Raw genomic sequence first — 55,714 nt, 5'->3', positions numbered from 1 at the left:
GCGGTCCGGGTGCACGCCACCGCGGACCAGGCGTTCGATCTCGGCAATGAGGCTGTCGAACCCGATGTCGCGCTCCAGGGTGACGGAGGAAGAAGAGATGGCCATGAAGGAGGAAGGTCAGAAAACGGATTCAATACAAGTCAGGCCTTGGCCATCACCGCCAGCTCCTGGTGCAGCAGCAGCCCCACCTCGCTGGGCTCGAACTGCGCGGACATGAGCGGTATGGCAAAGCTGTAGGCCGCGCCCTCGCGGCGCAGCACCCAGGCCAGTTGCAGGCGCGCGAGCGACTGTCGCAGGGCCTGGGCGTCGGCCTGCACGCCGTGGCCCTGCAGCAGCCCGGCCAGGGCCACCAAGCTGGTTTCGGCCTGCTGGGCGACGTGGTAGACCACCACGCGGTCGAGCCGGCAGGCGTCGTCGTCGGGCGAGAGGCGGCCCCAGCCGGCCAGGGCGTCCTGCACGGGCTGGGAGGCCAGGGCCTGGTCCAGGTGGCGCTTTTCGATCACGCGCTCGCCGGGCTGCAGGGCCTCCAGGCATTCCTGGCACAGGATGGCGACCAGGTTGGCGCGCAGGCCGCTGGCATCCACCAGGCGCTCCACCAGGGCATCGCCGCCAAAGCCCAGGCGCAGGCGGCGCAGCGGCTCGGTGGCCAGGGCCTTGCAGGCAGGCCGCTCCAGCCCGCCGATGGCCAGCACCTCGCCAAAATTGCGCAGGGGGCTCTGGTAATCGAGCACGGCCGTGGCATACAGGTCCCAGAAGCCGGCCAGCATGAACCAGCAGCGCCCCTCTTCGCTGAGCGAGCGCAGGGTCGACAGCTGGTGGTAGCCGTGGTTCGACTCGTCGCGAAAGAACAGGTCGGCCTCGTCGATCAGCAGGTACAGGCGCTTGCCGGTGTACTGGGCCTGCAGGTGGTCCACGATGGCTTCGAGCGGCGTGTCGGCCGGCAGGCCGAACTGCAGCGCCATGCGCGGCGCCAGCCGGTGGTCGCGCAGCGAGACATAGTGGCAGACGATCTGCGGGTGGCCCTGCAGGCGACGCTGCACGGCCTTGAGCAGGCTGCTCTTGCCCAACTGGCGCCCGCCCACCACCAGGTAGTTGGCCGGCTCGCGGTTGACCACGCGGGCCAGCAGTTGCTCGCGCCCGAAGAAGGAGCCTTCGCGCGTGACGCCGCCGCGGGTCTGGTAGGGCGAGATGCGCGTCACGCGCAGTTGGGCGGCCAGCAGGCGCAGCAGCACCTGCAGGGGCTGGGCCGAGAGCAGCCATTCGGTCTGGCTGGCGCTGTCCACCATCACATGCAGGTTGGCGCCGTCGTCGGTGTGGGCGCGCAGCAGGGGCCAGGGGGTCTCGGTGCCGTGCTCGCACAATATGAGCAGCACGTCGGTGCCGGTCTGCGCGGCGCGCAACTGGCGCAGCACGGTGGCTTCGTCGAGCCCCGGGGTGGGGACGTAGAGCAGGCAACGGTCCAGAGAGACCGGCAGGTCCGGCGGAAACTGCCACTCGAACACCGCGCCGGGCAGCGCCCAGTCGCGGCTCGGCTGGCTGCGGGCAGACACGCGCTCGGCCAGCACCGTGGACTGGTCGGCCGGGTCGTCGTGCGCGAACTGCACGGCGCTCTGCCAGTCCCGGGTGCGGACCTCGGCGGCTTCGAGCGTGGCGCGCAGCCGGCCCACGGTGCGCAGCAACTGGTCGATGCGCGGCAGGCGCGAGACAGGGGTGCGCAGCAGCTTTTCGGGGCGCAGCTGCGCCGGGCCGATCAGCGGGTGGCGCAGCACCCATACCACGGCGCCCACGATGAAGATCAAGGCGCACCACTTGATGAGGCTGCGCAGCCAGCCGAAGGGGTCGGCTGCCTCCACCGCAGCGATGCGGCTCTGGCGCACGGCCTCGGGGTCCATGTCGTCGCCCTTGCCGTCTTGGCTCTCGGGCCCGGCTGCGCAGCTGATGGGCAGCATGCCTGGGGGCATGGGCGGCTTGCCGGGGCGGCAGGTCCAGTGGTACATGTCGGGCGTCATGTGCAGCAGCACCTGCGTGCCGGACAGGTTGCCGAGCGCAGGGTCGCTGATCACATCGGCCTGCAGGCGCAGCGGCCCGGGCGAGGTGACGCGCAGCTTGGGGAAGGGTATCTGCGGCGCGTACTTCTGGATGTCCTCGGGCCAATGGCCCAGCTCCTGGCTGGCCTGCACCAGGGCCACGCGCCATTGCACCAGCTCGCCCCACACGGGGCCGATGCTCTCAGCCGTGCGCACCGATCCGCGCGTGGCAGGGTTCAGGTGCGGGGTGAGCAGCGCGCTGCCGATGAACAGCGTGGCCGTGGCGATCAGCAGCGCGCGCACCACCGGCCAGGTCAGCCAGGACCTCAGCTGTTCGAGCACGCGGCCTCCAGCACCATCAGGCCCGCATGGCGTACCGTGTCGCAGCGCCAGTGCAGGCGCGCCGCGTCGCCCGTGCCGCGCACGTGGATGAGGTTGCCCCAGAACAGGCGGCGCAGCTCGTCGTCCTGCAGGTAGGGGCGTGCGCGGCCCAGGTCGTCGGCCTGCAGCAGGCTGCGCAGGCGCTCGCGCGGGGCGCCCTCCTGCGCCAGCGGCAAAAAGGTCTGCCACAGGCGCGGGCTGCCTGCCAACTGCGTGCGCAGTGCGGCGGATGCGGCCTGCGTTTCGTTGATGCCCTGCTCCACCAACCACTGCAGCCCTTCCTCGAACAGCGCGGGGTGGCCGCCGCTGGCGTCCAGCAGGTGGGCCAGCACGGGCAGCGGCCAGTCGTGGCTGGGCCAGCGCTGGCGCGCCAGCAGGGCCAGGTCGGCCAGCGTGGGCTCGGGCCAGTGATTGACCTGGGCGATGTTGAGCAGCGACATGTCGCCGCTGCGGTACTTGAGGTCGGCCAGCGCCTCGCCACCGCACAGCAACAGGTGCAGGCGGCCACTGTGCATCTCGCTGAGGCTGCGCAGGATGCCGGCCAGCGTTTCGCGCAGCGCGGGCGTGCCCTGCTCGAAGCGGCTGACCAGGCAGAACAGGCGCTCGCCGGCCAAAAGGCGCCGCTCCAGCGCGGATTCGAATTCATAGTCCGACTGCAGCTCGCCCAGCCCGCACTGGCGGCCGATGGCGGCAAAGTACTCGGTGGGCGCGGTGCTCACGCTGTAGGGCGGCTGGATGTGCAGCACCGATGCGGCGCCGTACTGCTGGCGCGCACGCTGCAGCAGCTCGGGCCGGAACGGCGGCTGCCCCCAGTGCGCGGGCGACAGCAGCATGGAGATCGGGTACGGCATGGCCTGCGCGAGCTGGCCGAACAACCGGGCCTGGAAGGCGCCGAAGGGCTGATCGCCTTCTGCCCCCTTGACGCTGTCCACGGCCGTGGCGGGTACCTCCACCTCGGCCTGCAACGGGAACTCGGGCGCGAAGCCGGCGGCGCTGAGCAGGCGGTTGGCCTCGGCCTCGGTCAGGCGCAGGTAGCGGGTGCAGGCCACCACCTTCTCGCGCGAGCGGGCGTTGGGTGCCGACATGCCGTTGCGCCAGTTGTTCACCGCCTCGCGGCTCAGGCCGATCTCGGTGGCCACCCCCGAGGCACTCGCACGGATGCGGCGCATGTAGAGGGACAAAAGCTCCGGGAAGGAATCGTGGGCCATGGATGGTGGGCGGCAAGCCGGCAAGAGAAGGGGGACAGCGCAACAAAAAGAGGCCGAGGCCTCCGGCTGGCATTGTCTCCTGCGCCAGGGGTGCTGGTGGCCAATAAGCCGGGGCATCGAACAACGAACGGGCCCGGCAGTGGGCTGGCAGGCCATGGCCGCCGCTCGATGCGGGCTCACACCAGCCTTTGCACCATGGGCCATGCCTTGTGGCAGGCCAGCCCACAGGCGGCCAGCACCGGGCTGTACAGCACGGCCACGCCCACGATGGTCATCAGCCAGCCAGGCTCCTCGTCTTCGCAGCCCTCCCCGGCCTGGCTTTTTTCTCCCTCCCTCCCGGCCTTTGCGGCCTTGTCCTTGTCCGAATCGGCGTCGCCCGTGACCTCCTGCACCAGCACCCCGGCCACCGCCAGCAGCGCAACGCCCAGCACTCCCAGGTAGGCGTACTGCAGCGCCAGGCGTTCCAGCGGATAGAAATAGCCGGCCAGCAGCACGCCCGGCAACACGAAGAACAGGCGCATCAGCCAGCGGTACCCGTCATCGCCCTCGCCCTTTTCCAGCGCGCCCAGCACCAGCCGGTAGGCCAAGGCCCCCAGCACAAAGATCACCCCACCCCACCATTCGATCTGCGTCAGCATGTGTGCTCTCCCTGGTCAAGAGCCAACGGCGGCGGCTTCACCGTCGGTATCGCCATCACCATCGCCGCCATCGCCTTTCAGCTCGCTGTGCGTGCGTGTCGCGTAGTACAGCGGCAGCGCAATGGCCAGCAGCAGGCCCAGCCCGAGCCACAGCCACAGGCCCTTGAACAGCAGCACGGTGACCACGGTGAAGACCGCTGCGTGCAGAAGACCCTTGAGCGCCGATCCCAGCACCACCACGCCGATCACGCCGTCCATGGTGTTCTTGACGCCGTTCTTGCCCATGGCCCTGGCGATCTCGACAAAGGCCTCGGCGGCCTCCTGCGCCTCCTTGCGCTTCTTGGCCTCGTCCTTGGCCAGGCGGGCGACGGAGAGGGGCTTGGCCGGGTCGTGCGCATCGGCCGCAGCGCGTTCGCCGGGCCCATCGCCATCGTCCGGGTCGTGTGCGGGCTCGACGATGGCCTGCAGGTGCGGGTACAGCGCCAGAAAGTACTGGCGCGGCACCCACTGGCCCTTGTCGAAGTACATGCGCTGGGTTTCGCCCACCTGGTCGTAGAACACGTCGAGCACGGCAGCCTGCAGACCGTGGCCGAACAGTGCGACCAGGGGGGACAGGGGCAGCGGGTCGCTGGTGCCGGTGTCGAAGTTCAGCTGCAGGTAGCCGGGTGTGGCCGTCACCTGCTGGTTGAACCACTCGGGGTTCCACAGCTGTGCGAGCTCCGTCCCCAGCTTTGTGGCCCAGCGCTCGGCCTGGTCGGTGGTGCCCTCGGCGATGTACTGGTACACCAGTTGGGCGTACTTGAGCCGGATCGGATCCTCGAAGAACAGGTGCAGGGTGTGGGCGTTTTGGGACATGGTGGAATCGGTGTGGCGACCGCGGTGGCTGTGAAGTGGCTGGATTGTTGCCGTGCCGCTTGTGCTGCGCCCTCTCCACCTTGTCCATGGGCGCCGCTCGGCGCTTGACGGCGCGTCAACCGGGCCGTGTGGGATGGGCCCTTGGGCATGCGCGCCACATCCCTGCCTCGCGCAGTCGCCAAGGTTACAAACAGCCCGGTCGCCTCGTGCATACTGGCCACCCCTTTCAGGGCCTGTGCCGCACCAGCGTGCAGCCGCAGGCCGCCCGCAGGGCACCCATTCCCAACGCACAGCCCCTCCAGCGCCCGGCCTTCCCGGCCGGCCCGCGCTGCAGGGCGGCCTTGCGTTGCCGCTTACCAGAACGAACCGAGGGAGATACCACACCATGTTTGCCACCAAGCCACTGGATATGCGCCTGTGCGCGACGCTGCTGTCAGGCGCCACCTTGCTGCTGGGCCCCGCGGCCGCACAGACCCCGGCCACCCCGCCGACCAAGACCACCGCCACACGGCAGGCCGCAGCACCCGCGGCCCCGCTGTTCAGTGGCGCGCGCGAAAAGCTGGTCGTGGCCATGCCCAAGACCTACGCCAAGAGCGAGACCATGCTCATCTGGGGGGACTACTTCAGCCACCTGGCACGCTGCGGCAACATGGACCTGCAGAACCTGCAGGGCGAATCGCTGGAGCGCAGCGTGAACATCGACACGCTGGGCGAGAAGGAGCTGATCGACGGCATCGTCGCCGGCAAGGTGCAGCTCGCCCAGGTCAACCCCGGCCTGGTACCGCAGCTGGTGGCGGCAGGCCAGCCCGCCCCCTTTGGCGTGCCAGGCAACAAGGCCAGCGGGCAGCGCAACTCGTACAAGCTGATCCTGATCTCGCGGGTGGACAGCCCGTTCACCAAGCCGCAGGACCTGGTGGGCAAGAAGATTGCGCACACCACACCCACCTCCAACTCGGGCAACCTGGCGCCGCGCGCCCTGTTTCCTGCACTGGGCCTGGTGCCCGACCAGAACTACGAGGTGGTCTTCTCCAACGGCCACGAGCGCTCGGTGACCGGCGTGATGCACGGCTTCTACCCGGCCGCCGCCGTGGCCAGCGACCTGTACCAGCGCATGGTGGTCAAGGGCGACGTGAAGGGGTCGAGCATTCGCACCCTGTGGGAGAGCCCGCCCTTCATGACCGAGACCTGGACCCTGGGCAAGGACGTCTCGCCCGAAGTGCAGGCGCGCGTGACCAAGTGCTCGTACAGCTACAGCTTTTCGCCCAAGCTGCGCCAGCTGCTGCCGGGCAACGACACCTTCCTGCCGATCAACTTCGAGCGCGACTTCGCCACCGTGATGGAGGTCTACAACAAGACCCAGAAGGCCCAGGCGGGCAAGGCGGCCACCGCCCAGCCGGCAAAGCCCTGAGCACCGGTGCCTGGGCGCCAGGCACCGATCGGTCAGCCTGGTGCGGTGTCGATTCCCTGCGCCAACTGGCGAATGTCCATCGGCCTGGCGAACAACCAGCCCTGGGCAAACTCCACCCCATGCTCACGCAGGTAGGCCGCCTGCTCCTGCGTCTCGACGCCTTCGGCGATCATCCTGAGCTGGAGGGATTTGGCCATTTCAATGATGTGCCCTATGACATTGCGGGTCACGGCCTGCGTGCCTATGGTGCTGACGAAGCACTTGTCGATCTTCAGACAGTCGAGCTCGAACTCCGTCAGGTACGACAGGCTGGAGTAGCCGGTGCCGAAGTCGTCGATGGACACGACATGCCCCTGATCGCGCAGCGCGGCCACGGTTCTGCGGGCCTGGCCCAGGTCCAGAAACACGCGCTCGGTGGCCTCAATGTGCAGGCTGCGCGGGTGCACCTGCATCTGCGCGCAGGCCCCGCGCAGGCGCTCGGGCAGCGCCGGGTTGCTGAAGTCCTGCGCCGACAGGTTGATGGCGATGTGAAAATCCGGGCGCTGGCGCAGCAGCTCGGCAGCATCGAGCACCAGCAACTGCACAACACGTTCGGTCACGCGCTCGATCAGGTGGCTGCGCTCTGCCTCGGGGATGAACACGTCGGGGCTGACCATCACGCCGTTCGCATTGCGCCAGCGCAGCAACGCCTCGGCGCCGACCCAGCGGCCGGACACCAGGTCCACGATGGGCTGGTAGACCAGGAACAGTTCATTGTTCTTGAGCGCGTCGCGCAGCGCCGTGGACAGCGTGCGCTGCAGCCGAACGAGTTGCGCCACCACCAGCGCGAGCACCAGCCCGGCGCCAATGCCCACGGGCAGCAACACCAGCATGGCACGCCCCCAGTCGTGGTCGATTTCGCTGCGCGGAATGGCCACGTAGGCCGCCAGGTCGTAGCGATCCGAACGCTTCAAGGCAATGATGCGGGTGCCGTCGAAGAAGCTGGTCTCGTAGGCGCTGCCCATGTTTGCCAGCCAGGCGGGCTCGAAGGCCCCGTGGTGGAACAGCGCGGACTGGCTGCGCATGCCGACAGCCCCATAGGTCAATCGGCCGTCGGAAGGGGCCACATCGAGCACGGAGCCCTCATGGACGAGCGCGGAGTACCCGGTCCTGGGATCGGTCAACATCACCATGCGTGAGCCCGCAAGCAGCGGGTGCTCCAGCTGTGTACGCACATCCATCCCCCCGCCGCCCCGGTAAGTGGGCTGGCCGACGCGGTAGGCATTGCGGCCGAACGAGGAGCACACCATCTCACCGTTCTCGACATGGCCCACATCGATCAGCAGATTGGACTTGACCACCAGCTTGCGCATGAGGTCCAGGTTGGTGTCGGAGCATGGCTGTGCGCTTTTTGCAGCATTCAGTTCCTGGAATGCGGCCGCCATCTGGTCGGCGACCTTGTGGGCACGCTGCAGAATGTCGCTGGCGAGCCGGTTCGCACGGTCTTTTTGCTGCTCGAAGCTGCGGTGCTCGGCCAGCAGCACGGCCGCGCCGATGGGCAGCAGAACGGCCAGCAGGCCGACACCGTACAAAACAGCCAGTCTGATCTGGATGCGCCGCATCGTAACTCCCCTGGTTTTTCTGTGCGGCCCCATCGCGCACGCCTCCACCCTGCGGATACTATGGCACGCCGCCTCCCTCCCGGCAATCGGGGGCGCACCACGAAAGGCCCCTTTTTGATAGCCCTTGCCGCGACTGTCGCCCGGTTCCTGCTGCGCCACCTGCTGTCGTTCGTGCTGATCTGCGCGGTGCTGCTGCTGGGCCGATGGGCTTGGGCCGAGTGGCAGTCCCACCGCTCATCACAGGCCGAGATCACCCAGCTGGCGGGGGCAGACCAGCGCATCGCGCGCGATGTAGCCGCCCTTGCCACCGCCAGCCAGGAGCGCGTGGCCAGTCTATCGGCCGCATCGCTGAGCGCCCTGGGCGAGCGCATCGACGCGGTGGACCTGGAGACCCGGCGCAAGCAGCTGGAGCGCCAGAAGGCCAGCGAGCTCGGCCCCCTGCTCAAAGGCCAGCCCATCCTGGAGCACCAGCTGGCTGGCATGCGGCTGGATGCCGAGATCTACCTGCTCGACGCGGAGCGCAAGTACCTGCAGGAACTGCGGCTGCGCTTGCAGGCCACCCAGTCGGCGCAGTCGCGCCGGGCTGAGCTGGAGCGGCTGCGCCTCATCCACCAGGGTGTATACACGCAGTGGCAGGCCGCAAAAAGGGAGCGGGAGGCGCTGGAGCAGAGCCATCCCGTGGCATGCCGGCTGGGCATCGGATCGGCCGAGTACCGCCAGTGCGGGCAATTGAGGGCGCTGCAGGAACAGCTGCTGGCAGACAACCGCCGCGCCGATGGCGACTACCAGCGCCAGCTGGCACTGGTGCAGGAGATACAGCCGCTGCCGGCCCTGCAGGCGTTCGCGCCGGACCGCAGCGAGATCGACACCTTGCTTGCACCGCTGCGCGAACGGCAGGCGGCGCTGCAGGAGCTGCGTGCCGGCAACTGGTTTGGCAGGCTGTCGGCCCCGCTGCTGGAGATCATGCCAACGGCGCTGCTGATACTGCTGGGTGCCATGCTCACGCCGCTGGCCATCAAGGTGCTGTTCTACTTCGTGCTCGCGCCGCTGGCCGCGCGGCGCCCTCCCGTGCGCTTGCTGCCGGACAGCCTGGGCGAGCTGGCGCTGGAATCGGGCCACGCAGCGGTGTCGCGCGAGGTGGTGGTGGACGCCGGCCACGAGCTGCTGGTACACCCCGACTTTCTGCAGAGCGCATCCACCGCAGGCCACAGCGACACCTGCTGGCTGCTGAACCCACGCTACCCGCTGACCAGCCTGGCGTCGGGCATGGTGGCGCTGACCCGCATCCGCGCCAGCGAACCTGCGACCCATGTGGTGTCGGCCACGCAGGACGCCCACAGTGAAATCGGCGTGCTGCTGCTGCCCGCAGGCGCGGCCCTGGTGATGCAGCCGCACAACCTGGTGGGTGTGCTGCAGCAGCGTGGCATGCCGGTGCGCATCACCTCGCACTGGCGGCTTGGCAGCCTGCATGCCTGGCTTACGCTGCAACTGCGCTACCTGGCGTTCCACGGCCCCGCGCAGCTCATCGTGCAGGGTTGCCGAGGCGTGCGCGTGGAGCCGGCCGACTCGGGCCGCGCCATCAGCCAGGCGGCGACCATCGGCTTCAATGCCAACCTGGGCTATTCCACGCGCCGGTGCGAGACCTTCATCGCCTACCTGCGCGGCAAGCAGGCTCTGCTCAATGACTCCTTCGAGGGCGACCAAGGCTTCTGCGTGTACGAGGAGATGCCCAACCCCGGCAAGCACCAGGGCGGCCCGGCCCGCTGGCTGGAGGGCCTGGCGGATTCGGTGCTCAAAGTGTTCGGAGTCTGAACCGACAGCTTCCAGACGGGCTGGCCCAGGGGGTGACGGGTCGTCAGTCTCGCTGCAGCGGCACGCGCTGCTCGATGAGCGCATAGGTTTCGGGCGTGAGGATGGATTTGGGCACGGTCAGGCACACGGCGTTGTCCACGAACAGGAACACGAGCGTGTCGCTCTCCTGCCGGCGTTTGAAGCCGGCCCACTGCCAAAGGCTGTGGGCCGCATTCGATCGCTGCTCGATGCAGTCGGCCCTTATGTCGAGGGACTGGGGCGCAAGGCAATAGCCGTCGTCCTCGAACATGGCATTCTGGAGCGAACGGGTGCCACTGCTGGCCAGCGCCCAGAAGGCCAATGCACCGATCACGATGCCCACAGCCCCCACCGCCAGGTGGCTGCCCATGTCGGGCAGCGCCTCCAGCCAGCGGAAAAGGAACACCAGCGGCACCACGGAGGCACCCCACAGCACCAGGGGCAACCACCACCGTCCCGACCCGTCTGTGGACTTGTCACTGCTGCCAGCACCGCGCCGCAGTTGGGCCTTGGCATTGGCCAGGATGCGTTTTTGCAGATCGACATAGTCGCTGCGCGTGAGGGAAAAGGATTGCATGGGTGCGGCTCGGGGCAATGTGTCACCCCACTATAGAGCTCAACCCATCCCCTGCCCTGCTACGGCGGCCGCAACCGGCACAATCTCACGGTTGCCGGCAGAGTGTGCCTTGTGCGCTCACGCCCCCAGCCGCTCCCGTGTCAGCCGCGCCACATCCTTCACCCAGGGTTGCGCCGCCCAGTGCTGCGCGGCAAAGGCGCTGATCTGGTCCTGGTAGGTCAGCGACGCACCGATCACGTCCAGCCCGTCGAGGAACATGCGCCGATGCCGCTCGGAAATGGTGAACGGTGCGCTGTGCCCTGCCGTGCGCACTTGGCGCTGCTCCACATCGATATCCATGCCCAGCGGGCCGGCTGCAGCCCGCGCCTCCTGCATGAAAGCCTGGGCATCAGGCTCGCTCACCATGGCCAGCAGCAGGCGGTTGTTCATGGCGTTGGAGTAGAAGATCTCGCCAAAGCTCGATGCCACCACGGCCTTGAAGCCGTACTGCTGCATGCCCCACACGGCATGCTCGCGGCTGGAGCCGCAGCCGTAGTTGCTGCCGGCCAGCAGCACGTCGGTGCCGGCAAACGCCGGCTGGTTGAGCACGAAGTCGGGCCGCAGCTGGCCCGTGCCGTCAAAGCGCAGGTCGTACAGCAGGCCGGGCGCCAGGCCCGCCTTGTCGATGCCACGCAGGAACTGCTTGGGCATGATCTGGTCGGTGTCGAGGTTGGCGATGTCGAGCAGGGCCGCCTGGCCACACACGGTGGTGTTGTTGTTGTCGGCGGTCATGCAGTCACCTCCAGAGTCCTGACGTCCGTGATGCAGCCAGTGATCGCGGCGGCAGCGGCCATGGCCGGGCTCATCAGGTGGGTGATGGCGCCCCGGCCCTGCCGCCCCTCGAAATTGCGGTTGGTGGTGGACGCGCAGCGCTGGCCGGGGGCCAGCACGTCGTCGTTCATGGCCAGGCACATGGAGCAGCCGGGCTGGCGCCATTCGAAGCCGGCGGCCATCAGGCGCGCGGCAATGCCCTCGGCCTCGGCCTGGGCCTTCACGGCGCCCGAGCCGGGCACGACCATGGCGCGCACGCCGCTGGCCACATGGCGGCTACCGACGATGCGGTCGACCTCGCGCAGATCCTCGATGCGCGCGTTGGTGCACGAGCCGATGAACACATGCTGCACCGGCACGCCCGCCAGCGGCTGGCCACTGGTGAGCGCGGTGTAGCGCAGGGCCTGCTCGGCGCTGCTGCGCTGCACGGCGTCGGCGATGTCCTCGGGCCGGGGCACGGTGGCGTTGATGGCCATGGCCTGGTCAGGGCTGGTGCCCCAGGTGACGAAGGGGGCCACGGCGCTGGCGTCGAACACATGCTCCACGTCGAACGCAGCACCGTCGTCGCTGCGCAGCATGGCCCAGTGGGCCAGGGCCTGCGCCCGCATGTCACCGGCGATGTCGGGGGCCTTGGCCAGCACGTAGTCGATAGCGGTGGTGTCGGGCGCGATCAGCGCGCCGCGCGCGCCCGCCTCCACCGCCATGTTGCACAGCGTGAAGCGCGCCTCCACCGACAGCGCACTGATGGCGCTGCCGCAGAACTCCACCACGTAGCCGCGCGCGCCCTGCGCACCGATGCGGCTGACGACCATGAGGATCAGGTCCTTGGCCGTGGTGCCCGTGGGCAGCGTGCCGTCCACGCGAATGCGCATGTCCTTGGCCAGGCGGTAGACCAGGGTCTGGGTGGCCAGCACATGCTCGACCTCCGATGTGCCGATGCCGAAGCCCAAAGCGCCCAAGGCACCGTAGGTGGTGGTGTGGCTGTCGCCGCAGATGATGACCATGCCCGGGCGCACCATGCCGTGCTCGGGCGCGATCACGTGCTCGATGCCCTGCAGCGGGTCGTTGGTGTCGAACAGCGGGATGCCGTGGCGGTCGCAGTTGGCCTTGAGGTTGCTGGCCTGCAGCGCCGAGGGCGGGTCCTGGATGGTGCGCCAGCGCACCGGGTGCGTGGGGATGATGTGGCTCACCACCGCCACGTTCTGCCCCGGCACGGGCACGCCGCGCCCGGCCTCGTGCAGGCCGGCAAAGGCCTGGGGACTGGTGTATTCGTTCATCAGGTGCAGGTCGCAAAAGAGCAGCACGTTCTGTTCGTCCAGAACGGCCACGGTGTGCGATGCGACCAGCTTCCGGTAGAGCGTCGTGGGGGTGGTCATGGTCATCGGGGGGAGATATCGTTTTTACTGGCCGGCCAGCAGGAAGGGCAGCGCCGCTTCGAGCAGCGCATCGGGCGCTTCCTCAGCGATGTAGTGCCCGCAGGGCAGCGCATGGCCGCGCACGTCGGCCGCCACGCGCTGCCATTCGGCCAGGGGCTTGAAACACTGGTGCACCACGCCCTGCTCGCCCCACAGGGCCAGCAGCGGCATGGCGAGTTGGCGGCCGGCATCGCGGTCGGCCCGGTCGTGCACCAGGTCGATGCCGGCGGCGGCGCGGTAGTCCTCGCAGATGCCGTGGGCGGTGCCGGGCAGGGCCAGGCAGCGCACGTACTCGGCCAGGGCGCGTGGGTCGAACGGGGCCAGGCCCGCGCTGCGCCGGCCCATCACGTCGCGCACATAGGCGGCCGGGTCGGCCTCGATCAGGCGCTCGGGCAGCGGTGCGGGCTGGATCAAGAAGAACCAGTGCCAGTAGGCGCGCGCGAAGGCGTCGTTGGCCTGCTCGTACATGGCCAGCGTGGGGGCGATGTCCAGCAGCACCATGCGCTGCACGGCCGCCGGGTGGTCCGCTGCCAGGCGGTGCGCCACGCGCGCACCCCGGTCATGGGCCAGCACGGTAAAGCGCGGGTGGCCCAGGTGCTGCATCACCGCCAGCATGTCGGCGGCCATGGTGCGCTTGCTGTAAAGGGCATGCTCCGTATCACCGGCAGGTTTGGCAGAGTCGCCATAGCCCCGCAAATCCGCCAGCACCAGCGTGAAGTGCTGCGCCAGCACCGGCGCCACCTTGTGCCAGATGGCCGAGGTCTGCGGGTGCCCGTGCAACAGCAGCAGGGCCGGGCCCGTGCCGCCTACCAGCGCGTGGATGTGCTGCCCGTCGGGCGTGGGCACGCGGTGGGGGGTGAAGCCGGGGAAAAGCGGGGTCGTCGTGGTCATGGGTGTCGTTGGAACTGCGGCGGGGTCTATTCGGCGGTGATGCCCCGCTCCTTGATCAATGTGGCCCACTGCGGCATTTCCTTTTCAAGCCGGGCGCGGGCCTGCTCGGGGGTCGAGGGCGTGGGGTCGAAGCCGTCCTTGGCCATGCGCTCCTTGAGCGCCGGGGTGTTGAGCGCCTGGTTCAGCGTGGTGTTGAGCCGGTCGATGACGGGCTTGGGCGTGCCGGCCGGCGCGAACACGATGAACCAGGTTTCGAAAGCGTAGCCGGGCAGGCCCGCCTCGGCAATGGTGGGCACGTCGGGCATCAGCGCCGAGCGCTTGGGTCCGGTGACGCCCAGGGCCCTGAGCTTGCCCGCCTGCACATGCGGCTGCGCAGCCGACAGCACGGGAAAGCTCAGCGCCACCTGGCCGGACATGGTGTCGATCATGGCCGGGCCACCGCCCCGGTAGGGGATGTGCACGATGGGCGTGCCCGCCACAGCCTTGAAGAGTTCGGCCGACATGTGGAAGGTGCTGCCTGCCCCCGCCGAGCCGTAGGAGTACTGCCCCGGCCTGGCCTTGAGCAACGCCACCAGTTCCTTGATGTTCTTGGCCGGCAGCGCATTGTTGACCACCAGCACATGCTGCGAGCTGGCCACGAGGCCGATGGGCGCCAGGTCCTTCAGGGTGTCGTAGGGCATCTTCGCGGTGAGGCTGGGGTTGATGGCCAGCGACACGGTCTGCAGGCCGATGGTGTAGCCATCCGGTGCGGCCTTGGCCACCATGTCCACACCGATGTTGCCGCCGGCACCGCCCTTGTTCTCGATGAACAGCGAGCCGCCCAGGGCCTTGCCCCACTCGTCCGTGACCAGGCGCGCGGCGATGTCGGCACTGCCGCCCGGGGCATAGGGGACCACGAGCTTGATGGCCTTGTTGGGGTAGCCAGCCGCCTGGGCCAGGGCGGCCGGTGGCGCAAACACGGCCAGCGTGGCTGCGGCGACTGCAGCGGCAGCCATTCGGCGGGATGGGAGCGGGATAGTGGAATCAGTCATGGTTTGTCTCCTGCAGGTGGTTATTTGTTGTGGGTTGGATCTTATGAGTGATGTGCAAAGCCATAAATACCGTCAAAATTACTTCATTCATAAATTCAAAGCACGAATCAAGCACCCATGGATGGCTTTTCGGACCTGCGCTTCTTTGCCCTGCTCATGAAGGAAGGCAGCCTGGCCGCTGCCGCGCAGCAGATGGGCATCACCCCGCCTGCGGTCAGCCGGCGCCTGGCCCAGCTGGAGCACCGGCTGGGCGTGCGCCTGCTGCACCGCACCACCCGGCGCATCCACCTCACGCCAGAGGGCGAGACCTACCTGCTGGACGGCGCCCGCATCCTCGGCGACCTGGAGGCGCTGGAGCGCACGGTGGCCGGCGCGCGCAGCTCGCCGCGCGGCCTGCTCAAGCTGGCCGCCACGCTGGGCTTTGGCCGAGTGCACATTGCGCCGGCCCTGTCGGCCTTTGCGCGTGCCTACCCCGAGGTGGAGGTGCAACTGCACCTGACCGACCGCCCTGTGAACCTGGTGGAGCAAGGCTTCGACGCCGCCGTGCGCTTTGGCGACCTGCCCGACTCGCGCCTCACGGCCCGCCGCCTCATGGCCAACCAGCGCATGCTGTGCGCGTCGCCCGCCTACCTGGCGCAGGCGGGCGAGCCCACGCAGCCGGCCGACCTGCTGGCGCACCACTGCATCGTGATCCGCGAGAGCGACGAAACCTATGGCACCTGGCACCTGCACCAGGGCGACAGACAAGAGACCGTGAAGGTGCGCGGCATGCTCAGCACCAACGACGGCGCAGCGGCCACCACCTGGGCGCTGGACGGGCATGGCGTGCTCATGCGCTCGCACTGGGACGTGGCGCCCTACCTCGCCTCAGGCCGGCTGCGGCAGGTGCTGCCGGGCTGGGCACTGCCCGCAGCGGACGTGACACTGGTGTACCCGACCAAGAGCGACCTGTCGGCCAAGACGCGGGCGCTGGCGGATTTTCTGGGGGAGTGGTTTGCGGTACGGCGGGTGGGATGAGCCGTCGGTGCAAGAATGCGGGCATGGAGATCCGCCCCATCGCACGCTCCGAGCTCCCGCAGTTGCTGGCGCTCTATGCCCACCTGCATGCCAGCCATGAACCGCTGCCCGATGCCGACGCACTGGAGCAGATCTGGAACGAGTTGCTGGGCAGCAAGCGCTACCGGTACCTGGGTGCCTATGTGGACGGCCAACTGGTGTCCAGTTGCACCATCACCATCGTGCCCAACCTGACGCGCGGTGGCCGCCCCTACGGGCTGATCGAGAACGTGGTGACCCATGCCGATCACCGCCGGCACGGGTACGCCCGAGCCACGCTGCACGATGCCCTGGTCTTTGCATGGGCGCAGGGCTGCTACAAGGTGATGCTGATGACCGGGCGCCAGGACGAGGCCACGCTGCGGTTCTATGAATCCGCAGGCTTCGACCGGCAGGGCAAGCAGGCGTTCATTGCCAGGCCTTGAGCGCCGGCGGGCCCATGCAACGCCGGCAAACGCATCCTCGATGAACCGCTGAAGCCCCCTTCTCCTCCAGCAGTTCGATCGAGAAATGGCCAAAGCGCCTCGGTCTCCTCCGGATGCGCGCGCCGCTGTGTGACAGCAGATCGCCCCGCTTCAGTTATCTCAAGCCCTGCCGATAACAGCCGGAACCGCATCAACAAACCAAGAACCAGAAAATGAGCGCCGTCAGTCTTCTTTCTTCTCCGACAGCAGCCCTGGCCACACAGAGCGCCACCACCAAGACCGCCACCGCACAGAGCCCAGCCCTTGCCCTCCCCTCCAGTGGCGCGGACGCAGCAGCCGTCACAGCGACGGGCTTCACCGCCTCCGCACCCCTGGCCCCGGCGGCTGCGGCCTCGGGCGACACCCGATTTCTCCATGTCACGCAGTACCCATCGTCTCTGCAGACCGTGAACGTGACCTACGAGGCATTGGCGAACCTGCAGACCCGCAACGGGCGGATGCAGGTCTGGGAGCAGGCCCCCACCACGGCCGTGGACCAGATCATCGGCCGCAACGCCAGTGCCACCAGCCAGAGCGCCCGCTTTGCCGGCCTGGGCTCGGCCCTGCTGGAACAGGTGGCCAGCACGGGTGCCAGCTACCGTCAGACCATCGTGAATGTGGCAGCGGCTTACTCGCCCGACAAGATCCAGGGCAAGGCGGCCGATGCGCAATGGGCCATCCGCTCCAGCCCCAGCGCCAGCGCCGCGCTGACGATCAAGACCCAGTCGGGCGCCTCGGTGCGCATTTCCCTTGCCGACCAGCGCCTTCCGGTCAGCACGGGCGCGGGCATGGCGGTGCAGATCGACGTCGAGGGCGACCTCACGCCCCAGGAGCAGCAGGCGCTGCAGTCCCTGGCCAAGGGTTTCGATGAAGCCATGGAAGGCCTGACGCGGGAGCCGCCGCTGGTGAACCTCGACGGCCTGATGAAGTTCGACAGCAAGCTCCTGACGCGGGTGGAGCTCAAGAGCGAGGTCTATGGCCTGAACGACCAGGGCGAGCGAGCCATGGTGCTGGGCACGCGCTTCACGGCCAGCGCCGACAGCCGCGAGATCGAGCTCAAGACCCTGAAGGGCACGGCCACCGTGAAGACCGACCTGCGCCAGAGCGCCATCTGGGGCAGCGCCGAGCAAAAGGCCCGGGCCGTGCAGCAGTACCTCAGCCGTGTGGACAAGGCGGCCGAGCGCGGCAACGGCAACCAGGAGCTGGTGGACCTGTTCAAGTCCTCCTTCGCGGCCCTGCACGGCGGCTACGGGGACAGCGACAAGGCCAGCGGCCTCACGAGGGTGCGGCCAGCGGACATCACCCGCGATGCCGACGCCTTCAGCGAGGAGGACCGCAGCCTGCTCACGGGCATGGCGGACTTCAACGCCTCCATCGTGACCAACCGGCGCGCTGTCAACCCGCGCCGCACCAACGAGATCGACATCTTCGACTACCGGATCGGCCAGTCGACCCAGATCTCGGGCGGCTCTGCCGCCAACCGCGCCATCACGCAGACGCAAACCTCCGACCTGAGCGCCGGCTTCCACCGCTCGCTGCGCTCGCGGAGCGAGCCCGAACTCAGCTCGGACTCGGCCACCCAGAACTACTACTACACCCAGGTCGAAGACCACAGCAGCACCCGCATGGAGCTGGCCTACGAGAAGGACAAGCCCGTGCGCGCCCTGCTCACACAGGCTGCTTCGCAATTCCTGCGCACGATCAAGGTGGAGTTCAACAAGGTGGTGGAAACCATGGAGGAACCTCTGCAGCAGCAATCGCAGCGCAAGGACCTGCTGCCCATGCTGGAGCAATTGCTGCGGCGCGAAGAGGCCGAGGAACTGTCGTCCGAGGAAAAAGAGAGGACGCTGCGGGAGTGGAATGCGATGGTGCTGGGGGGACCGGGCGCGGCATGAGCGCCCGGGGCCTCTGAAAACCTCCTACCCCGCAACCGCCATTTCGTACCGCGCCAGCGCCCAGTTCTCTTTGGAGACCTCGCTGTGCAACACGAAGCCGAAACCCTCGTAAAGCGAGCGCAGCCCCTGCCGATCCGCAACGCAATCCAGGCGCAGCCAGGGTCGCTGCAGGGCTTGCGTGCGCTCGCGCGCACAACGCAGCAAGGCCGTTGAAACGCCCTGTCCCGCCCAGGCGCGGCGGACAGCCAGCTTGTGCAGGTAGACGGAACTTCCCGCGACGATCTCGGGCCAGCAGTGCGGGTCTTCCAGGTCCAGGCGCATGACGCCTGCCACCGTACCGCCCTGCCCTGGCACAGGCCCACTCCGGGCGACCCAGTAGGCGCCGGCAGCGGTATCACGCAGGATGCGCTCCTGGCCATAGTCTGCAGGCGACCACAAGGGCCGGCCATCGCGCTGCAGCCATTGCGCAGCCTCCGCAAGGGTGGAGACCACCTCATCCAGATCTTCGGCGGTGGCTTGTTCGATGTGCATGGGGACAGAAGCGGGAAGGCAGAAAGGACGTCCATGTTAGCCACAGTGGATTCCCCCGCCACGCCTGCACCGCACCACCCAGCCCCGCCGGGGCCAGGCGTGTGGCCCGCTATGCAGCGGGGGCCTGCTGCTGCTCCAGCAGCTTGGCCACGATGCGCCGCGCCCGGTTGCCGCCCACGTCCACGTGGATGTCGGTCCAGGTGGCGCGCTCGCCGAACTGCAGCATGTTGCGGTACTGGGCCTCGATGATCGCGCGGTCTTCGTCGAAGGTGAAGGCGGTCTGCTCGATCACGGCCTCGATGTTGTCGGGCATGTCGGGGTGCTTGGTGCTCGACATGCTCCAGAAGTAGTGGCAGGTGTCGTCGGTCTCGGGCGTGATGCCGTGAAAGCCGCGCATGTGAAAGCCACCGCGCCCGGGGTCTTCGATGGAATCGGTGCCAGGCTCCACGGCGCCGGTCCAGATGCGCAGGTGGCTCACGTCGAACTCGATCTCCTGCCAGCGGTCGCACTGCTCGCCAAAGGGCCAGGCGGCCTTGTAGGTGGGCGGCGGCGTGGAGCCGGGCATGAGGCGCACGACCTTGACACTGTCGCCTTCGGAAGTGACCTTCATCTCGGCGTTCATGTGCAGGCGTGCATTGCCGCCGATGGTCTTGAGGTGCACATAGCCCAGGTGGCTCAGGTCCAGCAGGTTGTCGTGGATGAGCTGCCAGGGCGCCTGGTAGTGGTAGTTGCCGCTGCCGAATTTATAGCGAGGGTCGTCGTGGTAGGGGTAGTCGGGCGGGGTTCTGGTCGGCTCGGCGCCCTCGGTCTTGGGCATCCAGATCCAGACGATCTGGTTCTTCTCGACCACGTGGTAGGCCCGGACCTTGGCTTTGTAGGGAATGCGCTCCTGGCCGGGGATCTCGATGCACTGGCCGCTGGGCGCATACAGCATGCCGTGGTAGCCGCAGCGCACGCCCGCGCCCTCCACGGTGCCGCACGACAGGGGCAGAGAGCGGTGGCAGCAGCGGTCCTCCAGCGCAGCCACCTGCCCGGCCCCGGTGCGGAACAGCACCACCTTCTGGCCCAGGAAGGTGCGCGCCAGGGGCTGGTCCGCGAGCTCGGACGAGAAGCCGGCCACATACCACTGATCGAGCGGGAAACGGCCGGGGTCCGGGGCTGCGGCGCTGGTGGAGGGCTTGGTCTTGATCTCGCTCAAGGGGATGCAGGCGGTGGCGGTGTTCATGGGATGTCTCCTCTTGTCGTCAGGGATGGTGGGTGGCGCTCAGAGATCGAGCACCAGCAGCGGTGTGCACGCCCTGGAGCAGCACGGGGTGAACTGGTCATTGGCCGCACGCTCGGCCTCGGTCAGAAAGGTGTCGCGGTGCTCGGGCACGCCTTCGAGCACCCGGGTCAGGCAGGTGCCGCACACGCCCGATTCGCAGGAGTACGGCACATCGATGCCCTCGGCCACGAGCACCTCGATCACGCTCTTTCCCGCAGGGATCTGGAACGTCTGGCCGGAGCGGTCCAGGCGCACGCCGAAGCTGCCGTCCGATGCGAGCGCAGTGGCGGTGCCGGCAAAGAACTCGCGGTGTAGCTGTGCCTCGGGCCAGCCATGGCGGCGCGCGGTGTCGAGCACATGGTTCATGAAGCCGGCGGGGCCGCACACGTAGAGATGGGTGCCGGCCTCGGGGTGGGCCAGCACTGCGTCCGCATCAAAGCGCTGGGCCTCGGGGCCATCGTCGGCATGCACCTGCACCTGGGCGGCAAACGGGGCCTGCGCCATGTCGGGCACAAAGGCCATGCGGGCGGCGGCCCGCCCGCAGTAGTGCAGGGCAAAGCTTTCCCCCGCGCTGTGCAGCGCCTGCGCCATGGCCCAGAGGGGCGTGATGCCGATGCCCCCGGCCAGCAGCAGGCTGCGGCGTGCACCCGGCGCCAGCCCGAAATGGTTGCGCGGCGCGCTGATGGTAAGCGCCTGGCCCACCTGCACCTGCTCATGCATGCCGACCGAGCCACCGCGCGATGCCGCTTCGCGCAGCACGGCAATGCGGTAGTGGTCAACGGTGGCCGGGTGGTTGCACAGCGAATACTGGCGCACCAGGCCAGGAGCCACGTGCACATCGATGTGGGCGCCGGCCGTGAAGGCCGGCAGGGCCAGCCCCTCGGGGTGCACCAGCTCGAAGCTGCAGATGCCTTCGGCTTCTGCGCGCCGGCTGCGGACGATGACTTGCATTGCGTTCATGGTGGGGGCGGCGTGGTCGCCGGGTTGTCTCAGCCGCCGGCCTTGCGCTGGCCGGCGGGCTTGGGAAAGTGTTTCTTCGCATAGTCCTGCGTGGCGGCATCCACCGCAGGCAGGTTCTCGTGCAGGCGGCGCAGCATGCTCAGCAGCAGGTCCACTTCGCCCTGGTCCAGCACGGACAGGAAGGCGCGCTCGCGCTCCAGCGCCATGCCCATGATCTGGCCGTGCAGCGCGCGGCCTTCGGGTGTGAGCACGGCGATGCGCAGGCGGCCATCGGTCTTGTCCAGCTCGGTGGTGATCAGCCCGCGCTCCTGCATGCCTTTGAAGCAGCGGCTCACCGAGCCCTTGTCCATGCCGATCACCTTGGACACCTGCTGGGCCGAGATGGAACCCTCGATGGCCAGCAGCACCAGGCAGCGCCAGGTCTCGATGCCCACGTCGAAAATTTCCAGGTAGTGCTGCGAGGCCCCGCGCGAGAGCTTGTTGGCGATCCAGGTCAGGTAGGCCGGTACGTAGCGCTCCAGGTCCACCACGCTCTGCGCGTCGGGGAGCTGCACGTCGGAAGGCTTGCTGGCTTTCTTTTTGGTCATAGTCGATTCAATACGGAGTAAGAGGGTTGTCAGTGGACGGCCATGCCCACCCAACGCTCTAGCGTAGCTTCGTCTTGCAGCAGTTCGGCGGCGCCGGCTTCATGCACCACCGTGCCATGGTCCAGCACCACGGCGCGCTGGGCGTAGCGCAGGGCTTCGTCCACCTGCTGCTCCACGATGATGGTGGCGATGCCGGTCTGCTGCGCCATGTGGGCAAAGGCGCGCAGCAACTCCTGGCGGATCAGCGGGGCCAGGCCCTCCAGCGGTTCGTCGAGCAGCAGCAGCGTGGGCCGGCCCAGCAGCGCGCGCGCCACCGACAGCATCTGCTGCTCGCCGCCCGACAGCTGGGTGCCGCCGTTGCGCCGGCGTTCGGCCAGGCGCGGGAACAGGGCGTAGGCCTCGTCGAGCGCGCTGCGCGGGCGGCGCTTGAGGCCGGCCAACAGGTTCTCTTCCACCGTCAGCGAGGGGAAGATGTCGCGCGTCTGCGGCACATAGCCCAGGCCCCGCTCGGCACGCTGGTGCGGCAGCAGTGCGGCAATGTCCTGCCCCATGAAAGTGAGGCTGCCGCTGCGCAAGGGCACCAGGCCCATCACGGCGCGCAGCGCGGTGGTCTTGCCCACGCCGTTGCGGCCGATCATGGCCAGGCGCTCGCCGGCGTGGACGTCGAAGGACAGGCCGTCCAGCACGGTGGTGGGGCCGTAGCCGGCCACCACGTTCTGCAGGCTCAGAACAGGAGATGCGTTCATGGTGCTCAGACTCCTAAATAGGCGGCGCGCACGCGCGGGTCGCGGCGGATTTCGTCGGGCGAGCCATCGGCCAGCACGGCGCCTTCGGCCAGCACCACGATGCGGTTGGCAAAGCGGAACACCAGGTCCATGTCGTGCTCGATGATGAGCACAGCCAGGTCGCCGGGCAGCGCGGCCAGTGCGGCCAGCAGCCGTGCGCCATCGCCCTTGGGCACGCCGGCCATGGGCTCGTCGAGCAGCAGCACCTTGGGGCGCAGGGCCAGCGCCAGCGCCATCTCGATCAGGCGCTGCTCGCCATAGGCCAGGTCCTGTGTGGCCGTGGCGGCATGGGCCTGCAGCCCGAAGCGGGCCAGGATGTCCTGGGCCTCGGCCTGCAGCGCGGGGTAGCCGTCGATGCTGCGCCACAGGCGGCCCGTGAGTCCTTCGCGCTCGAACAGCGCCAGCTCGATCTGCCGCTGCACCGCAAAGTGCGGCGCCAGCGTGGTGATCTGGAAGGTGCGGGCCAGCCCGGCGCGCACGCGCTGGGCCTGGCTGGTGCGGGTGACGTCGGCACCACGCAGCCAGATCTGGCCAGCACTGGGTTCCAGCACGCCGCTGATCTGGTTGACCAGCGTGGTCTTGCCCGCACCGTTGGGGCCGATCAGCGCCAGCCGGTCGCCCGCGCGCAGCTGAAAGGAGACATTGCGCGTGACGTGCAGCCCGGCGAAGCGCTTGTCCAGCGCCTGCACGTCGAGCAGCGTATCGGAGATGGCATGGCCGCTCATCGCACACCTCCCGCGCGCTGGCGCAGCCAGGCCCAGGCCTTTGCGGGCGGCACCAGCACCACCAGCATCAGCAGGCCGCCCACCACGAAGAGCCAGTGGTAGGGGTTGATGGACGCGGCCGTGTGGTGCAGCAGCGTGAACACCGCCGCCCCCACCAGCGCACCCGTCAACTGCCCTGCCCCGCCCAGGATGAGCATGACCAGGGCCTCGGCCGAGAGCGCGAACGAGAGGCTGTCGGTGCCCACCACCGCATTGGTCTGGGCCGACAGGGCGCCTGCGGCACCCGCCAGTGCACCCGCCACCGTGTAAAGCAGCCACAGGCGGTGGAACACGGGCGTGCCCAGCGCGGCCATGCGGGCGCGGTTTTCGTGGATGCCGCGCACGGCCAGGCCAAACGGCGACTGCACGATGCGCTGCGCGACATAGAACAGCAACACCAGCACCACCAGCGAATACACGGCAGCCACCTTGCCCTCGAGGTCAAACGCAAAGCGGCCCAGCAGCGGCGCCATGGCAAAGCCCGAGAGGCCATCGTCGCCGCCCGTCCAGTCGCGCGCCTTCTGTACCAGGCTCAGCACGATCTGCGAGACCGCCACCGTCAGCATGAGAAAGGTGAAGCCCTGGTAGCGCAGCAGAAAGGCGCCCGAGACCAGCGCCGTGAGGGCGCCTGCCGCCATGCCCACGCCCAGGCCCAGCAACGGGTCGGCATGTGCATGCAGCGCAAAGATGCCGGCCGCGTACGCCCCCAGGCCGAACAGCGCTGCATGCCCCAGCGTGGCCAGGCCCGCCACACCCACCACCAGGTCGAGCGAGAGCACGAACAGGCCGGTGATGAAGATGCGCGTGATGAGCCCCAACTGGTCGGGGAACATGGCGCAGGCCGCCAGGCCCGCGACCAGCAGCAGCAGGGGGGCGCGCCAGGCAGGCGCACAGCGCGGTGCCGACTGGGCAGGCTGCGCGGGCGTGGCCACGGCAGCGGCGGCTTGCACAGGATGGGTCATGGTGGGGTGGTTCATCGCTTCAGGAGACCATGGGGGCGCCAGGCCAGCAGTGCAGCCATGGCGACAAAGAAGAACAGGCTGCCCCATTCGGACGCCAGGTAGCGGCTGGCGGTCTCGATGGTGCCCAGCAGCACGGCGGCAGCCAGCGAGCCGGCAATGCTGCCCATGCCGCCCACGGCCACCACCACGAGCACCAGCACCAGGTACTTGAGGGCGTAGTACGGCTCCAGCGGCATGAGCTCGGCACCCAGGATGCCGCCGAAGCCGGCCAGCGCGGCACCGGCCGCAAAGCTGGCGCACTGCACGGTGCGGATCGGTATGCCCAGGGTGGATGCAGTGCCGCTGTGGTCCACCGCAGCACGCAGCCACACGCCGAAGCGGGTGCGCGTCACCGTCCACGCAGCGGCCGCTGCCACGGCCAGCCCGGCACCGATCACCAGCAGGCGCTGCGCCGGCAGCGTGCGAAAGCCCAGGTCCACCGAGCCGGCCAGCAGCGGGGGCAGCACGATGAGCTGCACCTGCGGGCCGGCAATGGCGTTGGTGGCGGCGATCAGCACAAAGCTCAGGCCGATGGTGAAGAGCACCTGGTCCAGCTCCTTGCGGCGGTACAGGTGGCGCAGCACCAGCGCTTCGAGCACGGCGCCCAGCAGCGCGGTGGCGGCAATCGCCAGGGGCACGGCCAGCCAGAAGCTCCACTGCGCCTCGCGGGTGAGCCAGGCCGCGCAATACCCACCCACCATGGCAAAGGCACCATGGCTGAGGTTGACGAAACGCATCAGGCCCAGCGTGACCGACAGGCCGACGGCAATGACGAACAGCACCATGCCGTAGGCCAGCCCGTCGATCAGGATGTTGAAAAAGGTATTCACGGTGGCAGCGACTTCAGTGCAGACCTGGGGGTGCGTGGCTTACTTGTCGAGCCCGTAGTCGCCGTGCGGGCCGAAGCTCTGCACCTCTTTGTTGACCAGTTGGCCACCCACGCGCTCCACCTTGCGCAGGTAGACGTTCTGCGTGATGTGCCGGGTCTTGGCGTCGATGCGCACCGGGCCGCGCGGGCTCTCCCACTGCAGGCTGCGGGCGGTGGCCAGGGCCTTGGCGCCATCCTTCTTGCCGCCGGTGGCCTCGATCATCTTGTGGATCACGTGCATGCCGTCCCACGCGCCCACCGAGGCGTAGTTGGCGACCGCAGCAGGGTCGCGCTTCTTGAGGGCATCGACGAACTTCTTGTTTTCGGGCGAGTCATGGGCACCCGAGTAGTGGAACGCCGTGGTCAGGCCCAGGGCCGAGTCGCCGAACTTCTGCAGATCGAACTCATCGGTCTCGGCCGTGCCCAGGAACTGCACGCCGGCCTTGGCCAGGCCGTTCTCGTTGTAGGCCTTGACGAAGCCCAGGTTGGGTGGGCCGCCGGGCAGGAAGGTGTACACGGCCTGCGCGCCACTGGCCTTGATGCGCTGCACGAAGGGGCCGAAGTCGGTGGTGGCGATGGGCATGCGGATGCTCTCGACCACCGTGCCGCCCTGCTTGGCGAACTCGGCCTTGAAGGCGGTTTCAGCGTCGATGCCGGGGCCGTAGTCGGTCACGGCGGTCACCACCTTCTTCATGTCCTGTTTGGCGGCCCACTGGGCGATGGGCACCGTGACCTGCCACAGCGTGTAGCTGGTGCGGATGAAGTACTCGGACTTCTCGGTGATGGCCGAGGTGGCGGCGTTGAAGATGACGGTGGGCGTCTGCGACTGCTGGATCAGCGGCGCCACGGCCAGCGCGTTGGGCGTGAAGACGAAGCCGCCCAGGTAGTCCACCTTGTCCTTGACGATGAGCTCCTGCACCAGGGTCTTGGTCTGGCCGGGGTTGGGGCCGCCGGTGTCGCGGTAGATGAACTCGATGTCCTTGCCCGCGAGCTTGCCGCCCTGGCTGGCCACATAGGCCTCGACCGCCGCCTTGAACAGCGCGCCGTAGTGCGCGAACGGCCCTGAGAACGGCCCCACCACCCCCACCTTGACGGCAGTGCTTTGCGCCATGGCCTGCGTGGATGCAAGGGCCAGGCCGGATGCGGCAAGAAGCGCGCAGGCAAGGGTGCGGCGGGTCGGGTTCATGGGGAGTCTCCTGGGTTGGACGCCTGCGTGGCAATGCGCTCGCAAGTCGTGTTGATATGCGTCAAATTATGGTTGATTTACCAACTAGTTGAAATACCAACTTGTTAGGGGTTTTCCCGGAACGGACGTGCATTGGAGGGGCTAGGAGCGTGCGCGGCAGAAGGCATCGAAGCGAAACGTCCGAAAACCGAGGATCGCTGCGTAGTACCGACAAGCCCAGGGTGGCCCCCTGGGCGCCGGAGGTGATACCCGGCGAGACCGGTTTGTCGGGCGCTGCAGCCGATGCTCCTTCTGCCGCGCACGCTCCTAGGGGTGCCGGCGCTTGAGACGGAGAGTGCGTCAAACACTCCTGGTAAGATTTGCGCATCGGGAACCCAGCCTCCCGAATCCTCACGGATAGATGGTGTCCCATCCAAGCGCTGATCACTCTTTGCCGGAGTCATCCGTGGACACCTCTATGGGCAACGCCCTTCCCCTTTCCGTTCTTCCCCAAGACCTCGCCGCCCGCATCGGCACGCCCGGGGCCCCGCTCATCCTGGATGTGCGCCGGCAGCCCCGCTTTGCCGAGAGCACGCACCTGCTGGCCAGCGCGCGGCACTGCACACCCGAAGACATTGCCGCCCTGGCCGCCAACGCCCCGCCCTGTGAGGCCGTCGTGTACTGCGTGTATGGCCATGCCGTGAGCCAGGAGGCAGCGGCCGTGCTGCGGCAGGCGGGCTGGAACGCCCGCTTCCTGGCGGGAGGGTTCGAGGGTGGCGAGCCTGGAGCGGACAGCCTGCAGGACATTGCCCTGTGGCGGGCCGCGCGCCCCCTGGCGCTGCGCAAGCGCACCGACCTGGGCGTGGACGGCACTGCGCCCTCGCGCTGGATCACCCGCGCACGGCCCAAGATCGACCGCATTGCCTGCCCCTGGCTGGTGCGCCGCTTCATCGACCCGCGCGCGGAGTTCCTCTACGTGGAAGCAGCGCAGGTGCTGCCCGAGGCGCAGCGGCTCCATGCCGTGGCCTACGACATTCCCGGTGCGCCCATCACGCACGAGGGCGCGCTGTGCAGCTTCGATGCGCTGCTGGCCGCGTTTGGCCTGCAGGCCGACCCGGCCCTGACTGCGCTGGCCCGCACCGTGCGCGGTGCCGATACCGACCAGCTGCAGCTGGCGCCGCAGGCCGCAGGGCTGCTGGCGGTGTCGCTTGGCCTCTCGCAGCTGCATGCCGGAGACGACCTGGGTATGCTCGCGGCCGCCATGCCCGTGTACGACGCGCTCTACGCCTGGTGCCGCAAAGGGATCGCAGGACCGCAGGAAAACCACCGCTGGGTGCCCGAAGGCGTGCCAGCATGACCGATGTGAATGACATGACCGACACGAGCAACGTGGCCACGCTGGCCGACAAGGGCGGCGCCGCCGCCGACGCACGCCCCGCCGACGTGGGTTTCGCCCAGGCCCTGTGGTTCTGGCTCAAGCTGGGCTGCATCAGTTTTGGCGGGCCGGCAGGGCAGATCGCGATCATGCACACCGAGCTGGTGGAGCGGCGCCGCTGGATCAGCGAGAAGCGCTTTCTGCATGCGCTCAACTACTGCATGGTGCTGCCCGGCCCCGAGGCGCAGCAGCTGGCCACCTACATCGGCTGGCTGATGCACCGCACGCGCGGCGCTCTGGTGGCGGGCGGGCTCTTCGTGCTGCCCTCGCTGGTGCTGCTGGTGCTGCTGTCGTGGGTGTACATCGCCTGGGGGCATTTGCCGGTGGTGGAGGGCATCTTCTACGGCATCAAGCCGGCGGTGACGGCGCTGGTGCTGCATGCGGCGCACCGCATCGGCACGCGCGCGCTCCAGAACCGCTGGCTCTGGGGCATGGCGGCGGCAGCCTTCGTGGCCATCATGGCGTTCAGCGTGCCCTTCCCGGCCATCGTGCTCGCGGCCGCGCTCGCCGGGCATGTGGCCGGGCAGCGCTGGCCGCAGCTGTTCGCGGCAGGAGGCCACAGCAGCGCCCAGCGGGGCTATGGGCCCGCGCTGATCGACGACGACACACCCACGCCGGCCCATGCCCTGTTCAGCCGCAAGCGCCTGGCGCAGGTGCTGGCCGTGGGCGGCGGCCTGTGGCTGGCGGCCATGGGGGTGCTGGTGGCGCTGGTGGGCTGGCAGGGCACGCTCACGCAGATGGGCTGGTTCTTCACCAAGGCGGCGCTGCTGACCTTTGGCGGGGCCTATGCCGTGCTGCCCTACGTGTACCAGGGTGCGGTGGAGCACTACCACTGGCTCGACGCCAGGCAGATGATCGATGGCCTGGCGCTGGGCGAGACCACGCCCGGCCCGCTGATCATGGTGGTGGCCTTCGTGGGCTTTCTCGGCGGCTGGCTGCACAACGTGCTCGGACCCGATGCGGCCTTCTGGTCCGGCGCTCTGGCGGCCACAGTGGTGACCTTCTTCACCTTTCTGCCATCGTTCGTGTTCATCCTGGCGGGCGGGCCGCTGATCGAGACCACGCACAACCAGTTGCGCTTCACGGCGCCGCTCACGGCCATCACCGCCGCCGTGGTGGGCGTGATCCTGAACCTCGCCCTGTTCTTCGCCTGGCACGTGTGGTGGCCACAGGGCTTTGCAGGAGGGGTGGACATCGCCTCCATCGCCATCACCGTGCTGGCCGGCGTGGCGCTGTTCCGCTTCAAGCTGGGGGTGCTGCCGCTGCTGGCCGGCTGTGCGCTGGCCGGCCTGGCAGTTCGCATGCTGGGCGGCTAGTCTTTCAGAAGTTCCTGCACCAGCGTGCGCACGATGGGCATGGCCGGGGCTTCGGCGCGGCCGGCCAGGGTGACCAGGCCGAACAGCGCGGTGGTGATCTCCCCGGGCACCATGGGCAGCTCCACCAGGTCGGGCGCGGCAGCGCGCACGGCCAGCAGGATGGCGTCGCTCTTGCGCACCACCTCGACCAGGCTCGGTATCTCTTCGCAGCGCAGGGTCACGCAGGCGGCGGGGTGCGCCTCGGGGCCATAGGTTTCCATGAGCCGGCGTGCCACCTCGTCGCTGAGCGGGGTCGAGGCGATGGGGTAGTCCTTGAGCATCTCGAAGCGCACGCCGCCGCGCTTGCGCAGCAGCGGGTGGCCCCGGCGGACCATGAAGGAGCCGCGGATCTCGCAGACCAGCTCGGTGCGCAGGTCGGTGGCGGGCTGCAGCGAGCGGGCGTCGATCACCAGGGCGTCGAGCTGGCGGTCGCGCAGGGCCTGCACCAGCCGGTCGGTGCTGCCGCGCGAGATTTCCAGCGTGAGCTGCGGGTGGCGCGTGGCCACCTGCATGAGCAGCGGCGTCATCAGCAAGGCGCCGGGGCCCGAGCCCAGGCCGATGCGGATGGCGCCGCCCTCGCCCTGCTGCATGCGCTGGCCCAGCGCGTGCAGCTCGGCCGCATCGTCCACCAGGCGCTGGGCGCGCTGCAGCACCTGGCGGCCAAACGGCGTGAGTTCGCTGCGCCGGCCGATGCGGTCGAACAGCGGCAGGCCGAGCTCGTCCTCGATGGCGCGGATGCTGCGGCTGAGCGCGGGCTGCGTGAGGTGCATGGCCTCGGCCGACTTGCTGAACGAGCCGGTCTGCGCCAGCGAAATGAAGTGCCGAAGCTGCACCAAAGTCATGCCGATTGCCCCCTTCTGGTGCAAGAAAATTGAATAACTTCAACTCATGCTAACCCACTTTGCAATGCATTGGACGCGCAGATAACCCAATCCTAAGATGGCCCGACTGACCTGCCACAGCCCCGACAAGAGAGGCGTGGAGGAACCAGGGGTGTCGAAGAAATGGAGACCATGGGATGCCATGGCCGCTTACCAATCTGTCTGCAAGGGATCGATCAATGAACACAACGATTGCGATGAAACGCATGCTCGCCACACTGGCCGGGCTCACGGGCCTGGTACTGGGCGCAAGCCCTTTGGCCACCCTGGCACAGGCCCCCAACGCCTACCCCGCCAAGCCGGTAAGCCTGATGGTGCCCTACCCTGCGGGCGGCCCGTCCGACGCGATGGCCCGCATCCTCAACACCCCCATGACCCGCGAGCTGGGCCAGCAGGTGATCGTGGAGAACCTGGGCGGCGCAGCCGGCGCCATGGCCGCGCAGAAGGTGCTGGCCGCGCCGGCCGATGGCTACTACATCTTCCAGGGCTCGCCCAACGAGGCCATCCTGGCACCGCTGGCCAATGCGGCGGTGAAGCTGCGCACGGAGGACTTCCGCCTGGTGCACCCGGTGTCCGACGCGGCCATGGTCTTCGTGACGCGCAAGGACCTGGGCGTCAGCAGCGTGGACGAGCTGATCGCGCTGGCGCGCACGCCGGGCAAGGACCCGCTGAGCTACGGCAGCGTGGGCATCGGCTCGCTGTACCACCTGATCCTGGAAAAGGTGCAGCAGACCACGCACACCACCATGCAGCACATCCCCTACAAGGGCAATGCGCCCTTGCTGCAGGACCTGGGCGGCGGGCAGCTCGACTTTGCGGTGCTGGTGTACAGCTCGGCGATGGGCGCCATGGCGGACCAGGGGCGGCTGAAGATCATCGGCCAGCTGGGCGCGCAGCGTTCGGAAATGCTCAAGAACATTCCCACGGTGGGCGAGGGCAAGGCCCTGCCCAACTTCTCATACAAGATCTGGACCGGCTTCATGGTGCCCAAGAAGACGCCCGAGCCCGTGGTACAGCGCCTGCACCAGGCCATTGGCCGCGCGCTCAAGGACCCGACCGTGCACACCCAGCTGGCCGCGCAGTCCATGGTGGCATCGCCAGCGATGACGCTGGCCGAATCCACCGCCTTCTTCGAGAGCGAAACGGCCCGCTACCGCGAGATCGCCCGCTCCATCAACCTGCAGCCGCAATGACGATGAACAGCAGCTTGTTCGACACCCTGCAGGAGCGGGCCAGCGAGTTCATCGCCCTGCGCCGCGACATCCACCGCCACCCCGAGCTGGCCTTTGAGGAGCAGCGCACGGCCGAGATGGTAGCCGAGCGGCTGGAGCGCTGGGGCTATGCGGTGGAGCGCGGCATCGGCGGCACCGGGGTGGTAGGCAGGCTGGTGCGCGGCCAGGGCCCGCGCCTGGGCCTGCGCGCGGACATGGATGCCCTGCCCATCACCGAGGCCACGGGCGCCGCCTGGAGCAGCGCGCACCCTGGCGTGATGCACGCCTGCGGGCACGACGGCCACACCGCCATGCTGATGGCGGCGGCCTGGTACCTGGCCGAGCACGGCCAGTTCAGCGGCACGCTGAACCTGGTCTTCCAGCCCGCAGAGGAAGGCGGCGGCGGCGCGCTGCGCATGATGGCCGACGGCCTGTTCGAGCGCTACCCTTGCGATGCGGTGTTTGCCATGCACAACATGCCCGGCGTTGAGCAGGGCCACCTGCTGCTGCGCGAGGGGCCGGCCATGGCATCGAGCGACTACGCCACCATCACCCTGGAGGGCGTGGGCGGCCACGGCGCCATGCCGCACGCGGCCATCGACCCCGTGGTGGCAGCAGCCAGCCTGGTGATGGGGCTGCAGACCATCGTCTCGCGCAATGTGGACCCGCAGCAGATGGCCGTGGTGACCGTAGGCGCGTTGCATGCCGGCCAGGCCAACAACGTGATCCCGGCCAGCGCCGTGCTGGAGATCAGCGTGCGCGCCATGGACAGCGGCGTGCGTGCGCTGCTGGAGCAACGCATCCGCGCACTGGTGGAGGCCACCGCCAGCGGCTACGGCGTGGTGGCGCGGCTCGACTGGCGGCCCGGCTACGCCGTGCTGGTGAACAGCCCTGCAGAGACCGCGCTGGCGCACGAGGTGGCACTGGACCTGGTGGGCCCGGAGCGCGTGACGCTGCAGGCAGCGGCCCTGCCGGCCAGTGAGGACTTCGCCTTCATGCTGGAGAAGGTGCCGGGCTCCTACCTGCAGATCGGCAACGGCAATGCCCCCGGGGGCTGCATGGTGCACCATCCGGGTTACGATTTTCACGATGGCAACATCGTGGTGGGGGGCGCCTACTGGGTGCGGCTGGCCGAGACCTTCTTGCGGCCGCGGTGAACCGACGGTGCGCCACCTTTCGTCCAATGAACCAACCGCCAGGGGAGCCCGAGCACATGTCCACAGATTCGACCTTCGACGCCCGACCATCGCCCAGCCGTGTGCTGTCCCTCGGCTCCGAACGCATCTCGGTGCGCGACAGCGGCGGCAGCGGCCCGGCCGTGGTGCTGGTGCATGGCAACTCCTCCTCGTCGCGCGTGTGGGAGCCCCTGCTCACGGGAGAGCTGGGCAGGAAGTACCGCCTGATCGCGCCGGACCTGCCGGGCCACGGCCAATCCAGCGATGCCGAGCAGATGGTGCGCAGCACGGTCTACAGCATTCCCGGCTATGCCGATGTGGTCCGCGCCGTGGCCGGCCAGATGGGGGTGGAGAACGCCGTGTTCGTGGGCTGGAGCCTGGGCGGGCATGCCGTGCTGGAGGCTGCGGCCAGCCTGCCGCAGGCGGCGGGTTTCATGGTCTTCGGCACACCGCCCCTGCCGTTTCCGCCCACGGCGGATTTCGGCGGTGCCTTCCTCAAGCTCGGCCTGGGCTTCGCCAAGGACTGGTCCGAGGACGACGCCCGCGCCTGGGTGGCCGACTACATGGCGCCCGGCGTGGCCGGTGCCGACTTCATGCTGCAGGACGCCCGCCGCACGGACGGGCACGCCCGCGCCTCGCTGGCAGCGGGCATAGGCACCGTGGGCTATGCGGATGAGCTGAACATCGTCGCCACCATCGGCCGCCCGCTGGCCATCGTGCAGGGTGCGCACGAGCAGATCGTGAACCCGGCCTACCTCGACGGGTTGGCCCCCACCATCCCTACCCTGTGGCGCGGCAAGGTGCAGGTGGTGGAAGGCGCCGGCCATGCCGTGCAGTGGGAGAACCCTGCGCAGTTCGGCGCGCTGCTCGATGCCTTCGTGGCCGATTGCCAGCGGGGCTGAGCGCAGCCCCAGGCGACCGCCCCTACCCTGCCGCCCCCAGCATGCCCGTGCGCGGGTGGCAGTTGAAATACTCGAAATACTGCTCTGCCGCCGTGGCCACCGTGACCTCGTGGTAGAGCTTGAGCTGCGCCGCCGGTCCCATGGTGCCCAGGTACTTCATGGCCGCGCCGAAGATGGCGACATGCGTGGGGTGCGATTCGGCCCAGCGCTCCAATGACGCGAGACTGCGCCACCAGCCCATGCCGAAGCTCTTGTCCATGGGCTTGCCTGCAGCATCCACCACGGCCATGTAGCGGTTGGCATAGCAATCCACCTGGATCCCTTGGTCCTGCAGGAAGTCCATACCGGCGCGCAGCACGGGCTCGACCTCCTCGGTGTACATGCGCCGCTCATCGCCCTCTGTACCGGTCCAGTCTTGGCCGGAGCGGATGAGGCACAGGTTCTCGTGCGGCAGCACGCGCTGGTGCAGGCCCTCGGTGACGATCTTCGGCGCACCGGCGGGCTCCATGCCGCTGGTCTGCGAGAGGGCCAGGCGGTCGCGCATGCCGCCCCAGTAAGCGTGCTCCTGGATGGGTTCGCCCAGGCCGGCGGATACACCGGCCACGCCCTCGATCCCATCACTGGAAAACAGCGTCTCGAAGCGGTCCGCTGCGGGCTGCAACACCTCGGTGAACAGGCCCAACCCGGGCTCGTTGAACACGCCGGATGCCCAGCGCTCGCCGTGCTCGGCAAACCAGGCCGCATAGGCGGCCGGGTCGTCCCAGTAGCCGATGGTGATGGTGTTGAGGTAGCCTGCCTGGTCCACGCACTGCGCGCGGTCCCAGTGGCCCGGGCCGTTGGCTGCGGCAAAGGCCTCGGTGATGCAGTGCAGCGCCCGGGCAGCCAATGCCGGCGCCGGTGCGTCGGCACGGTGCTGGATACCGAAGTACGCCATGACCACGCGCGCGACGCCTGGGTTGTAACGCGCTACGGTGGCGGGGTATGGCGGCACATAGTCGTCCGGAATGCGGCGGTGGCGCAAGCGCGGGCATTGCAGGTGCGGGGGAATGGCAGATTCCATGGCGGGCTCCTGGCAGTGCTTACTCGGCCACGGCGATGGCGGGCTCTGCGCTGGCCTCGTTCGCGGCCGCCACCCCGCCGGCAGGCATCTGCGATACCACACGGTCTCCGGGGGTCTGGTTGAGCAGCAGCCGCGTGACGTCGGGCCGGGCATAGTGGCCGGCTGGGTCGGCGGCGGTCTTGGCCAGAGAGATCGTGCCCAGGTCGATGTCGGCAATCACCAGGCCTTCCTCCTTCTCGCCCAGCGGTATACCCAGCGATGCGCCGTCGGGCCCGTAGATGCGCGCAAAACCGCCGCCTTCGAGCAGCAACTGGCGCTGCAGGTCGTCGGTGCAGAGCATGGCGTGCATCTCTTTCGACACGGTGGCACACGGCGCGACGACGAAGCAGCCGCCTTCGACCGCATAGACCTGGCTTGCGGCATTGTTGACCTCGGCGCCCAGGGCATGGGCAGCACCCCGGTACAGCGAGAAGCTGGGCCAGGCGCCGATGTGGATCTGCTCGTTCTGCGCATACATGGCGTACTTGCTCAGGGGCTGCAGGTGCTCCCAGCAGGCGAGCATGCCGACGTTGCCGATGGCGGTCGGCATGACGGCCAGGTCGCTGCCGTCGCCCTCGCCGAACACGGTGCGCTCCACATGCGTGGGCTTGAGCTTGCGCCGCGTCTTGACCACGCGGCCCTGGTCGTCGAACAGGGCCTGGGCGATGTAGAGGCTGCCGCCGGCGCGCTCGCTGTAGCCAGTGGACATCCAGATGCCGATGTCGCGGGCGGCCTGCGCCAGGCGCTGGAACTCGGCCGAGCCGACCACCAGCGAGTTGTCGTTGTAGCGCTGCACATACTGCATGCCCATGGCGGGCGAGTTGAGCCAGATCCACCAGGGGTAGCCGGGGATCCACGTTTCGGGGAAGGCCACGAGCTGCGCGCCCTGCCTGGCGGCCTCCTTCATCAGCGCAATGGTCTTGTCGATGGTGGCGTCGAGGTCGAGGAACACGGGCGCGGCCTGGACGGCGGCAACGCGCAGCTTGGGGTGGAGGGTGGCGGGCATGGGGCGAGTCCTGTAGGTCAAGGTGAGGGGTTGGGCCGCGCGGGCAGTGCCTGCTGCGGTACCTGAATGCTCGGGCCGAAGCCGCGCGCCGTCTTGCCTGTGGGTCTCGCGGCTCTTGCCGCAAAGCCACGCGGACGGCGACTTGACTGAAAGTCTCCGAAGGCTTGATCCAGACTCGCCACCTGGGGTTAACCGGCATAGGCCTTGCTTGAAGAATGGGCGCGCCCGGAGGATGATGGGTGCTTTCGCTCCCTTCCTCCCCATGCCCGCTTGAGACATCGCCATGAGCCAACTCTTGAGTACCGACTCCATCGCCCCGCGCGACCGGCTGGCCTACTGGACCGACATGATCTGCACCACCTACGTGCAGCTCGAATGCGATGCGCCGCGTGGCTACCGCTTCGGCGGCTCCATCCAGAGCCACCACCTGCCGGGGCTGGACCTGTCGGTGGTGCGCTCCTGCGCGCAACGCGTGGTGCGCACGCCGAGCTTCATCTCACGCGCCACGGACGACTGCTTCATCGTAAGCCTGCAGACCAAAGGGCACGGCGTCATCTCCCAGGACGGGCGCGACGCCGCCGTCGCCCCCGGCGACTTTGCGCTGTACGACAGCACGCGGCCCTACACCCTGCAGTTCAGCGAGGACTTCGAGGAGATCGTGCTCAAGCTGCGCGGCGAGCAGTTGCGTGCGCTGGTGGCAGGCACCGAGCAGTTGACGGCCACCACCGTCTCGGGCCGCAGCGGGGCCGGGCACCTGATGGCCAGCATGGTCACCGCCTTGCGCGGCGAGGTGGACACCCTGCCCGCCGCCTCGGCCGCCGCCGTGGCCAGCGGCGTCATCAGCGTGCTGGTGGCCGGCCTGCAGTCGCTGCCCGCCTGCAGCCGGGCCGAGCCCTCGACCATGGGCGCCTACCATGTGGCGCGCATCAAGCGGCACATCGACGGCCGGCTGCGCGACCCGGCGCTGACCATCGAATCCGTGGCGGCCGACCTGGGCATGTCCAGCGGACACCTGCACCGATTGTTCAAGACCGAGCCGCAGTCGCCCTCGCACTACCTCTGGGGCCAGCGGCTCGACGGCGCCAGCCGCGAGTTGCTGGATGCCCGCCGCGCCAAGACCTCGGTGGCCGAAATCGCGTTCGGCTGGGGCTTCAACGATGCGGCGCATTTCAGCCGGGCGTTCAAGGAGCGCTTTGGGCAATCGCCGCGGGGGTGGCGGGCACAGGGGCTGGCTGAAATCAGGGGCTGAGCGTCGGTACCATCGGCCCCATGCATGAACTGAATGCGAAAGACTTCTGCACGCTGACGCCGCTGCTCGAAGGGCTCCACGCGGGCACCGAGATCATGGGCGCCGTGTTGTCGGGCCATACCCGGGGCCGCATCTTTGTCCCGAAGGACGGGGACCTGCGCGCCGCCTTTGTCTACGACAACGGCTTTTGCGTGCTGGCGGGTGCCCTGCCCGACGCGCAGTTTGCTGCGGCCTGCCTGGACTGGTTGCAGCGGCCTGCCAGCCAGGACTTCTTCATCCTTTACCCGGGCCACGCCGGCTGGGAGCCGGTGCTCGACTCGTGCCAGGCGCCCGCCGTGGAAAAACTGCCGCGCGTGGCTTTCTCGTTCGACCGTAGCCGCTTTGCGGCACAGCGCACCGAGCAGCCCTTGCCGCCAGGCCATCGCATGGTGCCCCTGGATGCCGCGTTGCTGCGGCGGTTGGCCGAAGGCCCCTACCCCTTCGCGGCAGGCATGTGGGCTTGCGACGCGCAGTTCGAACGCGAGGGCATCGGCTTTTGCGTGCTCCATGAAGAGCGGGTGGCCAGCCTGTGCTACTCGGTGTTCGTGAAGGGGGCGCGGCACGACGTCGACATCTGCACCTTTGACGGCTACCGGCGGCGGGGCTTGGCCAGGGCCGCAGCCACAGCCTTCATCGATGCGTGCCTGCGGCGCGGGCTGGAGCCGGGGTGGGATTGCTTCAAGGGCAACCGGGCGTCGTACGAACTGGCCCAGGCCCTCGGGTTCGGTCCGGTCCACGAATTCGCGGTTTACGCCCAGGGGCTAGACGGTTGATTGCCGCCCCACCAGATGCAGTTCGGCAAACGGCATGTGGTGCATCAGCTCGCGCAGCAGCAGCAAGGTGGTGGCGAACTCCACGCTCTCTGGCAGGCCCTCGCTCGCAGCGGGCCGGCCTTCGGACACGGCGGCCAGGCGCTGGAACAGGCGCTCCATGGCCTCCAGCGTGAGCAGCATGGCGGGTGCACGCGGCACGCCAGCCAATTCGGCCACGGCCACCAGGTGCGGGTCGGTGGACCACCAAGCCCTACCCGACGCATGGCCCTGCACAACATACTGCCGGTGGGCCAGGTAGACCTCGTCTTCGACGCTGGCGATGGCGTTCTCCAGCTCCAGCGGGGTGGGCACGTCGCGCCTGAAGAAGGCCCGGGCGGTCCGGTGGGTGCCCAGGGCCAGGGTGATCGCGGCACCATGCGGGGCAGCGCCAGCGGCGTCCACCGGCACGATCAGCGTGCGCTCCGGCCCCACGTACAGCAGCGTGAGAGGCCGCCAGGGCTCGCAGTGGGTCTGCAGCAGTTGCAGGTCGCAAGCCGTGTCGAGGGCTGTGGCGCCATCGGTGGCAGGAAGCGGGTAGCGAGCGAACATGGCGTGGTCCATCACCCTTGGCGCGCACCGCCCTCACCGCTGCCGCCATAGCTGCTGCCGGGCCCGCCAGACTGCTGGGTGCCCGGCTGGTCGGCCTGTTGCTGGGCCCGCGCGAGGGCGGGCATGTAGTGCATGCGGTGGTGCATCTCCACCGTCAAGGCCTCGATGCGTTCGCTGAGCTTCCTGGTCATCTCGGTCAGGCGGGTGTTCTGCTCCAGCAGGTCGAGCAACTGGGCAGTGTTCTGGGTGGCGATCGCCTGGCGCTGCTCGGTGGCCCGGGCCAAATCTTCGCGGTGCTGGGCATCGGCGTCGGCAAGCGCCTTGTCGCGCTCGGCCTGGCGCGTCTGCGCCAGCAGGATCAGGGGCGCGGCATAGGCTGCTTGCAGGCTGAATGCCAGATTGAGCAAGATGAAGGGGTAGGCATCGAATGGGGCCACGCCCGTCAGGTTGGCGATGACCCAGATTGCGACGAATGCGGTCTGCGCGGCCAGGAATTTGGGCGTGCCGAACACGCGGGCAAAGGCTTCGGCCTTGCGCGCGAAGCCGTCGTTGCCGAAGGCCGGGGACAGATGCTCATGCTTGCGCAGAAACCGCAGGTGGTCGACCACGGGGGGCGAATCCTGGGCGGGGGTGGTGGGCGCTGTGCCGGGGGCGGTGGATGTCGTCGTCATGCGAAGGACCTCATGCAAGCGGTGGGAACAGGGCTGGGCGTGCCGGGCAGCACAGGCTTGGTTGCCACTCTACCCTGCAGCGCCCCGCCCCCTCGGTGCCTTCAAGTTCTGTGCCAGCAGGCGCAGGGATTGCGCGGGCCACAAGGCCACCCCCTTGCGCCGCCCCACTTCTGCCGCCCAAAGTGTGACTTTTGTGGCAACAACGCCCGCGGACTTGCGGCCAACTGGCCGCCCACGGTACCGCCCCATGGTGTGATGCGCGGCATGGCGCCAACCATCGCGCCGACAGGCGATGCCAGCGCGCGCCTACACGCGAGCGTCGGCACCCTCACTACATTGACCACATCGCCGCAGATCAGGCAGCGCCCGCCCAGACAGCCGGCCCATGCCAGGGACTGCGACGAACCATTCCGCCAGGGACACCACCATGCCCGACACCCTTATTGAACTGCGAGATATGCGAGACACGCCGATAAACGACCCAGAGCACGCCGCCGCCGGTGCCGCGTCCTCTGTGGGCCGCCGCATACTTCCCAACACCATTGGCGTGTTGGCGCTGGGCGCGGTGCTGTTCTTCACGGCGTGCTCAACGCATCCCCCAGCCGGCATTGAGCCGGTGGCGGGCTTCGACGCGCAGCGCTATGCGGGCCAGTGGTACGAGGTGGCCCGGCTGGACCACTCGTTCGAGCGCGGCCTGCAGCAGACCACGGCGAACTACCTCCCCAACCCCGACGGCACCATCCAGGTGATCAACCGCGGCTACGACCCAGGCCGCGACCGCTGGAAAGAGGCCGAGGGCAAGGCCCGCTTTGCCGGCGAGTCCGACAAGGGCGCCCTCAAGGTCTCGTTCTTCGGTCCCTTCTATGGCGGCTACAACGTGGTGGCGCTGGACCCGGACTACCAGTGGTCCATGGTGGTCGGCTCCAACCGCGGCTATTTCTGGATCCTGTCGCGCACCAAGACGCTGCCGCCCGGCGTGCGCGAGCAACTGCTGGCCAAGGCCCAGGCCCTCGGCGTGCAGGTGGACAAGGTGCTGTGGGTGGCCCAGGATGGCCCGGCTCCTGCAACCCCACCGAAGGGTTGAAAAACCCCACGCTGCGCTAAAGTTTTGCCGTCACCCTGCCGATAAGGCGGGCATGCAAGTCTCCTCTTCTTCATCGGCCGGCAAGGTGTCATCGGGTGGCGGCGGCAGCGAGATCGCCAAGCTGCAAAAGCAGCTGCAGTCGCTGACCGAAGAACTCAAGAACGTGGCCACCTCCGACATGGACGCCAAGGCCAAGAAGGAGAAGGTCAAGCTGCTGCAGACCCAGATCCAGATGGTGCAGGCGCAGATCAGCGCCATCCAGCGCGCACGCCAGCAGGAGCAGCAGGACGCCCAGGCCCGCAAGGCCGAAGCGGCCGCCCAGTCGGCGCGCGAGCAGCGTGCCAGAACTGAAACCCAATCCTCCACCAGCCTGGGCAGCCAGCTCGATACCTACGCCTGATCCCTCAGGATCGACCAGCGGGAATGCCGAATTTGCGCAAGCGGTAGGCCAGCGTGGCGCGGCTGATGCCCAGCAGGCGGGCGGCAGAGGCCACGTTGCCGGCGGCGCTGTGCAGTGCCTGGCGCAGCAGTTGGGCCTCGGCCTGGTGCAGCGGGGCCACCCCGGGCATGGCCGCTGCAGCGGCCTGGGTTGCCGGGGCGCTGCCCCCCGCCCAGGGCATGTGCAGGGTGGCGGTGCTGTCGGCGCCCAATTGCAGGGACATCACGCCGGTGCCAGGCTGCTCGCCGCTGCTGAACAGGTGGTGGGGCGCGATGGGTTCACCATCGTTGACGAGGATCACGCTGCGCTCGATGAGGTTCTGCAACTCGCGGATGTTGCCCGGAAAAGGGTAGTTGAACATGGCTTTCACCGCTGCCTGGCTGAAGCCCGGGCCCTGGCGCCGGTGCTTGCGCTGGTAGTGCGCGAGAAAGTGGCTCATCAGCAGAGGGATGTCATCGCGCCGGTCGCGCAGCGGCGGCAGGTGGATGGGAAAGACGTTGAGCCGGTAGTACAGGTCTTCGCGGAAAGTGCCCTCGCGCACGGCCTGGCGCAGGTCCACATTGGTGGCGGCCACCACGCGCACGTCCACCGTGATGGTGCGCGTGCCGCCCACCCGCTCGATCTCGCCTTCCTGCAGGGCCCGCAGCAGTTTGCCCTGGGCCACCAGGCTGAGGGTCGCGATCTCGTCCAGGAACAGGGTGCCGCCGTGGGCGCGCTCGAACCGCCCGGGCCGCGATGCGCCCGCGCCGGTGTAGGCGCCGCGCTCCACGCCAAACAGCTCGGACTCCACCAGCGTCTCGGGAATGGCTGCGCAATTGAGCGCCACGAAGGGCTGGGCGCCCCGTGGGCTGATGCGGTGCAGCATGCTGGCAAACATCTCCTTGCCCACGCCGGACTCGCCGGTGAACAGCACGGTGGCAGCCGTGGGGGCCACGCGCTGCAGCATGTGGCAGGCGGCATTGAAGGCCGATGAGGCGCCCACCATGGTGGCGCCATCGGAGGTGGGAGCCCCTGCCAGGGCCACCGAACCCGGCGAAGCCCCCAGGGTGCCCTTGCGCGATGGCGCCCGGGCGGCAGCGGGCGGGGTGCCTACGAAGTCCTGCGCGTTCAGGTAGAACAGGTCCTGCCCGGGGTCATCCCAGCGCTCGGCCGACTTGCCGATGACGCGGCAGTGCGCCGAGCCCGACGAGCGGCACTCCACCTCACGGAACACGATCATGCGGCCAAACAGCGTGCTCACGTAGCCCGTGGCATAGCCCACCTGCATCCAGCAGGCCGGAGATCCGCCCACGCCGTAGGCGGCGATGTGCTCGTCGTCCTCGCTGGAGTTGTGCCAGATGAACTCGCCTTCGTAGTCACCGGTCTCGGCGTCGTAGCGCACGTGGACCACCTCCACCTGGACCACCCCTTCCAGCGCATGCAGGCGGGTGCCGGCGATGGCGGCCGCCGGGGGGTCGGCGTCAGGCCACTGCTGGCGCACCATGCGCGCATCGCGCGCGCCACCGACGTAGCCGGCGCGGGTGAGCAGGCCGCGCGCCTTGTCCAGGCCAATGCTGTCGATCAGCTCGCGCCTGAGCGAGCCCAGGGCCTCCGAGTGCAACAGGATCATGCGCTGGTCCTGCAGCCAGATGCGGCCGTCTCCCGGCGAGAAGAACAGGCATTCGCTGATGTCTGCCACCGTGGGGTGGGCGTGATGGCTCACGCCCACGGTGTCAAACCCGCCCAGCGCGCCCGGCAGCGCAGGCCCCGGCAATGCGGCGGACTGGCCTGTGGCGGTGCTGCGGTTCAGATCGGCCAGAGAGACACGGCGTCTGGGCATGGTGGTTACCAGGAAGTGATCGAAAAGTGATCATTTGAGCAATTTCCATTGCTCAAATTGCTTATTGATAGTAACTATTTTTGCGCAAAAAGTCGCCTGATCCAGCCGCTTGGCGGCCTAGGGAAAGTCCGTAGCCGCGCCTCTCAAAAAGCAGGTGCCAGAGGCTGTTTTCGGCCGCCTTGCCCACGGGGCTGGTACGCCCGTTGCAAATCCCTGTGCAGTCGCCGCCGCAGTGCGCGCCGATTCTTTCAACCAAGGAGCAATGCAATGGGTGTTTCAGAAAAACCAGGCCTGCTGGACAACCGCCTGTGGGCGGGCAAGGCCTTCGACGGGGCATGGACCACGGCGCTCAAGGAGGTGCGCGACGTGCTGGAGCCGGCCACGGGCCAGGTGCTCGGCCGCGTGGGCATTGCCGATGCACAGGACATGCAGGCCGCCATCGGCCTGGCGCACCGGGCGCAGCCGGCCTGGGCAGCGCTGGGCCCGCGCGAGCGCGCCGCCGTCTTCCACCGGGCATCCGCCGTGTTCCAGCAGCACTTTGACGAGCTGGCGCTGGCCATTGCCCGCGAAACCGGGGGCATACTGGCCAAGGGCCAGCACGAGGTGCGCGAGGCCATCACCCTGTGCCAGTTGGCCGCCAGCCTGCCCATGCAGGCCCAGGGCCAGGTGCTGCCCAGCACCCCGGGCCGCCTGTCGATTGCGCGGCGCGTGCCGCATGGCGTGGTGGGCGTGATCTCGCCATTCAACTTTCCGCTCATCCTGGGCCTGCGCTCGGTGGCCCCGGCCCTGGCGCTGGGCAACGCCGTGGTGCTCAAGCCGGACACGCGCACCCCCGTGAGCGGTGGCTTCATCATGGCCCGGGTGTTCGAAGAGGCCGGGCTGCCCGCCGGCCTGCTGCAGGTGCTGCCGGGCGACGCGGCTGCCGGCGAGGCGCTGGTGGTGGACGCGCGCGTGCCCATGATCGCCTTCACCGGCTCGCCTGCCGTGGGCCGCCGCATCGGCGCGCTGGCGGGGCAGCACCTCAAGAAGGTGTCGCTGGAGCTGGGTGGGGCCAACAACCTCATCATCCTGGAAGACGCAGACCCCGACGCGGCGGCCAGCGCAGCGGCCTTTGGCGCATGGTTCCACCAGGGCCAGATCTGCATGGCCGCCAACCGCATTCTGGTGCACGAGTCGATTGCCGACGCCATCCTGCAGCGCCTGGTGGGCAAGGCCACGCACCTGGCCGTAGGCGACGGCGCCAGCGGCCAGGTGGCCCTGGGCCCGATGATCGATGCGAAGCAGCTCGAACGCTTTGACCGGGTGATCCACGACAGCATCCAGCAGGGCGCCAGGCTCGAAGCGGGTGGCACCTACCATGGTCTGTGCTACCAGCCCACGGTGCTCTCGGGCGTCAGGCCCGGCATCCGTTCGTTCGACGAAGAGCCGTTCGGCCCAGTGGCCAACCTCGTCACCTTCCGCACTGACGATGAGGCCGTGGCCCTGGCCAACACCAGCCAGGGGGGCCTGTCGGCCGCCGTCATCAGCCCCAGCGTGGGCCGCGCCATGGCCATCGGCCAGCGCCTGCGCGCGGGCATGGTTCACATCAACGACCAGACCGTGAACGACGACTGCACCAACCCCTTCGGCGGCCCCGGCCTGGGTGGCAACGGCGGCAGCGTGGGCGGGCCGGCCGACATGGACGAGTACACGCAGTGGCAGTGGATCACCGTCAAGGACACGCCGCCAGCCTTCCCTTTCTGACCGACAGAACGACACCCTTTCCCCCCAAAAATATCCACAGGAGACAAATACATGGCATTGCACAACAAGACCATCGTCGTCACGGGTTGCTGCTCGGGCATTGGCGCCGACTTCGCCAAGCTGGCGCGCCAGCAGGGCGCCCGCGTGATCGGCGTGGACCGCAACGCCCCCACGCTCACCCTGGACGGCTTCATCCAGGTGGACCTGGGCGACCCCGCTGCCATCGACACCGCCGTGGCGCAACTGCCCGCCCAGGTGGACGCGCTGGCCAACATTGCCGGTGTGCCCGGCACCGCGCCCGCCGAGCTGGTGGGCCGGGTGAACTACCTGGGACTGCGCCACTTCACCCAGCGCGTGCTCGAACGCATGCCTGTCGGCAGCTCCATCGTCAACATCGCATCCATCCTGGGCGCTGAGTGGCCCGCACGGCTGGAACTGCACCGCGCTCTGGGCGCTACCGCCAGTTTCGAGGCTGGCGCGCAGTGGCTCGCCAGCCACCCGGTGCCCCAGGAGACCTGCTACCAGTATTTCAAGGAGGCGCTGATCGTCTGGAGCACCACCCAGTCGCAGAAGATCTTCATGCAGCGCGGCGTACGCATGAACTGCGTGGCCCCGGGCCCGGTGTTCACCCCCATCCTGGGCGACTTCGTGCAGATGCTGGGCGCCGAGCGCGTGGAAAAGGACGCGCACCGCATGAAGCGCCCGGCCTTCAGCGACGAGGTGGCGCCCGTGATCGCCTTCCTGTGCAGCGACGCGGCGCGCTGGGTCAGTGGCATCAACCTGCCTGTGGATGGCGGGCTGGCTTCGACTTATATCTGAACGGGGGATAGCCCATGTCCGCACAACAGCTTGAGGCCATCCTGCAGATGGCAGCCCAGAACCCACCACCAGCACAGGCCAGCCCCGCGCAGCTGCGCGCCTGGTTTGATGCCAGCAACTCGCAGATGCCCCCGGCGCAGGGGCTTTCCATAGAGACCCTGCGCATACCCAATGCGGTGGGCGGCACCATGGCGGCAGAGTTGCTCAGCACGCCGCAAGCCGACCCGCGCAAGCTCATCATCTACTACCACGCAGGGGGCTTCGTGTTCGGATCGCTGGCCTCGCACCGGGCGCTGTGCTCGTACCTGGCACAGTTCAGCGGCGCGCAGGTGCTCAACGTGGACTACCGGCTGGCCCCGGAACACCCGGTACCTGCAGCCCACGACGATGCCCTGGCGGCCTACCAGTGGGCGCTGGCCAACGGCTACACCGCGTCGGCCATTGCGCTGGCGGGCGACTCCGCGGGCGGCAACCTGGCCTTGTCCACCGCAGTGCGCGCCCGCAACCAGGGGCTGGCCCTGCCGGCGGCCATCGCGGCCTTGTCACCGGCGCTGGACCTGGCTTCGGACGGCGAGTCCCACCGCACGGTGGATGACCCGTTCATCACCCGCGAGCTCATGGGATTTTTCAATGCCATGTATGTGCCCGGTGGCGATGTGCGCGCACCCACCGTCACGCCGTTCTACAGCGCCGAGCTGCAGGGCCTGCCGCCGGTGCAACTGCAGGTGGGTGGCCGGGAGAGGCTGCGCGACGACGCCGTGACCATGGCCGGGCGCCTGAAGGCGGCGGACGTGGAGGTCGAATGCAGCGTGTGGGACGGCATGGTGCATTGCTGGCAGCTGTTTGCGCCCGTGCTCGATGAAGCGATGGCATCGCTGGAGCAGGCCGGGCGCTTCATGGCCGCACGCCAGCGCACCGCCCCTGCCTGACACAGGCACAGCCCCCGGCAGGACGTGGGCGGCTACCTGGCCCGACAATGGAGCGACGACAAGCTGGGTGGCGTGGCGCTGGCGGGCTCGCGAACCTCAGTCCAACCCGGCGGACTCCACCAGCCGCTGCGTATAGGGGTGCTGCGGCGCGTCGAGCACCTGGTCCACAGGGCCGCTTTCGAGCACGTTGCCGTCCTTCATCACCAGCACCTCGTGCGCCATGGCGCGTATCACCTGCACATCGTGGGTGATGAGCAGGTAGCTCAGGCCCTTTTCCTTCTGCAGGCGCTGCAGCAGTTTGAGCACCTGCTGCTGGATGGTGACGTCGAGGGCACTGGTGGGTTCATCGAGCACCAGCAATTGCGGCTGCACGATGAGGGCGCGCGCAATGGCCAAGCGCTGGCGCTGGCCGCCCGAGAATTCATGGGGGTAGCGCGCCAGCAGACCGGGAAACTGCGCCTCGGTCAGGCCCACCTCTGCCAGGGCCGCCTCCACGCGCGTGCGCCGCTCGGCCACGCTGAGCGTGGGCTCGTGCACACGCATGCCCTCGCCCACGATCTCTTCCACCGTCAGGCGTGGCGACAGCGACGAGAACGGGTCCTGGAACACCACCTGCACCTTGCGGCGCAGTTGCTGGTTGGCCGGTGAATTGCGCATGGCCGGCGCCTGCCAGCCCTGCCCCGCCACCTGCAGTGTTCCGCCAAAAGGCAGCAGCCCCAGGATGGCCTGGGCCAGGGTGGACTTGCCCGAGCCCGATTCACCCACCACGCCGAGCGTGCGGCCCGGCGGCAGCGCCAGGCTGGCGCCCTGCACGGCCACGAACTCGCCCTTCTTGAACCAGCCGCGCAGGCCGGGCAGCGGCGTGGGGTAGACCACGCGCAGGTCGCTGGCCTGCAGCACGGGCGGCGTGCCAGGCGCGGGCGCGGCCTCGGTCACGTCGCGCTGGGGTTGGCTTTGCATCAGCTTGCGGGTGTAGGCATGCTGCGGGGCGCCGAACACCTCGGCCACGGCGCCCTGCTCCACCAGCACGCCCTGCTCCATCACGGCTACGCGGTCGGCAAAGCGGCGCACCAGGTTCAGGTCATGCGTGATGAGCAGCACGGCCATGCCGGTCTGGCGCTGCAGGTCGGACAACAGGTCCAGGATCTGGCCCCGCAAGGTCACATCAAGCGCGGTGGTGGGCTCGTCGGCCAGCAGCAACTGCGGCTCGCTGGCCAGGGCCATGGCGATCATGGCGCGCTGGCGCTGCCCGCCCGAAAGCTGGTGCGGGAAGGAGTTGGCCCGGCGCGCGGGCTCGGGAATGCCGGTCTTGGCCAGCAGTTCGATGGCCGCCTGCGCGCACTGCGCGCCCGTGAGGCCCTTCTTGAGCTGCAGGATCTCGGCGATCTGCTGGCCCACGGTCATCAGCGGGTTCAGCGCCGTCATGGGCTCCTGGAACACCATGGCGATCTCGCCGCCGCGCACGCCGCGCATCTCGCGCTCGCTCAGGGCCAGCAGGTCGCGCCCACGCAGCAGGGCCTGGCCGCTGACCCGGGCATCCCCGGCCAGGCGCAGCAGGCTGAGCGCGGTGATGGTCTTGCCCGAGCCGGACTCACCGACCAGGGCCAGCTTTTCGCCGGGGGCGATGCTGAAGCTGGCGCCGCTCACGACTTCCTTGGTGCCGAAGTGCACATGGAGATCCCGCACATCGAGCAAAGGGCCCGAAGCTGCCGTGCCTGGATGGGATGCGGTGCTCACTTGTCGGCCTTTCGCGGGTCCAGGGCGTCGCGCAGCGCATCGCCCATGAAGGTCAGCAGCAGCAGGGTGATCACCAGCACGGCAAAGGTGCTCAGCGAGATCCACCAGGCGTCGATGTTGTTCTTGCCCTGGCTCAGCAGCTCGCCCAGGCTGGGGGTGCCCGGGGGTACGCCCAGGCCGAGGAAGTCGAGCGCCGTGAGCGAGAGGATGGCGGCGCTCATGCGAAACGGCAGGAAGGTGACCACCGGCGTCAGACTGTTGGGCAGGATGTGGCGCCAGATGATCTGTGCGTTGCTGACGCCGAGGGCGCGCGCGGCCTTCACGTAGTCGAGCTGGCGGTTGCGCAGGAATTCGGCCCGCACATAGTCCGACAGGCCCATCCATCCAAAAAGGGACAGCAGGATGAGCAGCAAGGAGATGCTGGGTGCAAACAGCGCACTGAAGATGATGAGCAGGTACAGCTCGGGCATGGAGCCCCAGATCTCGATGAAGCGCTGGAAGGCCAGGTCCGTCTTGCCGCCGAAGAAGCCCTGGATCGCGCCGGTGAGGATGCCCAGCACCGTGCCGATGAAGGTCAGCGCCAGACCGAACAGCACGCTCACGCGAAAGCCGTAGAGCAGTTGGGCCAGCATGTCGCGCCCCCGGTCATCGGTGCCCAGCCAGTTGTCGCGTGTGGGGGCCGAGGGGTTGGGCTCCTTGGCGAAGTAGTTGAGGGTGCTGGGACCGTAGGTGTTGAGGGTGTAGAGGGCCCAGTTGCTCCCCGCGCTCAGCCGTTCCTGGATAAAAGGGTCCAGGTAGTCCGTCGGGGTCTCGAAGTCGCCGCCGAAGGTCTTTTCGGGGTAGGTCTGGAGCATGGGGAAGTAGGTCTGCCCCTCGTAGCGCACGATGAGCGGCCGGTCGTTGCTGACCACCTCGGCGGCCAGGCTGATGACCACCAGCACACTGAAGATGACCATGCTCCAGAAGCCCAGGCGGTTGCGCTTGAAGCGCAGCCAGGCCCGGCGCGAGGGAGAAAGGGACACGGGGGCGGCGGAGGCCGCAGGCGTGGCAGCAGCGGTGCTGATGGAAGGACTTGCAGAGGGCGCGTTCATGCGGTCAGTCAAACTTCACGCGGGGGTCAACCCACACATAGCAAAGGTCGCTGATGAGCTTGGTGATCAGGCCGATCAGGGTGAAGAGGTACAGCGTGCCCAGCACCACGGGATAGTCGCGGCGGATCACGCTCTCGTAGCCGAGCAGGCCCAGGCCGTCGAGCGAGAACAGGGTTTCGATGAGCAGGGAACCCGCGAAGAAGGCACCGATGAAAGCCGCTGGAAAGCCGGTGATGATGGGGATCAGGGCATTGCGGAACACGTGCTTCCACAGCACCTGCCGCTCCGACAATCCCTTGGCCCGCGCCGTCAGCACGTACTGCTTGCGGATCTCTTCGAGGAAGGCGTTCTTGGTGAGCATGGCCGTCACGGCAAAACTGCCAGCCACCATGGCCGTCACCGGCAGCGTGATGTGCCACAGGTAGTCCACGATGCGCGCCCCCCAGCTCAGTTGCTCCCAGTTGGAGGACACCAGCCCGCGCAGCGGGAACCACTGCAGTTGACCGCCGAAGATGACCAGCAGTGCCACCCCGAGCACGAAGCCCGGTATGGCATAGCCCACGAGGATGAGCAGCGTGGTCACCAGGTCGAAGCGCGAGCCCGCACGCACCGCCTTGGCCACCCCCAGCGGCACGGCCACCAGGTAGCTGATGAAGAAGGTCCACAGCCCCAGGCTGATGGATACGGGCAGCTTCTCCTTCACGAGCTCCCACACGTTCTTGTTCTGGAAGAAGCTCTTGCCCAGGTCGAAGCGCGCGAACTGTCCCAGCATGGTGAAGAAACGCTCGTGCGCGGGCTTGTCGAAGCCGTAGAGCGCCTTGATCTGCTCCACCCGCTTGGGGTCCACGCCCTGGTCACCACGGTAGACCATGCCGCCACCCTCCGCTCCCCGCCCCTTGCCCGCCGCGGCACGGGCCTCGGCCATGTACTGCTCCACCGGGCCGCCCGGCACAAACTGGATCACCGCGAAGGTCAGAAGCAGCACGCCCAGCAGGGTGGGCAGCATGAGCAGCAGGCGTTTGGCGATGTAGGCAAGCATGGCGTGTGGCTAGGCTCCAGTGGTCAGGGCTGCATCGGGGGCTGGGCCGTCATGGCTTGATGCTCCACCAGGAGAACATCAGCCATTCCTCGGCCTTGGCATACGGGGGCATGGGCTCCTTGTAGGCCAGGCGCTGCTGGTTGTAGACCACACGGTGCGACGAGAGCGTCCACTGCGGGATCAGGTAGTGGCTGTGCATGATCACACGGTCCAGCGCGCGGCAGGCGGGCAGCAGCTGGGCCTTGCTGTTGGCGCGCGTGAGTGCGGTCACGATGGCATCCACGGCCGGACTCTTCACGCCTGAATGGTTGCTGGCGCCCTCCACATCGGCGCGCTTGCTGCCGAAGTATTCCTGCATCTCCTGCCCAGGGTTGTAGGTGCCCTGGTAGTTCAAGGTGATCATGTCGAAGTCGAACTTGTCCATGCGCTGCTGGTACAGCGCGAAATCCGCCGCCGTGAAGCGCAGGGTGATGCCCAGCTTCTCCAGGTTGCGCATCCACGGCGCCAGGCCACGGGCTCCGCCCTCGCGGCTGTCCAGATACTCGATCACCATGGCATCGCCCTTGGCGTTGCGCAGGGCACCGTCGCGGTAGGTCCAGCCGGCATCGGCCAGCAGTTGGCGCGCGCGGCGCAGGTTCTCGCGCAGCGAATGGCCTTCGCCCTCGGTCACGGGCGGCTGGTACATGGGGCCGAACACGGCATCGGGGATCTTGCCGCGCCAGGGCTCCAGCAGCTGGAGCTCTTCGGGTCCGGGGGTGCCGGTGGCCTGGCAGTCGGTGTTGCCGAACAGGTCGGTCACGCGCGGGTAGCCACCGTAGAACATCTGCCGGTTCATCCACTCGTAGTCGATGGCCAGGCCCAGCGCCTCGCGTACGCGCGGGTCGCTCAGCATGGGCCGGCGGGTGTTGAGCACATAGCTCTGGAAGCCCGCTGGCAGGCGGTGCTTCATGTCCTTCTTGACCAGCACGCCCTGCTTGAACAGCTTGCCGTTGATGCGGCGCGCCCAGTCGCCTGCCGAGTACACGGTCATGAAGTCGAACTCTCCCGCCTTCACGGCTTCCAGCCGGGCGGTGTTGTCCTTGTAGATCTTGACGGTGATGTTGTCGAAGTTGAACGCACCCTTGTTCACGTTCAGGTTGCGGCCCCAGTAATTGGGGTCGCGGGTGTAGGTGACGTCGCGGCCGAAGGCCACCGGACCGATGCGGTACGGGCCACTGCCGATGGGGATGTCGGTCACGATCTCATCGAAGGGCTTGGCCTTGCCGTCCGCCTGGCGGCCCCAGGCGCGGCTGAAGATAGGCAGGCTGCCCACCGTGAGCGGCAGTTCGCGGTTGGGCAGCTTGAAGCGAAAGCGCACGGTGCGCTTGTCGATCACGTCCACGCCGGCCACTTCCTGCAGCAGGGTGGCATAACCCGGCGAGGCCTGGGGGCTGATCAGCATCTCGTAGGTGTGTTTGACGTCCGCCGCCTCCACCGCGCTGCCATCGTGAAAGCGTGCCTCGGCCCTCAGGCGGAACGTCACGCTCAGGCGGTCGGGCGCCACGTCCACGTCCTCGGCCAGCAGGCCGTAGCCCGAAGCGGTCTCGTCCATGGAGCCCGTGAGCAGTGTCTCGAACAGCAGGTCCGACAGGTAGGCCGGCGGCGACCCCTTCATGGTGAAGGGGTTGTACTTGTCAAACGTGGAGTAGCGCAGGTTGCTCACCATGCGCAACTCTCCCCCCTTTGGTGCATCGGGGTTCACGTAGTCGAAGTGGGCAAAGCCGGGCGGGTACTTGAGGTCACCCCACAGCGCATAGCCATGCGCAGCCCAGGCCGGTGCCGTGCAACAACCCATCAGCAAAAAAGTGAGCCAAAACCGCATGCGACAATTCTGCACTACGTTCGGCCGGCTCTGCAGCGGATGGCGCATATCCATACGCGGTGATCGCCCCCGGCCCTTCATCGCCATTTTTACCATTCATTTCCCCCCAAAATTCCACAGGAGAACGAACCATGGGTTTTCTGACCGGCAAGAAACTGCTCATCACGGGCGTGCTGTCCAACCGCTCCATCGCCTATGGCATCGCCAAGGCCTGCCATGCCCAAGGCGCAGAGCTTGCCTTCAGCTACGTGGGCGACCGCTTCAAGGAGCGCATCACCGACTTCGCCGCCGAGTTCGACTCCAAGCTCATTTTTGACTGCGACGTGGGCAGCGACGAGCAGATCGACCGCATGTTCGCCGACCTGGCCCAGGTGTGGCCGAAGTTCGACGGCTTCGTGCACAGCATCGGCTTCGCTCCGCGCGAGGCGATTGCCGGTGATTTTCTGGAAGGCCTGTCGCGCGAATCGTTCCGCATTGCGCACGACATCAGCGCCTACAGCTTTCCGGCCATGGCCAAGTCGGCCCTGCCCTACCTCAACGAAAAGTCGTCGCTGATCACGCTGAGCTACCTGGGCGCACTGCGCACCATCCCCAACTACAACACCATGGGCCTGGCCAAGGCCAGCCTGGAAGCCAGCGTGCGCTATCTGGCCGAAGCGCTCGGCCCCAAGGGCATGCGTGTGAACGGAATCAGCGCCGGGCCGATCAAGACGCTGGCTGCGAGCGGGATCAAGGACTTCGGCAAGCTGCTGTCGATGGTGGCGGATTCTTCTCCATTGCGCCGCAATGTGACGATTGAGGACGTGGGGAATGTGGCGGCGTTTTTGCTGTCGGATCTGGCCGGGGGGATGACGGCCGAGATCACGTATGTGGATGGTGGGTTCAGCCAGACGGCTGGGGTTAGCCGGGATACCGTGGGCTGATTTTCTTGGTTGTCTTGAAGCTTCGCGGCTCTTTGGCTGTGGGTGCTTCTGTTTTTCTTTGAGGGCGGAGGCCGGGTCTCGGCCCGGCGGCCGAGGTACCTTTCTTTGCGTCGCCAAAGAAACGTACCCCAAAGAAAGGCGACCCCGCTGCCCGTGTCCCCCATCGCCCTATCGGGCGTTGGGGGCAGCCTGCGATGCTCGGACCTGGGGTGACGCCGAAGAACTCCCTGCGCTGCCTCTGCGAGGCAGCTCCGGTCAAACAGCTTCGGCGAGCCAGATGACGATGCGCGTGTCCTTCGGCACGCGCTCACCCCAGGCCCTGCGCTTCTCGGCACGGTCAGAAGGGGGTGGGAGCGGGCTCCACTCGGGCCATTGCTTCGCTCGGCCTGGGCAGAGCCATCGCGCCCGAGCCGTCGGCAGCGCGCATCGCGCGCGCAACCGACACCCGGCGTAGCTGCGAAGCAGCGAAGCAGCAGCCGTATTTGACCCCGCTCCCCACCCCTGCTGGCTGCGCCGAGAAGCGCAGGGGCTGGGGTGGGTGCGTGTGCCGAAGGACACACGCACTTCGTGCTCTAGCTTGCCGATGCTGTCTGAGCGGAGTTCGAAGAACGCAGCGAGTTCATCGGCACCACCCCAGATCCGAGCATCGCAGGCTGCCCCCATTCGCCCGACAGGGCGAATGGGGGACGCAGACTGGGGGTCGCCTTCTCTTTGGTGACTTTCTCTTGGCGACCAAGAGAAAGTTACTGCGCCGCCGGGCGCACATCCCGGCCTCCGCCCTAAAACCAGGCAAAGAGCAACCACAGCCAACAAATCAACGATGGCTCAGCCTACGCACAGCCCAGTCCCCGAGACTCTGCACCGCCTGCACAAAAAAGATCAACACCAGCACCACCGCCAACATGATCTCCGGCAGAAACCGCTGGTACCCATAGCGAATCCCCAGATCCCCCAACCCACCACCACCAATGGCCCCGGCCATGGCCGAGTACCCGGTCAGGCTCACGAAGGTGATGGTCAAGCCAGCAACGATGCCAGGCAGAGCCTCCGGCAACAGCACCTTCCAGACGACCTGGCTGGTCGTCGCCCCCATGGCCTGGGCCGCCTCAACCAGCCCATGGTCCACCTCGCGCAACGCAGCCTCCACCAGGCGCGCGACGAAGGGCGCAGCGGCAATGGTCAAAGGCACCACGGCCGCCGCCGTGCCGATGGACGAGCCCGTGATGAAGCGCGTGAACGGGATGATGGCCACCAGCAAAATGATGAACGGCGTGGAGCGCACGGCATTCACCAGCCAGCCCACGAGCTTGTTCACGGGGCTGTTCTCCAGCACGCCGCCCTGGTCGGTGAGGCGCAGGAAGACGCCCAGCGGCACACCCAGCAGGCCGCCGACGAGACCGGAGATGCCCACCATGATGAGCGTCTCCCAGAGCGACGAGGCGAAGAGCTCCAGCATGGCGGGAGTGAAATGGTCAAACATGGCTTCTTGCCTCTTCAGGTTTCAATGGTGACTTCTTCGACCGCGACGCCGCCGGCGCGCAGGTGCTCCACAGCGCCGCGCAGGCGCGCGGGCTCGCCGCTGGCGTAGACGGCCAGCGAGCCGAACGTCTCGTCCTGGATCTCGTCGACCTGGCCGTGCAGGATGCTCATGTCCACGCCGAACTCGCGAATCAGCTGCGACAGGATGGGCTGGTAGGCGCTGTCACCCGAGTACGACAGGCGCAGCAGCCGGCCGGTGTGGCCGGGCGCGGTGGTGGCCAACTGGCCGGTGAGCTTGCGCACGTGGTCGAGCACGCTGGCGGGCAGCTCCTGCGGCAGTATCTCGTCGATCAGGCTCTTGGTGATGGCCTGCTGCGGGCGGGTAAAGACCTCCAGCACCCGGCCCTGCTCCACGATGCGGCCGGCCTCGATCACGGCCACGCGGTCGGCCACCTGCTTGATGACCTGCATCTGGTGGGTAATGAGCACCACCGTGAGGCCCAGCTCGCGGTTCACCTGGCGCAGCAGGTCGAGGATGGCGCGCGTGGTCTCGGGGTCCAGCGCCGAGGTGGCCTCGTCCGAGAGCAGCACCTTGGGGCGGCTGGCCAGGGCACGCGCAATGCCCACGCGCTGCTTTTGCCCGCCACTGATCTGTGCCGGGTAGCGGTTGGCCAGGGCCGACAGGCCCACCAGCTCCAGCAGCGGGTTCACGCGCTCGCGGATGGCGGCCTTGTCCATACCCGCCAGCTCCAGTGGCAGCGCGGCGTTGTCGAACACCGTGCGCGAGGACAGCAGGTTGAAATGCTGGAACACCATGCCGATGTCACGGCGCGCCTCGCGCAGCTGCGCGTCACCGAGCTTGGTGAGGTCACGCCCGTTGACGATGACCTCGCCTTCCGTGGGTCGGTTGAGCAGGTTGATGACCCGCACCAGCGAGCTCTTGCCGGCACCGCTCTTGCCGATGATGCCGAAGACCTCGCCCGGGTTGATGTGCAGGTCGATGCCCCGAAGGGCTTCCACCGGGCCTTGTGGGCCCGGGTAAATCTGGGTGATACCCCGTAAGTCGATCATGAAACGCAAAGGGCCGCCGTACGCCTGTGGCGCCGGTTCGGCCCTGGATGAAAAGGATAAGGGAATGTACTATTGCAACATAAAGAAACCAACGATCAATAAATCAAGTAATAAGACATCAAAGTTATTTGGAAGCATCGCCCCCGCGCGCGCACTACGGCACGGCGGTCGCAGCGGGCAGGGATTCGTCGCCGCTGATCACCACCCGATTGCGGCCCGATTGCTTGGCAAGGTAGAGCGCCGCGTCCGCGGCTGAAAGCAAGGCATCCAGCGCCACCGGCACATCGGGCCCATGCGCCACCCCGATGCTGACCGTGAAGGCCAACGGCGTGCCATCCTCCAGCACGGTGGCATGCGCGGCACAGGCGTCGCAGATGCGCTGGGCCACTGCCCGGGCCACCGCAGCGGAGACGTCGGGCAGCAGCACCGCGAATTCTTCACCCCCCAAGCGGCCCAGCACGTCGGTGTCACGCAGGCAGCGGTTGACCAGTTGTGCAAAATCCGCCAGCACCAGATCACCAGCCGCATGCCCGTACACGTCGTTGACCCTCTTGAAGTGGTCGATATCGAGCATCAGCGCTGAAAATGCCCGCTGGCGGCCTGCCGTGGCGCGGAACAGCGCTTCGGCCTGATCGATGAAACCCGCCCGGTTGAGCACCCCGGTCAGGCGGTCGTGCGTAGCAGCTGAAGCGGGGCGCGAAAACTTGCGCCTAGCCCCTGCGATAAATTCTCAGGTACTCCGTTTCAACGGTCGTAAATAAATTTCATCCGTAGGGCGCGATAACAACTAGGCTCCCTCCGACTCCGTCACGATGAAGAGTCGATCATCTGCGGCGTCTAACTCTCTTTCCACTGCGGCTCTCGTGGGGTTTCCATCACTGTCCTTGTGCCACGTCGCATTCGGCTGAGGACCTGTGTTGATGAGTGTCTTGAGCACGTCAGCATCCTTTCCCAAGATGCGCATGACCCGAACTGAGCAATTCCATTCAACTGCGCATGACCACATCGTCTGGCACGGCGAATGGCGAATGATTAAGCGGAAGTAGCCTTTGGCCGTACCCACGGCTGCGATGAGCGGCCATTCCGCCGTGGTGTCCATGAACCACTTGGATCGTTGATCACCCCAGTTGCTTCTTGGGAAGTAGCCGGCGTTGTAGTGGTGTCGATGGGGGAAAAAGCCGCCGAGTTTCGAATGCTCACTGTAATGCGCCTCGAAGAAGAACGCGTCAAAGTGCATCTGCGCAAGTTTGTACGCACGATCTTCGTCGACCTGAGGCGGTGCTA

The 55,714-nt window shown here is 67.8% G+C and carries 52 protein-coding genes (2 of these 52 cut by a window edge); 18 read left to right on the top strand and 34 right to left on the bottom strand.

All coding sequences use genetic code 11. The features are described 5' to 3' along the window. The 5 genes from U5N23_RS06980 to U5N23_RS06960 form a co-directional block, all read right to left on the bottom strand. On the bottom strand, positions 1-105 hold the 5' end (the start) of the coding sequence (locus U5N23_RS06980; RefSeq protein WP_322592080.1) for a hypothetical protein. Its footprint begins 1,332 nt before the window's first position; only the first 105 of its 1,437 coding nucleotides appear in the window; its start codon is at positions 103-105; its stop codon lies off the left edge, out of view. Between the two features lie 35 nt (positions 106-140). After that, entirely contained in the window at positions 141-2,369 is a 2,229-nt protein-coding gene (locus tag U5N23_RS06975; protein WP_322592079.1) for an ATP-binding protein, read from the bottom strand. Then, a complete protein-coding gene (locus tag U5N23_RS06970; protein WP_322592078.1) occupies positions 2,354-3,616 on the bottom strand; it encodes a hypothetical protein in 1,263 nt (420 codons plus the stop codon). Before U5N23_RS06970 ends, U5N23_RS06975 begins: the two co-directional genes overlap by 16 nt. 176 nt (positions 3,617-3,792) lie before the next feature. Continuing rightward, positions 3,793-4,254 carry a hypothetical protein gene (locus tag U5N23_RS06965; RefSeq protein WP_322592077.1) on the bottom strand — a complete coding sequence of 154 codons (462 nt, stop codon included), beginning with the start codon at positions 4,252-4,254 and terminating at the stop codon, positions 3,793-3,795. Positions 4,255-4,269: 15 nt separating this feature from the next. Beyond that, positions 4,270-5,109 (bottom strand): hypothetical protein, encoded by an 840-nt coding sequence (locus U5N23_RS06960; protein WP_322592076.1) that lies wholly within the window; start codon positions 5,107-5,109, stop codon positions 4,270-4,272. Positions 5,110-5,494: 385 nt separating this feature from the next. On the opposite strand from U5N23_RS06960, the gene U5N23_RS06955 reads away from it, so the two are divergent. After that, a complete protein-coding gene (locus tag U5N23_RS06955; protein WP_322592075.1) occupies positions 5,495-6,517 on the top strand; it encodes a PhnD/SsuA/transferrin family substrate-binding protein in 1,023 nt (340 codons plus the stop codon). A gap of 32 nt (positions 6,518-6,549) precedes the next feature. Here the strand turns inward: U5N23_RS06955 and U5N23_RS06950 are convergent, their stop codons facing one another. Beyond that, positions 6,550-8,118, bottom strand: coding sequence for an EAL domain-containing protein (locus U5N23_RS06950; RefSeq protein WP_322592074.1), 1,569 nt, complete (start codon positions 8,116-8,118; stop codon positions 6,550-6,552). A 114-nt stretch (positions 8,119-8,232) separates the two neighbouring features. On the opposite strand from U5N23_RS06950, the gene U5N23_RS06945 reads away from it, so the two are divergent. Further along, a complete protein-coding gene (locus U5N23_RS06945; protein ID WP_322592073.1) occupies positions 8,233-9,930 on the top strand; it encodes a hypothetical protein in 1,698 nt (565 codons plus the stop codon). 43 nt (positions 9,931-9,973) lie between these two features. Here the strand turns inward: U5N23_RS06945 and U5N23_RS06940 are convergent, their stop codons facing one another. The 5 genes from U5N23_RS06940 to U5N23_RS06920 form a co-directional block, all read right to left on the bottom strand. Then, entirely contained in the window at positions 9,974-10,525 is a 552-nt protein-coding gene (locus U5N23_RS06940) for a YcxB family protein (RefSeq protein ID WP_322592072.1), read from the bottom strand. A gap of 117 nt (positions 10,526-10,642) precedes the next feature. Continuing rightward, positions 10,643-11,296: a 3-isopropylmalate dehydratase small subunit gene (gene leuD, locus U5N23_RS06935; protein ID WP_322592071.1), complete on the bottom strand. Its 654-nt coding sequence runs from the start codon at positions 11,294-11,296 to the stop codon at positions 10,643-10,645. Further along, positions 11,293-12,711, bottom strand: coding sequence for a 3-isopropylmalate dehydratase large subunit (leuC, locus tag U5N23_RS06930; protein WP_322592070.1), 1,419 nt, complete (start codon positions 12,709-12,711; stop codon positions 11,293-11,295). The genes leuD and leuC overlap by 4 nt, the downstream gene beginning before the upstream one ends. 24 nt (positions 12,712-12,735) lie before the next feature. Then, positions 12,736-13,641 (bottom strand): alpha/beta hydrolase, encoded by a 906-nt coding sequence (locus U5N23_RS06925; RefSeq protein WP_322592069.1) that lies wholly within the window; start codon positions 13,639-13,641, stop codon positions 12,736-12,738. Between the two features lie 26 nt (positions 13,642-13,667). Next, positions 13,668-14,636 (bottom strand): tripartite tricarboxylate transporter substrate binding protein, encoded by a 969-nt coding sequence (locus tag U5N23_RS06920; RefSeq protein WP_322592347.1) that lies wholly within the window; start codon positions 14,634-14,636, stop codon positions 13,668-13,670. Positions 14,637-14,789: 153 nt separating this feature from the next. Here U5N23_RS06920 and U5N23_RS06915 point away from each other — a divergent pair, with 153 nt between their 5' ends. The 3 genes from U5N23_RS06915 (at position 14,790) to U5N23_RS06905 (ending at position 18,087) form a co-directional block, all read left to right on the top strand. After that, complete coding sequence (locus tag U5N23_RS06915; RefSeq protein ID WP_322592068.1) at positions 14,790-15,689, top strand: LysR family transcriptional regulator; 900 nt, start codon at positions 14,790-14,792, stop codon at positions 15,687-15,689. 23 nt (positions 15,690-15,712) lie between these two features. Beyond that, complete coding sequence (locus tag U5N23_RS06910; RefSeq protein WP_322592067.1) at positions 15,713-16,153, top strand: GNAT family N-acetyltransferase; 441 nt, start codon at positions 15,713-15,715, stop codon at positions 16,151-16,153. Positions 16,154-16,365: 212 nt separating this feature from the next. Then, positions 16,366-18,087 (top strand): hypothetical protein, encoded by a 1,722-nt coding sequence (locus tag U5N23_RS06905; RefSeq protein ID WP_322592066.1) that lies wholly within the window; start codon positions 16,366-16,368, stop codon positions 18,085-18,087. Positions 18,088-18,111: 24 nt separating this feature from the next. On the opposite strand, the gene U5N23_RS06900 is transcribed toward U5N23_RS06905, so the two are convergent. The 9 genes from U5N23_RS06900 to U5N23_RS06860 form a co-directional block, all read right to left on the bottom strand. Next, a complete protein-coding gene (locus tag U5N23_RS06900) occupies positions 18,112-18,618 on the bottom strand; it encodes a GNAT family N-acetyltransferase (RefSeq protein WP_322592065.1) in 507 nt (168 codons plus the stop codon). 109 nt (positions 18,619-18,727) lie between these two features. Further along, the gene (locus tag U5N23_RS06895) at positions 18,728-19,843 is read right to left on the bottom strand and encodes an aromatic ring-hydroxylating dioxygenase subunit alpha (RefSeq protein WP_322592064.1); all 1,116 of its coding nucleotides are present in this window, start codon (positions 19,841-19,843) and stop codon (positions 18,728-18,730) included. Positions 19,844-19,882: 39 nt separating this feature from the next. Then, positions 19,883-20,842, bottom strand: a complete 960-nt coding sequence (locus U5N23_RS06890) for a PDR/VanB family oxidoreductase (RefSeq protein WP_322592063.1) — start codon at positions 20,840-20,842, stop codon at positions 19,883-19,885. A 29-nt stretch (positions 20,843-20,871) separates the two neighbouring features. Next, positions 20,872-21,429, bottom strand: coding sequence for a MarR family winged helix-turn-helix transcriptional regulator (locus U5N23_RS06885; protein WP_322592062.1), 558 nt, complete (start codon positions 21,427-21,429; stop codon positions 20,872-20,874). 29 nt (positions 21,430-21,458) lie between these two features. Then, entirely contained in the window at positions 21,459-22,175 is a 717-nt protein-coding gene (locus tag U5N23_RS06880; protein WP_322592061.1) for an ABC transporter ATP-binding protein, read from the bottom strand. A gap of 5 nt (positions 22,176-22,180) precedes the next feature. Further along, positions 22,181-22,939: an ABC transporter ATP-binding protein gene (locus U5N23_RS06875; protein WP_322592060.1), complete on the bottom strand. Its 759-nt coding sequence runs from the start codon at positions 22,937-22,939 to the stop codon at positions 22,181-22,183. Beyond that, positions 22,936-23,940 carry a branched-chain amino acid ABC transporter permease gene (locus tag U5N23_RS06870; RefSeq protein WP_322592059.1) on the bottom strand — a complete coding sequence of 335 codons (1,005 nt, stop codon included), beginning with the start codon at positions 23,938-23,940 and terminating at the stop codon, positions 22,936-22,938. The genes U5N23_RS06875 and U5N23_RS06870 overlap by 4 nt, the downstream gene beginning before the upstream one ends. 11 nt (positions 23,941-23,951) lie before the next feature. Then, the gene (locus tag U5N23_RS06865; protein ID WP_322592058.1) at positions 23,952-24,809 is read right to left on the bottom strand and encodes a branched-chain amino acid ABC transporter permease; all 858 of its coding nucleotides are present in this window, start codon (positions 24,807-24,809) and stop codon (positions 23,952-23,954) included. Between the two features lie 39 nt (positions 24,810-24,848). Then, a complete protein-coding gene (locus tag U5N23_RS06860; protein ID WP_322592057.1) occupies positions 24,849-26,033 on the bottom strand; it encodes an ABC transporter substrate-binding protein in 1,185 nt (394 codons plus the stop codon). 445 nt (positions 26,034-26,478) lie between these two features. Between U5N23_RS06860 and U5N23_RS06855 the strand changes: the two genes are divergently transcribed. Then, positions 26,479-27,369 carry a chromate resistance protein ChrB domain-containing protein gene (locus tag U5N23_RS06855; protein ID WP_322592056.1) on the top strand — a complete coding sequence of 297 codons (891 nt, stop codon included), beginning with the start codon at positions 26,479-26,481 and terminating at the stop codon, positions 27,367-27,369. 14 nt (positions 27,370-27,383) lie between these two features. Then, a complete protein-coding gene (gene chrA, locus U5N23_RS06850) occupies positions 27,384-28,763 on the top strand; it encodes a chromate efflux transporter (RefSeq protein WP_416208588.1) in 1,380 nt (459 codons plus the stop codon). Here chrA and U5N23_RS06845 read toward each other — a convergent pair. Continuing rightward, on the bottom strand, positions 28,760-29,644 hold the full coding sequence (locus U5N23_RS06845) for a LysR family transcriptional regulator (protein ID WP_057206917.1): 885 nt from the start codon (positions 29,642-29,644) through the stop codon (positions 28,760-28,762). The genes chrA and U5N23_RS06845 overlap by 4 nt on opposite strands. Before the next feature lie 218 nt (positions 29,645-29,862). Between U5N23_RS06845 and U5N23_RS06840 the strand changes: the two genes are divergently transcribed. The 3 genes from U5N23_RS06840 to U5N23_RS06830 are packed head-to-tail and all read left to right on the top strand — an operon-like array spanning position 29,863 to position 32,971. Beyond that, complete coding sequence (locus tag U5N23_RS06840) at positions 29,863-30,876, top strand: tripartite tricarboxylate transporter substrate binding protein (protein ID WP_322592054.1); 1,014 nt, start codon at positions 29,863-29,865, stop codon at positions 30,874-30,876. Positions 30,877-30,878: 2 nt separating this feature from the next. Continuing rightward, positions 30,879-32,051, top strand: coding sequence for a M20 aminoacylase family protein (locus U5N23_RS06835; RefSeq protein WP_322592053.1), 1,173 nt, complete (start codon positions 30,879-30,881; stop codon positions 32,049-32,051). 56 nt (positions 32,052-32,107) lie between these two features. Continuing rightward, positions 32,108-32,971 (top strand): alpha/beta hydrolase, encoded by an 864-nt coding sequence (locus U5N23_RS06830; RefSeq protein ID WP_322592052.1) that lies wholly within the window; start codon positions 32,108-32,110, stop codon positions 32,969-32,971. Between the two features lie 22 nt (positions 32,972-32,993). Here U5N23_RS06830 and U5N23_RS06825 read toward each other — a convergent pair whose 3' ends face one another. Both U5N23_RS06825 and U5N23_RS06820 read right to left on the bottom strand, forming a co-directional pair. Further along, positions 32,994-34,031: a phenylacetaldoxime dehydratase family protein gene (locus U5N23_RS06825; RefSeq protein ID WP_322592051.1), complete on the bottom strand. Its 1,038-nt coding sequence runs from the start codon at positions 34,029-34,031 to the stop codon at positions 32,994-32,996. 19 nt (positions 34,032-34,050) lie between these two features. Further along, positions 34,051-35,076: a carbon-nitrogen hydrolase family protein gene (locus tag U5N23_RS06820; protein ID WP_322592050.1), complete on the bottom strand. Its 1,026-nt coding sequence runs from the start codon at positions 35,074-35,076 to the stop codon at positions 34,051-34,053. Positions 35,077-35,359: 283 nt separating this feature from the next. On the opposite strand from U5N23_RS06820, the gene U5N23_RS06815 reads away from it, so the two are divergent. Continuing rightward, a complete protein-coding gene (locus U5N23_RS06815; RefSeq protein WP_322592049.1) occupies positions 35,360-36,325 on the top strand; it encodes a helix-turn-helix domain-containing protein in 966 nt (321 codons plus the stop codon). A gap of 20 nt (positions 36,326-36,345) precedes the next feature. Further along, on the top strand, positions 36,346-37,137 hold the full coding sequence (locus U5N23_RS06810; RefSeq protein ID WP_322592048.1) for a GNAT family N-acetyltransferase: 792 nt from the start codon (positions 36,346-36,348) through the stop codon (positions 37,135-37,137). On the opposite strand, the gene U5N23_RS06805 is transcribed toward U5N23_RS06810, so the two are convergent. Beyond that, positions 37,126-37,725: a hypothetical protein gene (locus U5N23_RS06805; protein WP_322592047.1), complete on the bottom strand. Its 600-nt coding sequence runs from the start codon at positions 37,723-37,725 to the stop codon at positions 37,126-37,128. The two genes, U5N23_RS06810 and U5N23_RS06805, sit on opposite strands and share 12 nt — an antisense overlap. Positions 37,726-37,736: 11 nt before the next feature. Next, positions 37,737-38,396, bottom strand: a complete 660-nt coding sequence (locus tag U5N23_RS06800) for a DUF1003 domain-containing protein (protein ID WP_322592046.1) — start codon at positions 38,394-38,396, stop codon at positions 37,737-37,739. Positions 38,397-38,823: 427 nt separating this feature from the next. Between U5N23_RS06800 and U5N23_RS06795 the strand changes: the two genes are divergently transcribed. Together U5N23_RS06795 and U5N23_RS06790 are read left to right on the top strand one after the other, a co-directional pair. Continuing rightward, on the top strand, positions 38,824-39,480 hold the full coding sequence (locus U5N23_RS06795) for a lipocalin family protein (RefSeq protein WP_322592045.1): 657 nt from the start codon (positions 38,824-38,826) through the stop codon (positions 39,478-39,480). Between the two features lie 52 nt (positions 39,481-39,532). Continuing rightward, a complete protein-coding gene (locus U5N23_RS06790) occupies positions 39,533-39,880 on the top strand; it encodes a FlxA-like family protein (RefSeq protein WP_322592044.1) in 348 nt (115 codons plus the stop codon). Positions 39,881-39,884: 4 nt separating this feature from the next. On the opposite strand, the gene U5N23_RS06785 is transcribed toward U5N23_RS06790, so the two are convergent. Further along, positions 39,885-41,738 carry a sigma 54-interacting transcriptional regulator gene (locus tag U5N23_RS06785; RefSeq protein WP_322592043.1) on the bottom strand — a complete coding sequence of 618 codons (1,854 nt, stop codon included), beginning with the start codon at positions 41,736-41,738 and terminating at the stop codon, positions 39,885-39,887. 267 nt (positions 41,739-42,005) lie between these two features. On the opposite strand from U5N23_RS06785, the gene U5N23_RS06780 reads away from it, so the two are divergent. Genes U5N23_RS06780 through U5N23_RS06770 form a run of 3 tightly spaced genes read left to right on the top strand, consistent with a single transcriptional unit; the run spans position 42,006 to position 45,229 of the window. Continuing rightward, positions 42,006-43,481, top strand: coding sequence for a benzaldehyde dehydrogenase (locus U5N23_RS06780; RefSeq protein ID WP_322592042.1), 1,476 nt, complete (start codon positions 42,006-42,008; stop codon positions 43,479-43,481). Positions 43,482-43,532: 51 nt separating this feature from the next. Further along, positions 43,533-44,300, top strand: a complete 768-nt coding sequence (locus tag U5N23_RS06775) for a coniferyl-alcohol dehydrogenase (protein ID WP_322592041.1) — start codon at positions 43,533-43,535, stop codon at positions 44,298-44,300. Between the two features lie 14 nt (positions 44,301-44,314). After that, entirely contained in the window at positions 44,315-45,229 is a 915-nt protein-coding gene (locus tag U5N23_RS06770) for an alpha/beta hydrolase (protein ID WP_322592040.1), read from the top strand. Positions 45,230-45,325: 96 nt separating this feature from the next. Here the strand turns inward: U5N23_RS06770 and U5N23_RS06765 are convergent, their stop codons facing one another. Genes U5N23_RS06765 through U5N23_RS06750 form a run of 4 tightly spaced genes read right to left on the bottom strand, consistent with a single transcriptional unit; the run spans position 45,326 to position 50,957 of the window. After that, positions 45,326-46,966 (bottom strand): dipeptide ABC transporter ATP-binding protein, encoded by a 1,641-nt coding sequence (locus U5N23_RS06765; protein WP_322592039.1) that lies wholly within the window; start codon positions 46,964-46,966, stop codon positions 45,326-45,328. Further along, complete coding sequence (locus U5N23_RS06760; protein WP_322592038.1) at positions 46,963-48,057, bottom strand: ABC transporter permease; 1,095 nt, start codon at positions 48,055-48,057, stop codon at positions 46,963-46,965. Before U5N23_RS06760 ends, U5N23_RS06765 begins: the two co-directional genes overlap by 4 nt. A gap of 4 nt (positions 48,058-48,061) precedes the next feature. After that, positions 48,062-49,096 (bottom strand): microcin C ABC transporter permease YejB, encoded by a 1,035-nt coding sequence (locus U5N23_RS06755; protein ID WP_322592037.1) that lies wholly within the window; start codon positions 49,094-49,096, stop codon positions 48,062-48,064. Between the two features lie 49 nt (positions 49,097-49,145). Next, a complete protein-coding gene (locus U5N23_RS06750; protein ID WP_322592036.1) occupies positions 49,146-50,957 on the bottom strand; it encodes an extracellular solute-binding protein in 1,812 nt (603 codons plus the stop codon). Between the two features lie 131 nt (positions 50,958-51,088). On the opposite strand from U5N23_RS06750, the gene fabI reads away from it, so the two are divergent. Next, the gene (fabI, locus tag U5N23_RS06745; RefSeq protein WP_322592035.1) at positions 51,089-51,880 is read left to right on the top strand and encodes an enoyl-ACP reductase FabI; all 792 of its coding nucleotides are present in this window, start codon (positions 51,089-51,091) and stop codon (positions 51,878-51,880) included. 814 nt (positions 51,881-52,694) lie between these two features. On the opposite strand, the gene U5N23_RS06740 is transcribed toward fabI, so the two are convergent. The 4 genes from U5N23_RS06740 to U5N23_RS06725 form a co-directional block, all read right to left on the bottom strand. Beyond that, the gene (locus U5N23_RS06740; protein ID WP_322592034.1) at positions 52,695-53,360 is read right to left on the bottom strand and encodes a methionine ABC transporter permease; all 666 of its coding nucleotides are present in this window, start codon (positions 53,358-53,360) and stop codon (positions 52,695-52,697) included. 14 nt (positions 53,361-53,374) lie between these two features. Beyond that, entirely contained in the window at positions 53,375-54,430 is a 1,056-nt protein-coding gene (locus tag U5N23_RS06735; protein WP_322592033.1) for a methionine ABC transporter ATP-binding protein, read from the bottom strand. Between the two features lie 154 nt (positions 54,431-54,584). After that, complete coding sequence (locus tag U5N23_RS06730) at positions 54,585-55,154, bottom strand: GGDEF domain-containing protein (protein WP_322592346.1); 570 nt, start codon at positions 55,152-55,154, stop codon at positions 54,585-54,587. A 63-nt stretch (positions 55,155-55,217) separates the two neighbouring features. Further along, positions 55,218-55,714: the 3' portion of a hypothetical protein gene (locus U5N23_RS06725; RefSeq protein ID WP_322592032.1), read on the bottom strand. It continues 409 nt past the right edge of the window; the window shows 497 of its 906 coding nt (coding positions 410-906); the start codon falls outside the window, past its right edge; the stop codon is at positions 55,218-55,220.

The organism is Acidovorax sp. (assembly GCF_034519795.1).
Classification (GTDB): Bacteria; Pseudomonadota; Gammaproteobacteria; order Burkholderiales; family Burkholderiaceae_C; genus Acidovorax.
This window is presented reverse-complemented; position numbering and strand designations above follow the sequence as displayed.

Excerpts from the sequence above, each read along its gene's own strand:
- U5N23_RS06970 (WP_322592078.1), bottom strand. The coding sequence starts at position 3,616 with ATGGCCCACGATTCCTTCCCGGAGCTTTTGTCCCTCTACATGCGCCGC.
- U5N23_RS06965 (WP_322592077.1), bottom strand. The coding sequence starts at position 4,254 with ATGCTGACGCAGATCGAATGGTGGGGTGGGGTGATCTTTGTGCTGGGG.
- U5N23_RS06960 (WP_322592076.1), bottom strand. The coding sequence starts at position 5,109 with ATGTCCCAAAACGCCCACACCCTGCACCTGTTCTTCGAGGATCCGATC.
- U5N23_RS06955 (WP_322592075.1), top strand. The coding sequence starts at position 5,495 with ATGTTTGCCACCAAGCCACTGGATATGCGCCTGTGCGCGACGCTGCTG.
- U5N23_RS06950 (WP_322592074.1), bottom strand. The coding sequence starts at position 8,118 with ATGCGGCGCATCCAGATCAGACTGGCTGTTTTGTACGGTGTCGGCCTG.
- U5N23_RS06940 (WP_322592072.1), bottom strand. The coding sequence starts at position 10,525 with ATGCAATCCTTTTCCCTCACGCGCAGCGACTATGTCGATCTGCAAAAA.
- leuD (WP_322592071.1), bottom strand. The coding sequence starts at position 11,296 with ATGACCGCCGACAACAACAACACCACCGTGTGTGGCCAGGCGGCCCTG.
- leuC (WP_322592070.1), bottom strand. The coding sequence starts at position 12,711 with ATGACCACCCCCACGACGCTCTACCGGAAGCTGGTCGCATCGCACACC.
- U5N23_RS06925 (WP_322592069.1), bottom strand. The coding sequence starts at position 13,641 with ATGACCACGACGACCCCGCTTTTCCCCGGCTTCACCCCCCACCGCGTG.
- U5N23_RS06920 (WP_322592347.1), bottom strand. The coding sequence starts at position 14,636 with ATGGCTGCCGCTGCAGTCGCCGCAGCCACGCTGGCCGTGTTTGCGCCA.
- U5N23_RS06915 (WP_322592068.1), top strand. The coding sequence starts at position 14,790 with ATGGATGGCTTTTCGGACCTGCGCTTCTTTGCCCTGCTCATGAAGGAA.
- U5N23_RS06910 (WP_322592067.1), top strand. The coding sequence starts at position 15,713 with ATGGAGATCCGCCCCATCGCACGCTCCGAGCTCCCGCAGTTGCTGGCG.
- U5N23_RS06905 (WP_322592066.1), top strand. The coding sequence starts at position 16,366 with ATGAGCGCCGTCAGTCTTCTTTCTTCTCCGACAGCAGCCCTGGCCACA.
- U5N23_RS06900 (WP_322592065.1), bottom strand. The coding sequence starts at position 18,618 with ATGCACATCGAACAAGCCACCGCCGAAGATCTGGATGAGGTGGTCTCC.
- U5N23_RS06895 (WP_322592064.1), bottom strand. The coding sequence starts at position 19,843 with ATGAACACCGCCACCGCCTGCATCCCCTTGAGCGAGATCAAGACCAAG.
- U5N23_RS06890 (WP_322592063.1), bottom strand. The coding sequence starts at position 20,842 with ATGAACGCAATGCAAGTCATCGTCCGCAGCCGGCGCGCAGAAGCCGAA.
- U5N23_RS06885 (WP_322592062.1), bottom strand. The coding sequence starts at position 21,429 with ATGACCAAAAAGAAAGCCAGCAAGCCTTCCGACGTGCAGCTCCCCGAC.
- U5N23_RS06880 (WP_322592061.1), bottom strand. The coding sequence starts at position 22,175 with ATGAACGCATCTCCTGTTCTGAGCCTGCAGAACGTGGTGGCCGGCTAC.
- U5N23_RS06875 (WP_322592060.1), bottom strand. The coding sequence starts at position 22,939 with ATGAGCGGCCATGCCATCTCCGATACGCTGCTCGACGTGCAGGCGCTG.
- U5N23_RS06870 (WP_322592059.1), bottom strand. The coding sequence starts at position 23,940 with ATGACCCATCCTGTGCAAGCCGCCGCTGCCGTGGCCACGCCCGCGCAG.
- U5N23_RS06860 (WP_322592057.1), bottom strand. The coding sequence starts at position 26,033 with ATGAACCCGACCCGCCGCACCCTTGCCTGCGCGCTTCTTGCCGCATCC.
- chrA (WP_416208588.1), top strand. The coding sequence starts at position 27,384 with ATGACCGACACGAGCAACGTGGCCACGCTGGCCGACAAGGGCGGCGCC.
- U5N23_RS06845 (WP_057206917.1), bottom strand. The coding sequence starts at position 29,644 with ATGACTTTGGTGCAGCTTCGGCACTTCATTTCGCTGGCGCAGACCGGC.
- U5N23_RS06840 (WP_322592054.1), top strand. The coding sequence starts at position 29,863 with ATGAACACAACGATTGCGATGAAACGCATGCTCGCCACACTGGCCGGG.
- U5N23_RS06835 (WP_322592053.1), top strand. The coding sequence starts at position 30,879 with ATGAACAGCAGCTTGTTCGACACCCTGCAGGAGCGGGCCAGCGAGTTC.
- U5N23_RS06830 (WP_322592052.1), top strand. The coding sequence starts at position 32,108 with ATGTCCACAGATTCGACCTTCGACGCCCGACCATCGCCCAGCCGTGTG.
- U5N23_RS06825 (WP_322592051.1), bottom strand. The coding sequence starts at position 34,031 with ATGGAATCTGCCATTCCCCCGCACCTGCAATGCCCGCGCTTGCGCCAC.
- U5N23_RS06820 (WP_322592050.1), bottom strand. The coding sequence starts at position 35,076 with ATGCCCGCCACCCTCCACCCCAAGCTGCGCGTTGCCGCCGTCCAGGCC.
- U5N23_RS06815 (WP_322592049.1), top strand. The coding sequence starts at position 35,360 with ATGAGCCAACTCTTGAGTACCGACTCCATCGCCCCGCGCGACCGGCTG.
- U5N23_RS06810 (WP_322592048.1), top strand. The coding sequence starts at position 36,346 with ATGCATGAACTGAATGCGAAAGACTTCTGCACGCTGACGCCGCTGCTC.
- U5N23_RS06805 (WP_322592047.1), bottom strand. The coding sequence starts at position 37,725 with ATGTTCGCTCGCTACCCGCTTCCTGCCACCGATGGCGCCACAGCCCTC.
- U5N23_RS06800 (WP_322592046.1), bottom strand. The coding sequence starts at position 38,396 with ATGACGACGACATCCACCGCCCCCGGCACAGCGCCCACCACCCCCGCC.
- U5N23_RS06795 (WP_322592045.1), top strand. The coding sequence starts at position 38,824 with ATGCCCGACACCCTTATTGAACTGCGAGATATGCGAGACACGCCGATA.
- U5N23_RS06790 (WP_322592044.1), top strand. The coding sequence starts at position 39,533 with ATGCAAGTCTCCTCTTCTTCATCGGCCGGCAAGGTGTCATCGGGTGGC.
- U5N23_RS06785 (WP_322592043.1), bottom strand. The coding sequence starts at position 41,738 with ATGCCCAGACGCCGTGTCTCTCTGGCCGATCTGAACCGCAGCACCGCC.
- U5N23_RS06780 (WP_322592042.1), top strand. The coding sequence starts at position 42,006 with ATGGGTGTTTCAGAAAAACCAGGCCTGCTGGACAACCGCCTGTGGGCG.
- U5N23_RS06775 (WP_322592041.1), top strand. The coding sequence starts at position 43,533 with ATGGCATTGCACAACAAGACCATCGTCGTCACGGGTTGCTGCTCGGGC.
- U5N23_RS06770 (WP_322592040.1), top strand. The coding sequence starts at position 44,315 with ATGTCCGCACAACAGCTTGAGGCCATCCTGCAGATGGCAGCCCAGAAC.
- U5N23_RS06760 (WP_322592038.1), bottom strand. The coding sequence starts at position 48,057 with ATGAACGCGCCCTCTGCAAGTCCTTCCATCAGCACCGCTGCTGCCACG.
- U5N23_RS06755 (WP_322592037.1), bottom strand. The coding sequence starts at position 49,096 with ATGCTTGCCTACATCGCCAAACGCCTGCTGCTCATGCTGCCCACCCTG.
- U5N23_RS06750 (WP_322592036.1), bottom strand. The coding sequence starts at position 50,957 with ATGCGGTTTTGGCTCACTTTTTTGCTGATGGGTTGTTGCACGGCACCG.
- fabI (WP_322592035.1), top strand. The coding sequence starts at position 51,089 with ATGGGTTTTCTGACCGGCAAGAAACTGCTCATCACGGGCGTGCTGTCC.
- U5N23_RS06740 (WP_322592034.1), bottom strand. The coding sequence starts at position 53,360 with ATGTTTGACCATTTCACTCCCGCCATGCTGGAGCTCTTCGCCTCGTCG.
- U5N23_RS06735 (WP_322592033.1), bottom strand. The coding sequence starts at position 54,430 with ATGATCGACTTACGGGGTATCACCCAGATTTACCCGGGCCCACAAGGC.